Annotated in this window: 46 protein-coding genes; 21 read left to right on the forward strand and 25 right to left on the reverse strand. The window is 69.3% G+C overall.

Annotated features, from left to right (window positions below; genetic code table 11):
* Positions 1-16: 16 nt before the first annotated feature.
* Both J7U37_RS20720 and J7U37_RS20725 read left to right on the forward strand, forming a co-directional pair.
* Positions 17-379 (forward strand): photosystem reaction center subunit H, encoded by a 363-nt coding sequence (locus J7U37_RS20720; RefSeq protein ID WP_247636964.1) that lies wholly within the window; start codon positions 17-19, stop codon positions 377-379.
* A gap of 55 nt (positions 380-434) precedes the next feature.
* Positions 435-1,508: an ROK family protein gene (locus J7U37_RS20725; RefSeq protein WP_247636937.1), complete on the forward strand. Its 1,074-nt coding sequence runs from the start codon at positions 435-437 to the stop codon at positions 1,506-1,508.
* 18 nt (positions 1,509-1,526) lie between these two features.
* Here J7U37_RS20725 and J7U37_RS20730 read toward each other — a convergent pair whose 3' ends face one another.
* From J7U37_RS20730 to J7U37_RS20795, 14 genes are all read right to left on the reverse strand, one after another.
* Entirely contained in the window at positions 1,527-2,108 is a 582-nt protein-coding gene (locus tag J7U37_RS20730; protein WP_247636938.1) for a DUF2939 domain-containing protein, read from the reverse strand.
* Positions 2,109-2,155: 47 nt separating this feature from the next.
* Positions 2,156-2,713 carry an RNA pyrophosphohydrolase gene (locus J7U37_RS20735; RefSeq protein ID WP_247636965.1) on the reverse strand — a complete coding sequence of 186 codons (558 nt, stop codon included), beginning with the start codon at positions 2,711-2,713 and terminating at the stop codon, positions 2,156-2,158.
* Between the two features lie 61 nt (positions 2,714-2,774).
* Entirely contained in the window at positions 2,775-3,995 is a 1,221-nt protein-coding gene (locus J7U37_RS20740; RefSeq protein WP_247636966.1) for a divergent polysaccharide deacetylase family protein, read from the reverse strand.
* Between the two features lie 134 nt (positions 3,996-4,129).
* The gene (locus J7U37_RS20745; protein WP_247636939.1) at positions 4,130-5,452 is read right to left on the reverse strand and encodes a S41 family peptidase; all 1,323 of its coding nucleotides are present in this window, start codon (positions 5,450-5,452) and stop codon (positions 4,130-4,132) included.
* Complete coding sequence (locus J7U37_RS20750) at positions 5,452-6,744, reverse strand: peptidoglycan DD-metalloendopeptidase family protein (RefSeq protein WP_247636940.1); 1,293 nt, start codon at positions 6,742-6,744, stop codon at positions 5,452-5,454. The genes J7U37_RS20745 and J7U37_RS20750 overlap by 1 nt, the downstream gene beginning before the upstream one ends.
* Before the next feature lie 44 nt (positions 6,745-6,788).
* Positions 6,789-7,292, reverse strand: coding sequence for a 23S rRNA (pseudouridine(1915)-N(3))-methyltransferase RlmH (gene rlmH, locus J7U37_RS20755; RefSeq protein WP_247636941.1), 504 nt, complete (start codon positions 7,290-7,292; stop codon positions 6,789-6,791).
* 13 nt (positions 7,293-7,305) lie between these two features.
* Positions 7,306-7,647, reverse strand: a complete 342-nt coding sequence (gene rsfS, locus J7U37_RS20760) for a ribosome silencing factor (RefSeq protein ID WP_338011489.1) — start codon at positions 7,645-7,647, stop codon at positions 7,306-7,308.
* A 172-nt stretch (positions 7,648-7,819) separates the two neighbouring features.
* Positions 7,820-8,443 (reverse strand): nicotinate-nucleotide adenylyltransferase, encoded by a 624-nt coding sequence (locus J7U37_RS20765; RefSeq protein WP_247636942.1) that lies wholly within the window; start codon positions 8,441-8,443, stop codon positions 7,820-7,822.
* Between the two features lie 30 nt (positions 8,444-8,473).
* Positions 8,474-9,772 carry a glutamate-5-semialdehyde dehydrogenase gene (locus tag J7U37_RS20770; protein ID WP_247636943.1) on the reverse strand — a complete coding sequence of 433 codons (1,299 nt, stop codon included), beginning with the start codon at positions 9,770-9,772 and terminating at the stop codon, positions 8,474-8,476.
* Positions 9,773-9,878: 106 nt separating this feature from the next.
* Positions 9,879-11,015, reverse strand: a complete 1,137-nt coding sequence (proB, locus tag J7U37_RS20775; RefSeq protein ID WP_247636944.1) for a glutamate 5-kinase — start codon at positions 11,013-11,015, stop codon at positions 9,879-9,881.
* 76 nt (positions 11,016-11,091) lie between these two features.
* A complete protein-coding gene (gene obgE, locus J7U37_RS20780; RefSeq protein ID WP_247636945.1) occupies positions 11,092-12,126 on the reverse strand; it encodes a GTPase ObgE in 1,035 nt (344 codons plus the stop codon).
* 159 nt (positions 12,127-12,285) lie between these two features.
* Positions 12,286-12,552, reverse strand: a complete 267-nt coding sequence (gene rpmA, locus J7U37_RS20785) for a 50S ribosomal protein L27 (RefSeq protein WP_056179428.1) — start codon at positions 12,550-12,552, stop codon at positions 12,286-12,288.
* 39 nt (positions 12,553-12,591) lie between these two features.
* Positions 12,592-12,906: a 50S ribosomal protein L21 gene (rplU, locus tag J7U37_RS20790; protein WP_055947814.1), complete on the reverse strand. Its 315-nt coding sequence runs from the start codon at positions 12,904-12,906 to the stop codon at positions 12,592-12,594.
* 210 nt (positions 12,907-13,116) lie between these two features.
* Positions 13,117-14,649, reverse strand: coding sequence for a helicase HerA-like domain-containing protein (locus J7U37_RS20795; RefSeq protein WP_247636946.1), 1,533 nt, complete (start codon positions 14,647-14,649; stop codon positions 13,117-13,119).
* Between the two features lie 175 nt (positions 14,650-14,824).
* Here J7U37_RS20795 and J7U37_RS20800 point away from each other — a divergent pair, with 175 nt between their 5' ends.
* Together J7U37_RS20800 and J7U37_RS20805 are read left to right on the forward strand one after the other, a co-directional pair.
* Entirely contained in the window at positions 14,825-15,211 is a 387-nt protein-coding gene (locus J7U37_RS20800; RefSeq protein ID WP_247636947.1) for a DUF2267 domain-containing protein, read from the forward strand.
* Positions 15,212-15,411: 200 nt separating this feature from the next.
* The gene (locus tag J7U37_RS20805) at positions 15,412-16,434 is read left to right on the forward strand and encodes a GNAT family N-acyltransferase (protein ID WP_056179419.1); all 1,023 of its coding nucleotides are present in this window, start codon (positions 15,412-15,414) and stop codon (positions 16,432-16,434) included.
* 7 nt (positions 16,435-16,441) lie between these two features.
* Here J7U37_RS20805 and J7U37_RS20810 read toward each other — a convergent pair whose 3' ends face one another.
* From J7U37_RS20810 to J7U37_RS20820, 3 genes are all read right to left on the reverse strand, one after another.
* Complete coding sequence (locus J7U37_RS20810) at positions 16,442-17,302, reverse strand: SDR family oxidoreductase (RefSeq protein WP_247636948.1); 861 nt, start codon at positions 17,300-17,302, stop codon at positions 16,442-16,444.
* Entirely contained in the window at positions 17,299-18,444 is a 1,146-nt protein-coding gene (queG, locus tag J7U37_RS20815; RefSeq protein ID WP_282104059.1) for a tRNA epoxyqueuosine(34) reductase QueG, read from the reverse strand. The genes J7U37_RS20810 and queG overlap by 4 nt, the downstream gene beginning before the upstream one ends.
* Positions 18,445-18,560: 116 nt before the next feature.
* Positions 18,561-19,253, reverse strand: a complete 693-nt coding sequence (locus J7U37_RS20820) for a glutathione S-transferase family protein (protein WP_056179414.1) — start codon at positions 19,251-19,253, stop codon at positions 18,561-18,563.
* 311 nt (positions 19,254-19,564) lie between these two features.
* On the opposite strand from J7U37_RS20820, the gene J7U37_RS20825 reads away from it, so the two are divergent.
* From J7U37_RS20825 to J7U37_RS20850, 6 genes are all read left to right on the forward strand, one after another.
* Complete coding sequence (locus J7U37_RS20825) at positions 19,565-20,368, forward strand: undecaprenyl-diphosphate phosphatase (protein ID WP_056179411.1); 804 nt, start codon at positions 19,565-19,567, stop codon at positions 20,366-20,368.
* A 287-nt stretch (positions 20,369-20,655) separates the two neighbouring features.
* Positions 20,656-22,515 carry a methylmalonyl-CoA mutase subunit beta gene (locus J7U37_RS20830; protein ID WP_247636949.1) on the forward strand — a complete coding sequence of 620 codons (1,860 nt, stop codon included), beginning with the start codon at positions 20,656-20,658 and terminating at the stop codon, positions 22,513-22,515.
* A 101-nt stretch (positions 22,516-22,616) separates the two neighbouring features.
* The gene (locus tag J7U37_RS20835) at positions 22,617-22,997 is read left to right on the forward strand and encodes a hypothetical protein (protein WP_156633774.1); all 381 of its coding nucleotides are present in this window, start codon (positions 22,617-22,619) and stop codon (positions 22,995-22,997) included.
* 191 nt (positions 22,998-23,188) lie between these two features.
* Positions 23,189-23,623: a hypothetical protein gene (locus J7U37_RS20840; protein ID WP_247636950.1), complete on the forward strand. Its 435-nt coding sequence runs from the start codon at positions 23,189-23,191 to the stop codon at positions 23,621-23,623.
* 160 nt (positions 23,624-23,783) lie between these two features.
* A complete protein-coding gene (locus J7U37_RS20845; protein ID WP_247636951.1) occupies positions 23,784-24,857 on the forward strand; it encodes a GGDEF domain-containing protein in 1,074 nt (357 codons plus the stop codon).
* A 155-nt stretch (positions 24,858-25,012) separates the two neighbouring features.
* Positions 25,013-26,443, forward strand: coding sequence for a methyl-accepting chemotaxis protein (locus J7U37_RS20850; RefSeq protein WP_348773011.1), 1,431 nt, complete (start codon positions 25,013-25,015; stop codon positions 26,441-26,443).
* 26 nt (positions 26,444-26,469) lie between these two features.
* On the opposite strand, the gene J7U37_RS20855 is transcribed toward J7U37_RS20850, so the two are convergent.
* Together J7U37_RS20855 and lepA are read right to left on the reverse strand one after the other, a co-directional pair.
* Positions 26,470-27,333, reverse strand: a complete 864-nt coding sequence (locus J7U37_RS20855) for a glycosyltransferase family 2 protein (RefSeq protein ID WP_082503933.1) — start codon at positions 27,331-27,333, stop codon at positions 26,470-26,472.
* Positions 27,330-29,135 carry a translation elongation factor 4 gene (lepA, locus tag J7U37_RS20860; RefSeq protein WP_056180052.1) on the reverse strand — a complete coding sequence of 602 codons (1,806 nt, stop codon included), beginning with the start codon at positions 29,133-29,135 and terminating at the stop codon, positions 27,330-27,332. The genes J7U37_RS20855 and lepA overlap by 4 nt, the downstream gene beginning before the upstream one ends.
* A 372-nt stretch (positions 29,136-29,507) precedes the next feature.
* Between lepA and J7U37_RS20865 the strand changes: the two genes are divergently transcribed.
* The 3 genes from J7U37_RS20865 (at position 29,508) to J7U37_RS20875 (ending at position 31,989) form a co-directional block, all read left to right on the forward strand.
* A complete protein-coding gene (locus tag J7U37_RS20865; RefSeq protein WP_247636952.1) occupies positions 29,508-30,251 on the forward strand; it encodes a response regulator transcription factor in 744 nt (247 codons plus the stop codon).
* A complete protein-coding gene (locus tag J7U37_RS20870) occupies positions 30,248-31,585 on the forward strand; it encodes an ATP-binding protein (RefSeq protein ID WP_247636953.1) in 1,338 nt (445 codons plus the stop codon). Before J7U37_RS20865 ends, J7U37_RS20870 begins: the two co-directional genes overlap by 4 nt.
* Before the next feature lie 137 nt (positions 31,586-31,722).
* Positions 31,723-31,989: a hypothetical protein gene (locus J7U37_RS20875; RefSeq protein WP_247636954.1), complete on the forward strand. Its 267-nt coding sequence runs from the start codon at positions 31,723-31,725 to the stop codon at positions 31,987-31,989.
* A gap of 85 nt (positions 31,990-32,074) precedes the next feature.
* Here J7U37_RS20875 and J7U37_RS20880 read toward each other — a convergent pair whose 3' ends face one another.
* Positions 32,075-32,869, reverse strand: a complete 795-nt coding sequence (locus J7U37_RS20880; protein WP_247636955.1) for a DUF2470 domain-containing protein — start codon at positions 32,867-32,869, stop codon at positions 32,075-32,077.
* A 342-nt stretch (positions 32,870-33,211) separates the two neighbouring features.
* Here J7U37_RS20880 and J7U37_RS20885 point away from each other — a divergent pair, with 342 nt between their 5' ends.
* The 5 genes from J7U37_RS20885 to J7U37_RS20905 all read left to right on the forward strand — a co-directional run bounded on the left by J7U37_RS20885 (position 33,212) and on the right by J7U37_RS20905 (position 37,259).
* Positions 33,212-33,922 (forward strand): response regulator transcription factor, encoded by a 711-nt coding sequence (locus J7U37_RS20885; RefSeq protein ID WP_056179384.1) that lies wholly within the window; start codon positions 33,212-33,214, stop codon positions 33,920-33,922.
* A gap of 68 nt (positions 33,923-33,990) precedes the next feature.
* Positions 33,991-35,751, forward strand: coding sequence for a sensor histidine kinase (locus J7U37_RS20890; RefSeq protein ID WP_247636956.1), 1,761 nt, complete (start codon positions 33,991-33,993; stop codon positions 35,749-35,751).
* A 20-nt stretch (positions 35,752-35,771) separates the two neighbouring features.
* Positions 35,772-36,293, forward strand: coding sequence for a hypothetical protein (locus tag J7U37_RS20895; RefSeq protein WP_247636957.1), 522 nt, complete (start codon positions 35,772-35,774; stop codon positions 36,291-36,293).
* Positions 36,294-36,418: 125 nt separating this feature from the next.
* On the forward strand, positions 36,419-36,820 hold the full coding sequence (locus J7U37_RS20900) for a PTS sugar transporter subunit IIA (protein WP_056179374.1): 402 nt from the start codon (positions 36,419-36,421) through the stop codon (positions 36,818-36,820).
* Positions 36,821-36,935: 115 nt separating this feature from the next.
* Positions 36,936-37,259 (forward strand): HPr family phosphocarrier protein, encoded by a 324-nt coding sequence (locus tag J7U37_RS20905; protein WP_247636958.1) that lies wholly within the window; start codon positions 36,936-36,938, stop codon positions 37,257-37,259.
* Between the two features lie 16 nt (positions 37,260-37,275).
* On the opposite strand, the gene J7U37_RS20910 is transcribed toward J7U37_RS20905, so the two are convergent.
* The 3 genes from J7U37_RS20910 to J7U37_RS20920 all read right to left on the reverse strand — a co-directional run bounded on the left by J7U37_RS20910 (position 37,276) and on the right by J7U37_RS20920 (position 41,477).
* Entirely contained in the window at positions 37,276-38,175 is a 900-nt protein-coding gene (locus J7U37_RS20910; protein WP_247636959.1) for a hypothetical protein, read from the reverse strand.
* A 139-nt stretch (positions 38,176-38,314) separates the two neighbouring features.
* Entirely contained in the window at positions 38,315-39,436 is a 1,122-nt protein-coding gene (locus tag J7U37_RS20915) for a GTP-binding protein (RefSeq protein ID WP_247636960.1), read from the reverse strand.
* A 472-nt stretch (positions 39,437-39,908) separates the two neighbouring features.
* A complete protein-coding gene (locus tag J7U37_RS20920; protein WP_247636961.1) occupies positions 39,909-41,477 on the reverse strand; it encodes a D-alanyl-D-alanine carboxypeptidase family protein in 1,569 nt (522 codons plus the stop codon).
* A 406-nt stretch (positions 41,478-41,883) separates the two neighbouring features.
* On the opposite strand from J7U37_RS20920, the gene queE reads away from it, so the two are divergent.
* From queE to queC, 3 genes are read left to right on the forward strand one after another with little or no spacing between them, the layout of a single operon-like run.
* On the forward strand, positions 41,884-42,516 hold the full coding sequence (gene queE, locus J7U37_RS20925) for a 7-carboxy-7-deazaguanine synthase (protein ID WP_056484046.1): 633 nt from the start codon (positions 41,884-41,886) through the stop codon (positions 42,514-42,516).
* Positions 42,517-42,561: 45 nt separating this feature from the next.
* Positions 42,562-42,927: a 6-carboxytetrahydropterin synthase QueD gene (gene queD / locus J7U37_RS20930; protein ID WP_056484043.1), complete on the forward strand. Its 366-nt coding sequence runs from the start codon at positions 42,562-42,564 to the stop codon at positions 42,925-42,927.
* Positions 42,924-43,643 carry a 7-cyano-7-deazaguanine synthase QueC gene (gene queC / locus J7U37_RS20935; protein WP_056179357.1) on the forward strand — a complete coding sequence of 240 codons (720 nt, stop codon included), beginning with the start codon at positions 42,924-42,926 and terminating at the stop codon, positions 43,641-43,643. Before queD ends, queC begins: the two co-directional genes overlap by 4 nt.
* Here queC and J7U37_RS20940 read toward each other — a convergent pair.
* Both J7U37_RS20940 and J7U37_RS20945 read right to left on the reverse strand, forming a co-directional pair.
* Complete coding sequence (locus tag J7U37_RS20940) at positions 43,609-44,607, reverse strand: Brp/Blh family beta-carotene 15,15'-dioxygenase (protein ID WP_247636962.1); 999 nt, start codon at positions 44,605-44,607, stop codon at positions 43,609-43,611. The genes queC and J7U37_RS20940 overlap by 35 nt on opposite strands.
* A gap of 4 nt (positions 44,608-44,611) precedes the next feature.
* The gene (locus tag J7U37_RS20945; protein WP_247636963.1) at positions 44,612-45,364 is read right to left on the reverse strand and encodes a bacteriorhodopsin; all 753 of its coding nucleotides are present in this window, start codon (positions 45,362-45,364) and stop codon (positions 44,612-44,614) included.
* Positions 45,365-45,611 lie beyond the last annotated feature (247 nt).

A 45,611-nucleotide genomic window follows, 5' to 3' on the forward strand; every position in this document is an offset into this window, starting at 1 on the left:
CCCCTGGAGCCCCACGATGCGCACCCCCCTCGCCACCGCCCTCGTTCTTCTCGCCAGCGCTGCCGCGGCACAGGCCGCCTGCGATGTGAAGGGCGCGAAGCTCGAAGAGGCGATCGCGGCGAAGAGCGAGCTGCGTGAAACCGCCAACAAGCAGACGGTGCGCGACCTGCGCACCCTTCGCGATGCCGCCATCGTGCTCGAAACCTACAAGTACGCCACCGAGTGCGAGCGCCTCGTGGAGATCGTGCGCGCACTGGCGGCCAATCCCGAGAAAACGATCGAGCGCGGAGGCGATACGGACGAGGACAAAGCCGAGGATCTGATGGAAGCCCGCGAGCCGAAGGCTCCGACCGCCGGAGAAACCCTGAAGCCCAAATAAACTGCTTGGGCGTTGAGGTGCGCATGACAGTGAGGCGAGGGGCAGACGAATCGGCATGGTCAAGGACATTCAGATCCGCGAGGCGGGTCTCGCGCACGCGGCCCAGACGCTGCCCTCCGTCGTAGTCGACGACTACAACATCGAGGTGAAGGACGGTGACGGCTTCATCGGCGATCGGGTTTCCAAATCAGCCTTTCGCGAGATGCTGGAAGCGTGCCGCGACAGCCTACGCGCGCTCGGTCCCGATCCTCTCGGCGACAAGAAGAGCTGCGATTTCTCGAAGCGGCGCCTCGACCAGATTCTGGTCGCCGACGACCCGCTCGCCTCGGGCGTCGTGTTCAGCGCTATCGAGGGCTTCGCACAAGAACTCGCGCGAGTGGTCAAGATCTTCCTGAACCAGGACGGGTGGGCCGGAACGCAGGCGATCGTGGTCGGCGGCGGATTCAGCGACAGCCAGGTCGGCTGCCTCGCCATCGGTCGAGCGGGTGTGCTCCTGCGCGCAGGGGGCATTGATGTGACCCTCGAGCCCATCCGGCACCATCCCGACGAGGGCGGCCTGATCGGTGCGGTGCATCTGGCGCCCGCTTGGATGTTCGCGGGATATGACAGTCTGCTCGCCGTTGACATCGGCGGCAGCAACATCCGTGCCGGCGTGGTGACGACGAACCTGAAGAAAGCGCCGGACCTCTCTCGCAGCGAAGTGTGGCGCTCGGAGATCTGGCGACATCGCGACGAAGATCCGATGCCGAGTCGGGACGAGGCCGTGGACCGGCTGATCGGTATGCTGTCGGATCTCATTCGCCGAGCGGACCGGGCCAGCTTCAGCTTGGCTCCCTTCATCGGCATCGGCTGCCCGGGCATGATCGAGGCCGATGGTACGATCAAGCGTGGTGGACAGAACCTGCCCGGACACTGGGAAGGCGACGACTTCAACCTTGTGGAGCGGATCGCGGCAGCGATCCCCAGGATCGGGGATCACGCCACCATGGTGGTGATGCACAACGATGCCGTGGTCCAGGGACTGAGCGAGGTCCCGAATCGCCAGGATGTTACCCGCTGGGGGGTGCTCACCATCGGCACCGGGCTCGGCAATGCCCGATTCACGAACCGGGGTGCGGACGAACCCTGATCCGCCGCACCTGAGCTGTCAGCGCGTCTTCGCGCTGGTGCGTACGAAGGACTGGGCGATGCGCTCGCGCAGCTCTTCGTTCAGTTCGATATCGACGAGGCGCCAGGACCAGCCGCGGAGGCGCAGGCGGATTCGCAATCGCCGATCCCTCCCCGCCTCGGGTGGTATGCCGATCACGACGGTGCGGAACCCGCGCATTTCGGAGGCGAGATAGAACGGGATCAACCGCCGGACGCTTTCGATGTGCAGGCCACCTGCGGGCTTGGTCTTCGGCCCGTCGCGTCCGAGCTCGACGGATTGCGGCCAGCCGTCGTCCAGAAGGTCGACCACCGTGGCAGGTGTCACCAGAGCCTCGGCGATTGGGATCGCCAGGGCGGCGGCGGCCTCGGCGATGCGCTGCCGATCCCGGGGCTCGACATCGGGTGCCGCCGGATCGCGCGCCTGGGCGGCCGCGACCGCCTGTCGGATGACCGACAATCGGAGAGTCCGGAAATTGACGTGCCGGGCGATGTAGTCCGTGTCGTGGGCCTGAACGGCGCGGGCCAGATCGTATAGGGCCCAGAGCGGGGTCAGCGTGAACGCGAACCAACCGATGACCAACAGAATCGGAATCGACCACCAGCGCATCGTGACCCGGCCTCAGGCGATCACGTGGCGGCGTTCCATGTGGTGAGCCCCGCGAAGGCATCCACCACACCCTCGTAGACCGGACGCTTGAACGGAACGATCAGGTCCGGCAGGCCGGACATCGGCTCCCACCGCCACGCATCGAACTCCGACGGGAAAGCCCCCTCGCCCGGATTCGCAACGTCGATCTCGTCGTCGGAGCCAACGAAGCCGAACGCGAACCACTTCTGGGTTTGGCCCCGGTATCGCCCCTTCCAGGCCTGCTTCAGCACGGCCGGCGGTAGATCGTAGGACAGCCATTCCGGCGCCTCGCCGAGGCGGACGACCGACGCCGAGGAAACATTGGTCTCCTCGTAGAGCTCGCGCAGCGCCGCGGCTTCGGGGTCCTCGCCGACGTCGATCCCGCCTTGAGGCATCTGCCAGGCACGACCATCAGCAACGTGCTCCGGACCTGCACCTGCCCGGCGCCGTCCAATGAAGACGAGCCCAGCGCGCGAGATCAGAGTGATACCGACGCAGGAACGATACGGAAGATCGGCGCCGTCGGCGGTCGGAGATGCGGTCATGGCGGGGACCATAGGCAGGCCGGTGAGGTGTCGCAACGCACGAAACGGCGTCGCCACGCAATTCAGAGTGGGGTCATGGCCGGTTGCTGGTCAGACGGGTGCCTGCACCGCTGCCGCCCAGGGTCACGCTGACGGGGACAAGCCTGATCCCCCGCATCTCCGCTTCGGCGGCCCAGCGGGCGATTCGGTCAATGCTCATCGGGAGCGCGCTGGCAGATGCGAAAGCGAACCCCTTCTGCCGCGCCTGAGCTTCGAGGCGAGCCAGCTCCCGATCAATGGCGTCGGGACGCGGAAGAGCGTCGAGGACGATCTCGGCGCGGGCGACAGGCACTTTCGCTTTGGTAGCCAAAGACGCTGCCAGTGAGCGCGGCGAGGTGCCGTCATCGACGAAGCCGAGGCCACGGGCACCGATCTCGCGCAGGATTGGCTCCAAAGCGGCCGGGTCGCTCGTGAGTTTGGCACCCATGTAGTTCACGATACCGACGAACCCGGAGAACCGGCTCATCACCCAGCTCAAGCGATCGAGATTCTCGGGCGGACGCGAGCTGGTCAGCAAGGTCTGTGGACCAGGGTCGCTGTCGGGATAGTCGAAGGGCTCCATCGGGGCCTGAAGCAGGGCTTCGTGCCCAGCTTCGCGGGCTCGCGCGACGGTTCGCTCAAGATCGCTGCCATAGGGCGCGAAGGCGAGGCTGACCGCCGATGGAAGCCGGGTGATGGCGCTGGCCGTGGCCGCTTGGCTAATTCCGAGACCCGAGACCAGGATGGCAACCCGAGGGCCGGCTCCGCCAGTATCGGGCCGCGCATAGACGTCGAGCGCACGCAATCGGCCTTCGCCGAGACGCGGTATGTTGCCGTGGCGGCCGCGCTCGACGAGGCGCGGATCGGGAGCGGCGCTCAGGCGGATTGGTGCCGCGGAAGGGACCTGGATCACGACCGCGTCGGTTGGCGCCGCCGTTCCAGTCGGGCGCACCACCGTCACACCGGAGGCGTTCTCGACATCGCTGGCACTGCTGGAACCTGATTTCGGACGTTCGACCTTGGCTTGCACCTGGGCCGAAGCTTCGGGAGCAGCCTCCGACTGGCGCAGCGCGATGATCGCGGTAGCGCTCGGCTCGCCCCCCCCGGGATCGCCCACGACCATGAGAATGCTGGTACCCAGAACGAGGCCCGCCACGAGGCCGCCCAGCACCATCGGGGCGGTGACGCGCGCCTGCCGCAGCGACCGCAGCCGGGAACCAGCCTTGGGCTTGCCGCCGAGCGGTCGGGTCAGGATTTCGTCGGTGGCCACGCGCAGCCGCTTCCCCAGGCTCCCGGTCCGAAGTTTGTGGCGGTTCCGCCCGAAACGGCGACGGCCCCCAACATCGGTCCTGAACCGACATTGGGGGCCGCGGTGGTTAAGGCTTCGCTAAGGCGCGCCAGGCATCCGCCTCAGTTCGGCACAACTGCCTTCGGCGTGTTGGCCGCGCCCTTCTGGATTCCACGCAGGAAATCGAAGGCTGCCGTGAGTTGCTTGTCCTTGGCCGGGTCCGGCGGAACGTAAGCGGACGACCCACCGCGCTCCTCGACGTCCTTCTGCTTCAGGTGCCCCTTCAGGCCGGCCTCGCCCTTGGTCTCGTCCTTGCCCTTCAGTTCGTCCGGCACTTCCTGCAGGATCTCCTGATCCGGCTCGATCCCCTTGGCCTGGATCGAACGGCCCGACGGCGTGTAGTAGCGCGCGGTGGTCAGGCGGAGTGCACCGCTTCCGCCGAGCGGGATGATCGACTGCACGGAGCCCTTGCCGAACGACCGGGTGCCCAGCACCGTGGCACGCTTATGATCCTGCAACGCACCGGCAACGATCTCGGAGGCCGAGGCGGAACCGCCATTGACCAGGACAACAATGGGCTTGCCCTTGGTCAGGTCGCCGGCCTTGGCTGAGAACCGCTGAGTCTCGTCCGGATTGCGGCCGCGGGTCGAAACGATCTCTCCGCGATCGAGGAAGGCATCGGAGACCATCACGGCCTGGTCGAGAAGGCCGCCGGGATTGTTGCGCAGATCCAGCACATAGCCCTTGAGCTTGTCGGCGCCGATGTCGGTATTGAGCTTATCGATCGCGGCACGCAGGCCATCGAAGGTTTGCTCGTTGAACTGGGTCAGGCGGATGTAGCCGATGTCGCCGCCCTCTGCGCGCGAGCGCACCGGCTTGATCTTGATCACGTCGCGGTTCAGCGTGACCTCAATGGGGTCCTTAGACTCCTTCCGGCTGATCTTCAGCTTCACGGGCGAGTTCACAGGACCACGCATCTTGTCGACGGCCTGGTTCAGGGTGAGGCCCTGAACCTGATCCTCGTCGATCTGAGTGATGATGTCGTTAGTGAGGATACCGGCCTTCGACGCGGGGGTGTCGTCGATTGGCGTGACGACCTTGATCAGGCCATCCTCCATCGTGACCTCGATACCCAGGCCGCCGAACTCGCCGCGCGTCTGCACCTGCATGTCGCGGAAGCTCTTGGAATCCATGTAGCTCGAATGCGGATCGAGCGAGGTGAGCATGCCGTTGACGGCCGCCTCGATCAGCTTCGCCTCGTCGGGCTTCTCCACATAGTCCGTGCGGATTTTCTCGAACACGTCACCGAACAGGCTGAGTTGACGGTAGGTCTCGGCGGAGGCCGCAACCGCGCTCGTCCCCGAGAGAAGGCGGGTCTGGGTCGCGACCATGGAAGACCCGACGCCGAGGAACGCGCCGACTAGAACGAGGGAAACCTTGCGCATTATCCGCGAACCTTCTCGCTGGGGCTTTTCGCCCACCAAGGCTCCGGGTCGATGGAGCCGCCGTCTTTTCTGAACTCAACGTATAAGACCGGATCGCTGCGATCACCGCCCGCCGCTTCGGGACTGGTGCCGCCCTCCCCCATCGCCGCCACCGGCTCGCCCGCGAGCACGAACTGGCCGACCTCGACGTTCATCTGGTCCATCCCCGCCAACAAGAGATAGTAGCCATCGCCGGCGTTGATGATCAAGAGTCGCCCGTACGACCGGAACTGGCCGGCAAAGGACACCCAGCCATCGGCCGGTGAGGAAACCACCGCTTTCGGCCGGGTCGAGAGCGATATGCCGCGGGTGCTTCCCCCATTACCATCGGGCTGGTTGAAGCTGCGCAGGAGGGCGCCGCTGACCGGGCGCGGCAGGTCCCCCCGCGTGTCGACGAAACGGACCTTCGGCGCCAAGCGAGCCGGGTCACGCGCCGCGGCGACCGCGAAGCGTTCCTGGGTGGCGCGGACCTCGCGAGACTCGGCGGCCCGGGCCTCCTCCGCGGCCCGCCGTGCCGACGCGACCTCCCCCTCCATCCGGTCGAGCAATTCCTTCAAGCTGCGAGCCTGAACCGAGAGTTCGGCAGTGCGGGTCCGCTCGGCGGCCAGCCCGCTCTCGACCTCGGCCTGTCGTGTCCGGCGCGCCGCGATGAGAGCATTCAGGCGCTGCTGTTCCCGTGCCCAGCCCGCCAGATCGTTGGTCAATCCTTCGCGATCGGCAGCGATGAGACCCTTCAGGCGGACGAGTTCGGTCAGGTCGCCGGCCAGGGTCTCCGCTTCCCCGCGCAACTCGGGCACGACTGCGCCAAGCAGCATCGACGTGCGGATGACCGCGAGCACATCTTCGGGGCGGACCAGGACCGCCGGCGGCGGCCGGCGACCCATGCGCTGGAGCGCGGCAAGGATCTCCGCGATAACGCCCCGCCGGGATTCGAGCGAGCGCCGAAGTGCCGTCTCACTGGTTCCGAGGGTCTTCAGGCGGTCCTCGAGTCGGCTCATACGGACTTCGGTGGCCTGGGCCTGACGCGCGGCATCGACGAGGGCGGTGTTCAGCTTGGCCCGGTCGCCGCCGATGGCGGTAATCTCGGCCTCGAATTTGGCCCTGGCTCCCGTACTGGCCGCAAGCGCGTCTTCGATGCGCTTCAGGTTGTCGGCGCGGCGGGTCTTCTCGTCGAGCGCGTTCTGGACAGCCTCCGGCGTCGAGGGCTCCTCGGCGCGGGGTACGCACGTGAGAGCGAAGAACGCGGCCATCATCAGGCCGCTCCTCACCCCAGTACGTCTACGTCGGGTGCCCGATGTCATCGGTCGTCGAGGTTTCCGCGGTGATACGGGTGGCCGGCAAGGATCGTCAGCGTGCGGTACACCTGCTCCAGGGCGAGGACGCGCACAAGCCCATGCGGCAAGGTGGCGGCTCCGAACGACAGGGCCAGTTCGGCACGCGACCGGACGGACGGGTCCAGACCATCAGCGCCCCCAATCGCGAGGATAAGGGCTGAGCGTCCTGCATCACGCCAGCTCCCGACACGCTCCGCGATGAGCTCGCTGGTCAGATCGGAGCGTCCGCGCTCGTCGTAGACAGCCAGCACGGCACCGGTTGCGGAAGCGTGCCCAAGGATGGCCGCCCCCTCCTCGGACGCACGGTCCTGTGCGCGCCGTGCGCGGCTCTCGGGAATTTCGGCGATGTCGCAGGCTGCGAACCCGAGTCCCCGCCCGACTTGAACGGCTCGCTCACGATATCGCGCGGCAAGATCTCGTTCGGGACCGGGCTTCAGACGGCCAACTGCCGCGACCAGCAAGCGCACGATGCGCTGGACTTCATTCGGCCAGGGCAGCGGCGGGACGGTCTGCCCCCCACATCTTTTCCAGATTGTAGAAGCCGCGCACTTCCGGTCTGAAGATGTGCACGATGATGTCGCCGGCATCGATCAACACCCAATCGCAAGCCGGAAGTCCCTCGACCCGAGCCGTACCAAGCCCTTTGGACTTGATCTCCTGGAGGACGCGATCCGCGATCGCGCCGACATGGCGCTGAGAGCGGCCTGACGTGATAATCATCGTATCGGCCAGGGAGGTTCGGCCCATGAGATCGATTTCAATCGTCTCCTCGGCCTTCATGTCCTCGAGACATTCGAGGGCGAGACTCCGGAGATCGTCGATCTTCCGGTTGGTGGATTCCTCGGAGCCCGGGGCTCCGGTGTGGACCGCGTCGTTCAGCGTCTGGGTTCCTGCAATCGCCATCGTCATCCCACCATCGTACTCCGAATAGGGATAAAGTGGAACGTGGCTCTTGCCTTTTCCATCGAAGGCGCCCGCCGTCCCGTACAGACGCCTACGCGAACACGTCTGGTGCGGCTCGCAGAGCCGTGGACGAGAGGGTCGAACGCGGCCCGTGGAGAAAAACCCAAGCTGGCGCTGCGCGATCAGGCAAGCTTGCCGCCTCCGACTCCGCGATGCGCCAGCGCGCAAGGACGCGGGCGGCGCGAGCGGCCGGTGCGGTCAGGGTGAAGCCCGGACGATCGACGATGGCGAGCGGCATCAGGGCGGCAATCTCCGAATATCCCTGCCAGCGGTGAAATGTCGCGAGGCTGTCGGCTCCCATGATCCAGACGAACCGCACAGCGGGATTTCTCTGTGTGAGGAACCGCAAGGACTGGCGGGTGTATCGGGCGCCGATCTGCCACTCGAAATCCGTAACCCGGATTCGGGGATGGTCGGCGACGCGCTGCGCCCGTTCGACCCGGCGGTTGATGGCAGCGAGGTCGCCCCGATCCTTCAACGGGTTACCTGGCGTCACCATCCACCAGATCGCATCGAGCCGCAGCCGCTTCAGGGCGACGAGGCTGACATGCCGATGGCCGAGATGCGCCGGATTGAACGAACCCCCGTAAAGACCGATGCGCAGGCCCGGCGAAACGGGTGGCAGATGCGCCGGGCCCGACGCCTCAAGGCGCATCGCGCCTCGATCGGATCGCGGGAGTTGGCGTCAAGGGCGCGTCTGCCCGTTGCCGTGAACCCGGTACTTGAAGGTGGTCAGTTGCTCGACCCCCACCGGCCCACGTGCGTGCATGCGTCCGGTGGCGATGCCGATCTCGGCACCAAAGCCGAACTCCCCGCCGTCGGCGAACTGGGTCGAGGCGTTGTGTGTGACAATGGCCGAATCGACTTCCGCCAGGAAGCGTGAGGCTTCCGTCAGGTCATCGGTGATGATCGCGTCGGTGTGATGCGATCCGTTGGTCTCGATATGTTCGATGGCAGCATCGAGACCGTCGACGACCCGAACCGAAATGATGGCGTCGAGATATTCGGTGCGCCAATCGACCGGCGTGGCGGCGCTGACGCGGGCATCGATCGCCTGAGTGGCCGAATCGCCGCGCACGGCGCATCCGGACTCGAGAAGCGCAATGACGAGCGGCGCCAAATGCGTGTCGGCGCAGGCGCGGTCGACAAGCAGGGTTTCGGCGGCCCCGCAGATGCCGGTGCGCCGCATCTTGCTGTTCAGCACGATGGTGCGGGCCATCTCGAGGTCCGCGCCCGCCGCGACGTAGACATGGCAGATACCGTCGAGATGGGCGAAAACGGGGACGCGAGCTTCCGCCTGCACCCGCTCGACCAGACCGCGCCCGCCGCGCGGCACGATGACGTCAATACCACCGTCGAGGCCGGACAGCATGGCGCCGACCGCCGCGCGATCCCGGGTCGGCACGATCTGGATGGCGTCGGCCGGAAGACCCGCCGCCTCCAGCCCTGCCCGCATGGCACGCGCAATGGCCATGGCAGAGCGGTGGCTGTCGGACCCGGCGCGCAAGATCGCCGCATTGCCCGCTTTGAGACAGAGCGCGCCCGCATCGGCCGTGACGTTGGGCCGACTCTCGAAGATGACGCCGATGACGCCGAGAGGCACGGCAATGCGTTCGATCAACAAGCCGTTGGGCCGCTCGAAGGCAGCGATCTGCCGCCCCACCGGATCAGGGAGCGCTCCAATTTTGGCCACCGCGTCGGCAATCGCCCCCAGACGCCCTTCGTCGAGGGTCAGGCGGTCGAGGAGCGCCTGGGTCTGGCCCGCGGCGCGGGCCGCCTCGACGTCGCGAGCGTTTTCCGCCAGAATCGTATCCCGCTCCGCCCGGAGGCGTTCGGAGATGAGGCGAAGCGCAGTGTCCTTGATCTGAGCTGGGGCGAGAGCGATCTTGCGGGCCGCAGCACGGGCACGCTGGCCCAGGGCGTTCATCTCCGTGGAGAGATTGGCGGGGGGCGTAAACTCGGATCGCAGGTTCAGAACGGGCACGGCCTTCATCCTCGCGACCGTCGCGATGGCACGCGGCCGCCTTGTGTTCCGATCCGTCATGCCACGCCGGAGGCCATTAGAACAAGCATACGGGCTGACGGATCAGCTATTCCCCCACCATCGCGAGGTCATCGCGGTGTACCATTTCCGCGCGTCCCGGATGGGTCAGAAGATCGGCGATCTCCCGGCTCGGCCGGCCGATGATGCGCAGGGCCTGGTCGCTGTCATAGGCCACGAGTCCGCGTCCAAGGGTCCGTCCAGCTTCATCCCGGATCACCACGGCATCGCCGCGTCCGAACCCGCCCTGGACGCGGGTCACGCCCACAGGCAGCAGGCTGGCGCCACCCTGGAGAGCACGCGCGGCGCCAGCATCAACGGTGAGGATACCACGTGGCTCCAGGGAGCCGGCGATCCAGCTCTTGCGCGCCGTCACCGGGTTCGAGCCTGATAGGAACCAGCTGCAGCGCCCGCCCTTTAGGATGGTACTGAGCGGATTCTTCTCGCGCCCATCGGCAATGACCATGTGGGTGCCGCCGCTCGCAGCGATCTTGGCTGCTTCGACTTTGGTGCGCATACCGCCGCGCGAGAGTTCGGAAGCCGGACCACCAGCCATCGCTTCGATCTCCGGCGTGATCCGCTCGACGATCGGAAGGTGCTGCGCATTCGGATCGGTATGCGGCGGGGCCGTATAGAGGCCGTCGATGTCGGAGAACAGCACCAGGACGTCGGCTCCGATCATCGTAGCGACGCGGGCGGCCAGACGATCGTTGTCGCCGTAGCGGATCTCGCTGGTGGCGACCGTGTCGTTCTCGTTGACGACCGGGACGGCGCGCACTTCGAGGAGCTTGAGCACCGTGGCGCGGGCATTGAGGTAACGCCGGCGTTCCTCGGTGTCCTGCGGCGTCACCAGGATTTGCCCGGCGGCGATGCCGTGATGCCCAAGGGCCTCGGACCAATGGCGCGCCAGGGCGATCTGCCCCACGGCCGCTGCGGCTTGGCTCTCCTCCAGGCGTAGGGTGCCGGGCGGATAGCCGAGCACCGTCCGGCCGAGCGCGATGGCACCCGATGAGACGACCAGCACATCCGTCCCGCTGGCGTGAAGATCGGCGATGTCCTCTGCCAAAGCGCTCAGCCAGGCATGCCGCAGACGACTGCGCACACGGTCAACGAGCAGAGCCGAGCCCACCTTGATGACGATACGGCGGAAGTCTTGGAGATTGGGGATCTGGACGTCGGTGGTCATCGGCAGTGTCGGCGGGAGGACGGTGAAGCGTTTGTGACGAGCGCGTGTCGCCGGCACAAGGGCCGTGCGCTCCCGTTCAGGGCTGCCACGCCTCGGCCGGCTGCGCCTCGGCCTCTGCCAGCTTCGCCGCATCCATCTCGCGAGCAAGCGCCCGCAGGGCATCCTGCACACCGAGGCCCGTGGCTGAGGAAAGCACCAGCGGCTTCTTCTTCGAGGCACGCTTCAGACGGGCAACCTGCTCCTTCAACACATCCGGGTCGACGACGTCGGCCTTCGAGAGCGCGACGATTTCGGGCTTTTCGTCGAGGCCGTTGCCGTAGGCTTCCAGTTCGCGCCGGACGAGCTTGTAGGTCTGGCCGGCATGCTCGTTCGTCGCCTCCACCAAGTGGAGCAGCACCCGGCAGCGCTCCACGTGGGCCAGGAACTTGTCGCCCAAGCCGACGCCGTCATGAGCGCCCTCGATCAATCCCGGAATGTCGGCGAGCACGAATTCCCGCTCATCGGACCGCACGACGCCGAGTCCCGGATGCAGGGTGGTGAAGGGATAATCGGCGATCTTGGGCTTGGCCGCCGTCACGGTGGCGAGGAAGGTCGACTTGCCCGCATTGGGAAGCCCGACCAGTCCCGCATCGGCGATCAGCTTCAGGCGCAGCCACACCCACTGCTCATGGCCTTCCAAGCCCGGATTGGCGTGCTTCGGTGCCCGATTGGTCGACGTGGTGAAGTATGCATTGCCGAAACCGCCGTTGCCGCCCTTGGCGAGACGCACACGCTGGCCGACATGAGTCATGTCGGCGATCAGGGTCTCGCCGTCCTCGGCCAGGATCTCGGTTCCGGCAGGAACCTTCAGCACCACATCGGCGCCGTTGGCACCGTGGCGGTTGGAGCCCATGCCGTGCTCGCCTTTCTTGGCCTTGAAGTGCTGCTGGTAGCGGTAGTCGATCAGGGTGTTGAGGCCGTCGACGCACTCGACCCAGACATCGCCGCCGCGCCCGCCGTCGCCACCGTTCGGGCCGCCGAACTCGATGAACTTTTCACGGCGGAAGGCCACGCATCCGGCGCCACCGTCGCCGGAGCGGACATAGACCTTGGCTTCGTCGAGGAATTTCACGGGCGGGCTCGGATCAGTTCGGATGTCGGGATGTCGTGTGTCGCCGGAACGACAAAGCATGAAACGACAACGGGGAAGATGGTTTCCCATCTTCCCCGGGATCATGTGGTGGCTAGGCCCTCTCCCGGGAAGATCCCGTGAGAGCCTCGGGGAAGCGCCTTACTCGGCGGCTTCCTGCATCGGGACAACGGTGACGAAGGCGCGACCGCGCTTCGTCTCAAACAGCACGCGGCCGGCCGCCTTGGCGAACAGGGTGTGGTCCGTGCCGATGCCGACATTGGTGCCGGGATGCCACTTGGTGCCGCGCTGGCGCACGATGATGTTGCCCGGAATGACGGCTTCCGAACCGAACTTCTTCACGCCGAGGCGCTGACCAGCCGAGTCGCGGCCGTTGCGGGACGAGCCGCCTGCTTTTTTATGAGCCATGGGAAATTACTCCGAAGTCTTGGATCTCAGGTCGGATCGTCAGGCGCTGATGCCGGTGATGCGGACCACCGTGTGATGCTGGCGGTGGCCCCGCTTGCGGCGGGAGTTCTGACGGCGGCGCTTCTTGAAGGCGATGACCTTCGCGTCGCGGCCGTGGCTGACGATCTCGCCGGTGACGCTGATGCCCGAGAGCAGCGGCGCGCCGACCTGAGTGGCGCCTTCGCCGTTCGTGAACAAGAGCACGTCACCGAAGGTGACGGCCGAACCGGCTTCGCCTTCGAGCGTGGCGATCGTGATGGTGTCGTTGGCGGCAACGCGATACTGCTTGCCGCCCGTCTTGATGACTGCGAACATCGTTCTCTCTTCGTGTTCTCTGCCGGCCTCCGGCGCGCCTCGCGGCGAATCCTGGACCGTCTTCTTGTTCAGGTCATCCGCACCATCGGATCGAGCCGGGGGCGAACGCGAAACGCGCGGACTTCGTCGAGGAAGCCGCGCGAGAGGGGGTGGATAGGCGGGGATGGGGTGATTTGTCAATGACGGCGGGTGGCACCGAGGTGACCGGGCCTACCGCTTCGTCAATCCGCCGAGCACGTTGCGAAGGATCGCATTGCCCACCTCGGTCCCGACTTTCCGTGCCATCGAGCGCGCGGCGTTGCCGAGGACCTGTTCGGCAAGGCTCGGGGGCGGGCGGCGCCCCTTCCCCACCGGCTTGGTGCCGAGAACGCCGCCGAGCCAGCTCCCGAGCATCCCGCCCAAACCGCCCTCCGTCACCTCCGGGCCGTCGGTTCCGCTGCCGTCGAGCCCCTTGCGGGCGGCCAGCATCTCGTAGGCACTCTCGTTGTCGACGGACTGGTCGTACTTTCCGCGCACGGGACTTTTTGCGATCAGATCGGCCCGCTCGGCCGGTGTGATCGGACCGACTCGGCCCTGCGGGGGTGCGATCAGGGCGCGCTCGACCACGGACGGCGTGCCCTTGGCTTCCAGGAACGAGACGAGCGCCTCACCAACGCCGAGTTCGGTGATCGCCTTGGCGACGTCAAAGCCAGGATTCTGGCGGAATGTCTCGGCGGCGGCCTTCACGGCGCGCTGATCGCGGGGCGTGAAGGCGCGCAAGGCATGCTGCACCCGGTTTCCGAGCTGGCCGAGGACCGATTCCGGTACGTCGAGAGGATTCTGCGTCACGAAGTAGACGCCGACGCCCTTCGAGCGGATCAGGCGTACCACCTGCTCCACCGCATCCAGAAGGGCCTTCGGGGCGTCGTCGAACAGGAGGTGCGCCTCGTCGAAGAAGAAGACGAGCTTCGGCTTGTCGAGGTCGCCGACCTCCGGCAGCTGCTCGAACAGCTCCGAGAGCATCCAGAGCAGGAACGAAGCGTAGAGCCGGGGCCGCTGCATCAGCTTGTCGGCAGCCAGGATGTTGACGATGCCCCGGCCCTCGCGGTCCACCCGCATGAAGTCGTTGAGGTCGAGGGCCGGCTCGCCGAAGAACCGGTCGGCGCCCTGGTTCTCCAGCATCAGGAGTTGTCGCTGAATGGCGCCGACGGAGGCCGCCGAGACGTTGCCATACTGGCCCGAGACCGCCTTCAGGTTCTCGGTGAGGTGGAGCAGCAGGGCACGGAGGTCCTTGAGATCGAGGACCGGCCATTTGTTGTCGTCCGCGACCCGGAAAGCGATGTTGAGCATGCCCTCCTGGGTGTCGTTGAGTTCCAGCAGGCGCGCCAGCAGCAACGGTCCCATCTCGATGACGGTGCAGCGGATCGGATGGCCCTGGTCCCCGAACAGATCCCAGAACACGGTCGGAAAGCGGTCGGGCTCGTAGGGAATGCCGAGCTCGTCGGCGCGCTTGACGAAGACCGGCTTCGACTCGCCGGCAACGGCCAGCCCCGAGAGATCGCCCTTGATATCGGCGGCGAAGACCGGGACGCCGGCATTGGAGAATCCCTCCGCCATCACCTGCAGGGTCACGGTCTTGCCGGTGCCCGTCGCTCCGGCCACGAGGCCGTGGCGATTGGCGAGCCGAAGCGTCAGGCCCTCGGGTTTCAGACTTCCATCCTCGAGGGGCGCCTTGCCGACCAGGATCGTACCGTCGTCCTGCATGATCGTCCGCTCCTCGTGCCCGTCGCAGCGCCGAAGCGTCGACCCTGAGCCTTATGGCGCCCGGGCGCGGCATTTTCCAGCGGTTCGCCGAGCGCTCTTGATTTCGCGTCGGCGAGGCCGGATGGACAAGATCCCGACCGTGCAGAGATGCCGACCGTGCAGGAGTCCGTTTAAGATGGAAGAGTTGATCGCCCGCGTAACGACCCGGACCGGCCTCGATGCCGCAACGGCGCAGACCGCCATCGGCCACATCCTGGCCTTCCTGCAGAAGGAGGGGCCGGCCACGGAGGTGAGCCAGTTGCTCAGCGCTCTGCCGGGATCCGAGGCCGCGATCGCCGAAACCAATGCCGGCGAAGCCGGCGGCGGCCTGATGGGCATGCTCGGCGGCATGATGGGTGGTGGCGTCATGGCGCTCGGGCAGAAGCTGATGGCTGCCGGCGTGCCGATGGGCCAGATGCAGCCGCTCGGCCAGGAACTGTTCGCCTATGGCCGTGAGAAGGCCGGCGAGGACGTGATGGGCCCGATCGTCGGCTCCGTCCCGGGCCTGAACCAGTTCGTCTGAGACCAGCGTCGGATCCTTCGGCGACTACCCATCGAGGCGTCGTCGGAGGGTGGACCTTCTCCTCCGGCAAGCCTCTCTGGAAAAACAGCAATCCTTGTCATAAAAGCGTGTGCGCTTCGTGGTGATGTGACCTCCCGAAGGCACGAGGCCAAGGGCTCCAGCGGAGCACGCCTCGCGGTCCCGACAGGGCGGATTGGACGATGGTCCCGAACTTCGCGCGCGATGCCTCCACGGCGTGGCTTAATGGCTGGGAGGCGCACGTTCATGCGCCCTTTGCCCGGCTGAAGCAGCGCACCGCCGAAGCGGGGCGCAGTGGGCTTCTGCTCCCTGCGGGCGGGGCGCCGATCCGGTTCAAGCCCCGCCTCAGAACGCCCCTCGCCGCCCCGGGGCTCGCGCCGACCCTCGGCCGTATCGGCTCCCTCGAGGTGCGGCTGGCCACCTCCGCTTCGGAGATCCGGCGGGCGCAGCGCCTGCGCTACCGGGTGTTCTTCGAGGAAATGTCGGCAGTTCCGAGCGGTCTCGCAATGCTGTCGCGCCGCGACGTCGACGAGTACGATGCGGTCTGCGACCACCTCCTGGTGATCGATCACGCCGCCACGGACACGCCGAACTTCGCCGCCAAGCCGTTCCGGCGCACCCAACCCAAGGTTGTCGGGACCTACCGGCTGCTGCGGCAGGATGCGGCCGACCGCAATTTCGGGTTCTACACGGCCGGCGAATACGACATCGCCCCTCTGATGGCGGCCAATCCGGGGGCGCGGTTCCTCGAACTCGGACGCTCCTGCGTGCTGAAGCCCTACCGGACCAAGCGGACGGTGGAACTGCTCTGGGCCGGAATTTGGGCCTATGTCCAACACCATAGCATCGATGCCATGCTGGGCTGCGCCAGCCTGGAGGGGACGGACCCGGATCGGCTCGCCCTGCCCTTGAGCTTCCTGCACCACCATGCCCGGGCCTCGGAGGGCTGGTGCGCCCGCGCCCTACCGGAGCGCTACGTGGCGATGAACCGGGTGGCTCGCGAGGCCGTGGACCCGAAGGCCGCGCTCCAGGCGCTGCCGCCGCTGATCAAGGGCTACCTGCGGATCGGCGCGACCTTCGGCGACGGGGCCGTCGTGGACCATCAGTTCGGCACCACCGACGTCTTCGTGGTGCTGCCCGTCTCGGCCATCGCGGCACGCTACCGGGAGCATTTCGCGCCGGCGGCGAACCGCCAGGCGGCGTAAGGCAACCTCAGGTTCGTGCATCCGCCGCGAGGGCGGCCAAGCCTTCGCGGTAGGTCGGATAGGCGAGCGTCACGCCAAGCTCTTCTTGGATAAGGCGATTTCGCACCCGCTTGTTCTCGCCGTAGAAGCTGCGGGCCATCGGGCTCAGGTCGGCGGTCTCGAAATCCACCTCCGGCGGCAGCGGTAGGCCGGCGAGCTTGGCGGCATATTCGGTCACGACCTGCGGCGGGGTCGGCTCGTCGTCAGTGACGTTGTAGGTGGCACCGGCGCGGGGATGGGCGATCGAGGCCAGCAGCGTGGTCGCGATATCGTCGACGTGGATCCGGTTAAACACTTGTCCCGGCTTGATGATTCGCTGCGATTTACCCTCCCGCAGCTTCACGATCGGGTTGCGGCCCGGGCCGTAGATGCCGGAGAGACGAAAGACCTGGACGGCCTTGCCGGTCTCGGCGCCGAGGGCGTGCCACTGATTTTCGACGGCGAGGCGCCCACGGGAACGGCCGCTCACCGGGCGGGGCGGCGTCGACTCGTCGATCCAGGCGCCCTCGTGGTCGCCGTAGACACCGATGGTCGACAGATAGCCGATCCAGCCGATGCGACTGGCCGCGATGGCCTCGCGGTATACCGCGAGGGTCGTGTCGAGGTCGCGGGCGGGCGGGGCCGAAACCAGCAGCACATCCGTATCGGCGAGGTTGGCCGCGATGCGGGGGTCATCGGAGTCCGGTCCGAAGGCCCGCATCTCGGCGAGATCGCTGGGGCCGGCCCGGGACGGATCGGTCACGGTGGCGCGGACCACGCCGAAGCGGTCGCGGGCACGCTCCACGAATCGACGGGCGGTGAAACCGAGTCCGAAGACGAAGAGGTTCATGTCGGCGTCTGTCCTGTCGTCTCGGGCGGGGTCGGGTCCAGGGCCGAGTCCCACTCGGCCCGGACCATGGCGTCGGTTTCGCCCAAACCCCGGGCGTTGAAAAGCGCGCGCAGCGGCGCGGGCGCCAGCAGGCGCCCGAGCGCCCACACCGCCATGCCGCGCACCAGGGGCGCGGGATCGTCCAGGCAGCGCTCGGCCTCGGCGGCGAGGCCGAGATCGCCGGAGTTGCCGATGGCGATGAGGACATTGCGCAGGAATCGATCCCGCCCGGTGCGCTTGACCGGCGTGCCGGCGAAGCGGGCGCGGAAGGCCGCGTCGTCGAGGCGGGCGAGGTCGGCGAGCGGCGGGGCGGCGAGATCGCTCCGGGCGGCCATCCGCCCCTCCGCGGCCGTCGCCGCGAACTTGTTCCAGGGGCAGACGGCGAGGCAATCGTCGCAGCCGAAGACGCGGTTGCCGATGGCCGACCGGAACTCCGTCGGAATCGGCCCGGCATGCTCGATGGTCAGGTAGGCGATGCAGCGGCGCGCATCGAGGCGGTAGGGCGCCGGAAAGGCACCGGTCGGGCAGATGTCGAGACAGCGCCGGCACGAGCCGCAATGGTCGGCCTCCGGCGCGTCGGGGGTCAGGTCGGCGGAGGTGTAGATGGCGCCGAGCAGGAGCCAGTTGCCGAGGGTGCGGGACACCAGCACCGTGTGCTTGCCCTGCCAGCCGAGGCCGGCGGCGGCCGCCAGCGGCTTCTCCATCACGGGAGCGGTGTCGACGAACACCTTCACGCGGACGTCGCCCTTGGCCGAGAGGTAGCCGCCCAGTTCCTTCAGCTTGCCCTTGACCACCTCGTGGTAGTCGCGGCGCTGGGCATAGGCCGCGATGGCGCCCCGGTCGCGCCGGGCCAGGAGGTCCAGGGGATCGGCCTCGGGGCCGTAATTCATGCCCAGCATGACGATGCTGCGCACGCCCGGCCACAGGGTGGCGGGGTCGGCGCGCTGGTCGGCCCGCTCGACCATCCAGTCCATGGTGCCGTGATGGCCCTCGCCGAGCCAGGCGGGGAGCCGGTCCTGCAGTTCGGGCACGGCGTCGGGCCGGGTGATGCGGATCGATTCGAAGCCGAGCAGCCGCGCCCGCGCCTCGACGGCCCGGCGCAGCTCCGCCCCGGCCAGGATCGGCCGTGCGGGTTTCGACGCAGGGCGGCCCGGCGACGCGGCGCGGGCCGCCGGCAGGTCCGGTGCGTCGTATGCTTGCGGTGCGTCGTGCGCTGCGTTCAAAAATCCAGGTTCGCGTAATGGTCCGCCGGGGCCATGCCGGGCACCCGGTCCGCCAGCAGCGTGCGGAACGACGGACGCGACTTCACCCGCGCGTACCAGTCCCTCGCCGTCTCGTCCTCGTCCCATGGCACGTCGCCGAGATAATCCACGCAGGAGAGGTGGGCCGCCGCCGCGAGATCCGCATAGGTCAGATGGTCGCCCGCCAGCCATTTCCGGCGGGACATCAGGTAGCCGATATACTTCATGTGGTAGCGCACGTTGGTGCGCGCGGCGCGAATGGCGTTCATGTCCGGCGGGCCGCCGCCATTGGCGCTGTTCATGAAGCGCTTCGAGATCTTCTCGGTGACCAGGTACTCGGTCACCTCGGCGTCGAACTTGACCAGGAACCAGTCGAGCAGGCGCCGGACCTCGACCCGCGCCGCCGTGGTCTCCGGCAGCAGGCGCCGGCCGCTGAGGCCGAGGCCCCGGGTCTCGTCGAGATACTCGGCGATGATGCCCGCCCCCGGGATCGCGAGCCCGGTCTGCTCCACCAGGACCGGCGTGGTCCCGGCCGGATTGATCAGCAGGAAGGCCTCGCGCCGGTCCCACGATCGCTCCTCCATCAGCGTCGGCTCCATGCCCATCTCGGACAGGACCAGGCGGATGAAGCGCGAATGCGGGCAGAAGGAGGAATGGTAAAGCGTCGCCATCGAGGCCGTTTCGAACGGGGGAGGTGTGCCGGGAGACGGAGCGCGTCGAGGCCCTGCGGGATGAGCGGCAAAGAAAGACTTATTGCCCGATCGTTGCCGCCTCATTAACACGCATGTCGCGAACGCGATAACCGTCCGTCAACCTTGATGGATCAGGCAACCTGGATGGATCAGGCAACCTGGATGGATCAAGGTCGAACCCGCAGGACGATTCGCGCGCGTCGAGCGGTCCTGGCCGCCACCGCAGACCGGCCGGGGCTTTCGAACTCAAGTCCGACCGACACATCCCCAACCCGCGAGGCGAACAGATGATGGATGCGATGGGCATCGCGAAAGCGGTCGTGCTCGGCGTGGTCGAGGGGGCGACGGAGTTCATCCCGGTCTCGTCCACCGGGCACCAGCTCCTGGTCGGCCACTTCATCGGCTTCGAATCGCCGAACAACACCTTCGAGGTGCTGATCCAGCTCGGCGCGATCCTGGCCATCCTGGCGGTCTATTTCCGCCGGCTCCTCGGCATCACCCTGGCGCTGCCGAACGACCCGAAGGCGCGCCGCTTCGTCCTCGGCATCCTGCTGGCGTTCCTGCCGGCGGCGATCATCGGCGGCCTGTTCTCGAAATACATCAAGTACTACCTCTTCAATCCCTGGATCGTGTGCGCGACCCTGGTCGCCGGCGGCATCGTGCTCCTCGTCCTCGACGACACCGACCTCGACGTGAAGAAGCGGGACGTCTTCGACTTCACCCTGCCGATGGATTTCAAGATCGGCCTGTTCCAGTGCATCGCGATGATTCCCGGCGTGTCGCGCTCGGGCGCCACCATCGTGGGCGCGATGCTGATGGGCGCCGACAAGCGCTCGGCCACCGAGTTCTCGTTCTACCTCGCGATTCCCACCATGGCGGGGGCCTTCGCCAAGGACCTGCTCGACAATTACAAGAACCTGTCGCGGGACGACACCGGCCTGATCGTCATCGGCTTCATCGTGGCCTTCATCTCGGCCTTCATCGTGGTGCGGACGGTGCTCGACTACGTCTCCTCCCACGGCTTCCGGCTGTTCGCCTGGTGGCGCATCATCGTCGGCTCGCTCGGTTTCGCCGGCCTGATCATTTTCGGATAGGCGATCCGGCGGATCGGCTTCGGATCAGCGATTCCGGGCCCGACGTCAGTCGATCGTCCGGCGGCGAAGGTTTTCGGACGGTCCTCCGAGACCGAACAGGCTGGAACGAGGACGACAAAGCCCGCGTCGAGCGTATTCGGCGCTGGGATATAAAATACAAGACGAGGGGGCGATTGCGTCCGTGCGCGACGCCGTGCAAGGGCTGTCCGGAACCAAGGTCCGGTCGTTCCTGGCCGGCGACCGGTCAGCATCGACCGGCGTAAAAGCACACGCGGAGGCCAGCCCCGATGGAAGACCGTCCCCTCGCCGACCTGTTCCCGCCCGCGACCCGCGAGCGTTGGCTCGGCCTCGTCGACGGGGTCCTGAAGGGCGGCGACTTCGAGAAGCGCCTGGTCTCCAAGACGGCGGACGGCATCCGCATCGAACCGCTCTACGATCCGGCCTCGCCGGTGGCGCAGCCCGCCCGGGCTCCGGGGCCGTGGCGCGTCTCGCAGCGGGTCGACCATCCGGACGGCGCCACCGCCAGCGCCCTCGCGCTCGCCGACCTCGAAGGCGGGTCCGATGCCCTGACCCTGGTCTTTGCCGGCGCACCGGCGGCCCGCGGCTACGGCCTCACCGCCACGACGGCCACCGACCTCGACGCCGCCCTCGGCAACGTGATGCTGCCGCTGATCGCCACCCGCCTCGATGCGGGCGCGCGCGGCCTGGAGGCCGCCCACCTGATCCGCGCTGTCGTGGCGGCGCGCGGCGAGACCCTGAAGGGCCTCGACCTCGACCTCGGCCTCGATCCCATCGGCGTCCTCGCCTCGGGCGGGACCCTGGCGGAAGATTTCGGCACCGGGATCGCCGGCGCGCTCGCGACCTTCGACGCCGAGGGCTTCAGCGGCCGGGCCTGCCTCGCCGATGGCCGGCCCTACCACGAGGCCGGCGCCAGCGAGGCGACGGAACTCGCCGCCGCCATGGCCACGGCGGTCGCCTACCTGCGCGCCCTGGAGGCCAATGGGCATGCGCTCGAACGCGCCCGCGACGCCGTCGCGGTGCTGCTCACGGCGGATGCCGACGAATTCCTGACCATCGCCAAGTTCCGCGCCATGCGCCGGCTCTGGGCCCGGGTGGAAGCGGCCTGCGGCCTCGCGCCGAAGCCCCTGCGCCTGCATGCCGAGACCGCCTGGCGGATGATGAGCCGGCGCGACCCCTTCGTGAACATCCTGCGCACCTCCATGGCCGCCTGCTCGGCCGGCCTCGGCGGTGCCGACGCGATCACCGCCCTGCCCTACACGGCGGCGCTCGGACTCAGCGACGCCTTCGCCCGCCGGGTGGTGCGCAACAGCCAGATCGTGCTGATCGAGGAATCCAACCTCGCCCGCGTCGCCGATCCGGCCGCCGGCGCCGGCAGCTTCGAGACCCTCACGGAGAAGCTGGCCGAGGCGGCCTGGACCGCTTTCCAGGCGATCGAGCGCGAAGGCGGCATCGTGGCGAGCCTCCGGGCCGGCGCGATCCAGGAGAGGATCGCCGCCACCCGGGCCACCCGGGCCAAGAACGTCGCCACCCGCCGCGAAGCGCTGACCGGCGCCAGCGAGTTCCCCTACCTGGCGGAGAAGCCCGTGACGGTGCTGGAGGTCGCCCCCGTGACGGCGCCGCCGGCCGGCGGCTTCGGCACCGGCCCGGCCGTGACCTGCGCCCCCCTGCCCTCCGGGCGCCTCGCCGAGCCCTACGAGGCCCTGCGCGACGCCTCCGACGTGGCCCTCGCGGCGACTGGCCGGCGGCCCTCGGTGTTCCTCGCCAATCTGGGTCCGGTCGCGGTGTTCAACGCGCGCTCGACCTTCGCCGCCAATGCCTTCGCGGCCGGCGGCATCGAGGCGGTGAACCAGGAGGGCTTCACCGATCCGGCGGCCCTGGCCGACGCGTTCCGCGCCTCCGGCGCCCGCATCGCCTGCCTGTGCTCGTCCGACGCGCTCTACGCCACCCATGCGGCGGATGCCGCCCGGGCGCTCAAGGCGGCGGGCGCCGTCACGCTGTACCTCGCCGGCAAGCCGGGCGACCTCGCCGAAGCCCTGACCGCGGCGGGCGTCGACGGATACCTCCAGGCCGGGGGTGACGTCCTGGCCCTGCTGACGGGAGCGCTGGCGCACGCGACGCAGGCCTGATTGCGCAACCGCGACCGCTCTTCGATGGTTTGTGGCCCGTCGAGTCGAACCCAGAACGGAAAGCCATGCGACGCCCAGCCCTTGCCGTCACCCCCCGGTCGATGACCGCTTTGGCGGCGACCTCCCTCGTGCTCCTGAGCGTCTCCGTCGGCAGCGCCGGTGCCGCCACCAAGAAGGTGCAGGTGCCCAACCGCTACGACGGGACCTGGAGCATCGAGGTGGTCACCCTCGACGGCCCCTGCGACCGCGCCTATCGCTACGGCGTGCAGATCCGGCGCGGGGAAGCCAGCTATGCCGGCGGCGAGTTCAACATCCGCGGGCGGGTGGCGCAGAACGGCGCCGTGCGGGCCGTGATCTCCCGCGGCGACGATCACGCCGACGTGATCGGCCGTCTCGGCCGCCAGGGCATGGGCAACGGCACCTGGACCACCACCGGCGTGATCGGCTGCAGCGGCCGCTGGAACGCCGAGCGCCGGGGCTGAGGCGCCTCCGGCCGGCACGCCGGTCCGGGAATCTCTCTGCATCCCCCGGCCGAGCCCCTGTGATGGGCGTGCCACATCGGCACGCCGATCGCGGCCCCGAACGTCGACGGCCCGGTTCTGCCCTTCTCCCGACGAAATCCGTGAGGAATACTCAGTCCCGATCGAGAACGATTTGGCACGGGGCTTCCCTGATGAGAGCTTTGCTGTTCGGCGCGGTGGTGATGACCTTGGGCTGGGGCGCTGCGGCCGAGGCTGCGGGCCGCAATCCGGCCCACCCGCACCGGGTGATGTCGCCCCTTGAGATTGCGGCGACGGACTGCTTCGCCGAGACCGTGCTGGCCAATCCCGCCGCCCTGCGGCATGCCCGGGCCGGACGCTGGTACGAGGCCGCCGGGATCACCGGCTTCCTGTGTCGGCCCGAGGTCGACGCGATGATTCAGGCCCATGACCGCCTGTACGGGCGCGGCACCGGCGCCCGCTACTTCCAGACCGCCTATACCCGCCATCTCGGCCAGCAGCTCGCCGATCGCCTTCAGCCGGTGCTGGAGCGCAAGGCGATGGCCAGCGCCGAGCCGCCCGCCGACAAGGCCGAGGTGGTCGAGGTCGTAGACAAGGCGGCCGAGTAGACCCCGAAGTCGATCTCCACGCAGATCGCGCCGCACGGCAGATCCCGAGGGCGAACCTTAACTTTGCGTCCGGTACGGTTTTTTGCCGAAACATCCCGGGTCGCGAAGGCGCTCCGGGACCTTGCGCTCGCTCCAAGACCGCACGCAGGAACCACCCGCCTTGGCTCCCACCGGGTACGACCTTCTCAGTACCCCGGCGGCCACCGCTCCGTCCGAGCGCCCGCCGGGTGTCGATCTGGCCTCGGCGGCCCTGCGGCTCGCCGGCAAGGTCGCGGATGCGGCGGCCGCGCAGCAGGCGCGCGATGCCGCGATGATCGCCGAACTCCGGCGCGACCTCGCGGCGCAGACCGCCCTGGTGCGGCAACAGGCCGAAACCCTCGCCGACCAGGAGCACGTGTTCGAGCGCGCCTCGGCGGCGGCCGGGATCGGCCTGTGGCAATGCCGCCTGCCCTGCGAGACCCTGCGCTGGAGCGCGGGCGTCTACGACCTGTTCGAGATGCCGCACGGATCGGCGGTGAGCCGGCAGGCGACCCTGGCCTGCTACACCGAGGAGGCGCGCCGGACCCTGGTGGCGATGCGCGCGGAGGCCATCGCCCGGCGCACGTCCTTCACCCTCGAATCCGAGATCGTCACCCTCCGGGGCAGCCGCCGGGCGATCCGGATCTCCGCCAGCGTGGAGGTCCGGGCGGGCCAGCCGGTCCGGCTCTTCGGGTTCAAGCAGGACATCACGGACGCCAAGCGGCACGCCGACCGGATGCGCTACCAGGCCGAGTTCGACCGGATGACCGGGCTGTCCAACCGCAGCGTGTTCGACGCCCGGCTGGCGGAGATGCCGGAGACCGGCGCCCTGCTGCTGATCGACCTCGACGGCTTCAAGGCGATCAACGACGCCCACGGGCACGCGGTCGGGGATGCCTGCCTGGCCGAAGCGGCGCGGCGCCTGCGCGACGCCTGCCGGCCGATCGACCTGGTGGCGCGCATCGGCGGCGACGAGTTCGCCGTCCTGATCGGCCACGATGCCGACGGGGCCGTCGGCGAGGCCATCGGTCAGCGCATCGTGCGGGCCATGCGGGTGCCGTTCGTCCATGGCAGCGTGAGTCTGCACTTCGGCGCCTCCGTGGGGGTCGCGCGCGCCGCGCAGGCGAACCCGGTGGACCTGTTCACCCGGGCGGACGCCGCCCTCTACGCCGCCAAGGCGGCCGGACGCGGCACCGTGCGGATGGCGCCTCCGTAATCAGCGCCACCCGGGATGGTGAAAATTCACTCGCGGTCTGGCGTCACTTTGCGCTGCGCAACCCCCGGCCGGACAGGGTCCCTCAAGCCCGGCCTCCCTATCCTGGCGCGACGGGCGCCGCGCGTCCGCCCTGCCCTCCTTCGCCGAGGCCCCGCGTGCGCCGGACGACCTTGAAGACCCTGACGTCCTGGTTCACCCCCTCCCGGCGCGAGCCCGTGCCCAGATCCGCGCCGCACGATCTCGCCGCGATTCTCGCCTTCCTCGACGCCGTGGCGCGGGCCTGCAGCACGGCGCCGACCCCCGAGGCCGCCACCCGCGACTGCCTCGGGATCGTGGCCGACTTCACCGGCTGGCCGATCGGGCACGCCTATCGCCGCCGCGACCCGGACGGGGCGATGCTGTCGATGCGGACCTGGTCCTTCGCGGCGGGCGACGGCGGGACGGACGCGGCGGACTTCGTGGCGATCTCCGAGCGGGCGGTGTTCGCCCCCGGCCAGGGCCTCGTCGGCCGGGTGGCGGCCGGCGGCGCGCCGGTCTCCTGCGCCGACGTGACGGCTCTGGCGGGCTTCGTCCGGGCCGGGACCGCCCGCCGGAACGGGGTGCGGGGCTGCTTCATGTTCCCGGTCCGCGTCGAGGAGCGGGTCGAGATCGTGCTGGAATTCTTTTCGCGCGAGGCCGCCGAACTGAACGACGACCTTCTGGCGCTGATGGCCTATGTGGGCGACCGCCTCGCGCTGGCGCTGACCGAGCACGCCCGGCGCGACCGGGCGCACGCCCTGACGGTGACCCTCGACGGCATCGCCCGCCAGCTCGCCGAGACCACGGTGGCGGTGGAGGACGGAGCCCGGACGGTGCTGGGCGTCGCCGGCCACGTGGACGAGCGGCGCCTGGAGGTCGACCGCACCTCGGCGGAGGCCTCGCGGGAGATCGAGGCCGTGACCCGGGCGGCGCAGGACCTCGTCGCGCTCTCGCGCGAGGCCTCGGCCCACGCGGCGCAGGTGGGGACGGTGGCGGGCGGATCGGCCCAGGCCCTGGAGGCGGCGGTGGCGGTGTTCACCGACCTGCAGCACCGGATCGCCGGCGTCGGCCAGATCAGCGCGCTGATCTCCGCCATCGCGGGCCAGACCAACCTGCTGGCGCTCAACGCCACCATCGAGGCGGCCCGCGCCGGCGAGGCCGGACGGGGCTTCGCCGTGGTGGCGACGGAGGTGAAGGCGCTTTCGAGCCGCGTCGCCGAGGCCACCGCCGAGATCGGCGCCCAGGTCGACCAGCTCCGGCAGGTCGCCGCCCGGTCGACCGCCTCGCTGTCGCAGGTCCAGTCAGAGATCGAGACCGTCCAGCGCAAGGCCAGCGACATCGGCACCGTCAGCGCCGCGCATCAGGTCGCCGCCGGCGCGATCGCGGACGGGATCGGCCGCGCCCGTGCCACCATCGGGCAGACGACCGACCATCTCGACGCCCTGAGGGCGACCACCGCCGATGCGCTCTCGTCCTCGCGGGCGCTGGAGGCCACCTCGGTGCGCCTGCGTGACCAGGGCCGGGACCTCGGCCAGGCGACGCGTCACTTGACGGGCCAGGGGGCCTGAGGCCTGCGACGCCGATCCGCCGGGCCTCAGCCCGGATCGGCCTGGGTGTCCGACGCAGCGCGCTTGGCGCGGCGCAGGAAGGGGAGCCCGGTGGAGGGCCGGCCGCGGGTAGCCTCGTGCATCTTGGCGATCCGGATGAAGCGGCCATAGGCCAGCACGCTCGCCATCACAAAACCGTCGAGGCCGGCGAGGAAGAACCGGCGCAGGATATAGAATTTCAGGAAGTTGAGGGGGTATTCGAACACCAGGCGCAGGCCGGTCTCGAAGCGCGATCCGATCGGCTGGGTGTCGGCGGCGAGCTGCCCGACATAGTTCGACTTGGCGATGGCGTGATTCCAATCGCGGAAGGTGTGGTGCCAGACCACGGACCGGATCGTCACCGGCTTCTCGGCCGTGGTGATCGCGAGCTTGTCCCAGTTCGGGTTGTCGGTGGTGCGGGCCACGCGCCGGTCGTAGAGATAGATGTTCTCGGTGCAGAACGCCCAGGGCGACGGCCGCGCGTGATGCGGCAGCACCATCGCCTTGCGGACGATCATCAGGGACGGGATCTGGGGAGCCGCAAAGATCCCCCGGATCTCCCGGACGATCTCCGGGGTCAGGATCTCGTCGGCGTCGACGCTGAAGACGTGGTCGTGGCGGCAGAGGTCCTCGCCGAAGCGCCGCTGCGGCCCGAATCCCGGCCAGGGATTGACCACCACCCGGGCGCCGAGGGACTCGGCGATCGCCACCGTGGCATCGGTCGAGCCGGCGTCGATCACCAGGATCTCGGCTCCCAGGGGCAGGACCGAGCGGAGGCAGGCCGCGATGCGGTCAGCCTCGTTCAGCGTCCGGATCAGGACGGTGAGCGGGATGGGGGCGGCGTTCGGCTCCACCTCCGGGGCCCGGCTCAATCGTCCATCTTCAGGGCGGCGATGAACGCCTCCTGCGGGATTTCGACCTTGCCGAACTGGCGCATCTTCTTCTTGCCCTCCTTCTGCTTGTCGAGGAGCTTGCGCTTGCGCGAGATGTCGCCGCCGTAGCACTTGGCGGTCACGTCCTTGGACAGGGCCTTGATGGTCTCGCGGGCGATGATCTTGCCGCCGAGCGCCGCCTGGACCGGGATCTGGAACAGGTGGCGCGGGATCAGGTCCTTCAGCTTCTCGCACATGGCCCGGCCGCGATGCTCGGCGCGGGTGCGGTGGACCAGCATCGACAGGGCGTCGACCGGCTCGGCATTGACCAGGATCGACATCTTCACGAGGTCGCCCTCGCGATAATCCGAGATGTGGTAGTCGAACGAGGCATAGCCCTTGGAGATCGACTTCAAGCGATCGTAGAAATCGAACACCACCTCGTTGAGCGGCAGGTCGTAGACGACCATGGCACGCTTGCCGACGTAGTTGAGGTCGACCTGTGTCCCGCGCCGGTCCTGGCACAGCTTGAGCACGCCGCCGAGATACTCGTCGGGAGTGAGGATGGTGGCGCGGATCCACGGCTCCTCGATGGCGGTGATCTTCATCACGTCCGGCATGTCGGCCGGGTTGTGCAGCTCCTTGATGGTGCCGTCCGTCATCTGCAGGCGGTAGACCACGGAGGGTGCCGTGGAGATCAGGTCGAGGTTGAACTCGCGCTCCAGGCGTTCCTGGATGATCTCGAGGTGAAGCAGCCCGAGGAAGCCGCAGCGGAAGCCGAAGCCGAGGGCCGCCGAGGTTTCCATTTCATACGAGAACGACGCGTCGTTGAGCCGGAGCTTGCTCATGGCGCTACGCAGGGTCTCGAACTCGGCGGCATCGACGGGGAAGAGCCCGCAGAACACCACCGACTGCACGTCCTTGAAGCCTGCCAGCATCTCCTTGCAGGGGCGCTTGTCCTCGGTGAGCGTATCGCCCACGCGGGTGTCGGCCACCTCCTTGATCGAGCCGGTGAAGAAGCCGACCTCGCCCGGGCCAAGCTCGGCGATATCGGCCATCTTCGGGCGGAACACGCCGATCTTGTCGACGCCGTGGACCGCGTCGGCCCGCATCATGCGGATGTTCATGCCCTTCTTGAGCACGCCGTCGACGATGCGCACCAGCACGACGACGCCGAGATAGACGTCGTACCAGGAATCGACCAGCAGGGCCTTGAGGGGTGCGTCGCGGTCGCCCTTGGGCGGCGGCAGGCGGGTGACGATGGCCTCCAGCACCGCCTCGATGTTGAGGCCACTCTTCGCCGAGATCGCCACGGCCTCGGAGGCGTCGATGCCGATCACCTCCTCGATCTGGGCGCGGATGCGCTCCGGCTCGGCCGCCGGCAGGTCGATCTTGTTGAGGACGGGCACGATCTCGTGGTTGGCGTCGAGCGCCTGGTAGACGTTGGCCAGCGTCTGCGCCTCGACGCCCTGCGAGGCATCGACCACCAGGAGCGAACCTTCGCAGGCGGCGAGACTCCGCGAGACTTCGTAGGCGAAGTCGACGTGGCCGGGGGTGTCCATCAGGTTGAGGATGTAGTCCTTGCCGTCCTCGGCCTTGTATTCGAGCCGCACCGTCTGGGCCTTGATGGTGATGCCGCGCTCCTTCTCGATATCCATCGAGTCGAGCATCTGCTCGCTCATGTCGCGCAGCGCCACGGTGCCGGTGGTCTGGATCAGCCGGTCGGCCAGCGTCGACTTGCCGTGATCGATATGCGCGACGATCGAGAAATTGCGGATGTTGTCGATGGGCGTCGTTGTCATCGAGGATGCGATCTCCGGCGCGCGCGGCCCGCCGTCCAAGGGACGGACCCGGCGCACGGTTTCTTGGAATGGGAAACAGGTCGCCCGCAGATAGCAGCGCCCGCCCCGTGCGCCAAGCGCAGGACCCCACGCGCAGGACCCCACGCGCAGGCCCCCGAGCGCAGGACCCCGAGCGCAGGACCCCGAGCCCATGGTCCAGGCGTATCGCCCAAACCCTACGGTCCCACCCCTGCGGCGAGTGCGCCGCCTGCGCCGGACCCGGCCGGGGAGCCGGGTCAGCGGCGGGCTTGCGGCGGCCTGCGATTTCCGGCTGATTCCCACCGCCCGCCGATTCGCCGCAGCGGCCGCATCCCCGGAGCCGAGACGTCAGCCATGAACCCCCTGGAGGAATCCGGTCCGATGCCGGACCTGGGCCACGTCCTCCTGGTGGAAGACGATGACGGCCTGCGCATCCTGGTGACCCGGGCGCTGCGGGACAGCGGCTACCGTGTCACGGGATGCCGCAGCGGCGCCGAGATGTGGCGGCTCCTGCCCCAGGGCGGGGTCGACCTGATCCTCCTCGACGTCATGCTGCCCGGTGCGTCGGGCATCGACCTGCTGCGCGCGCTGCGCGTCCGCTCCACGGTGCCGGTCATCATGGTCAGCGCGCGCGGCGAGGAGGCGGACCGGGTGCTGGGCCTGGAACTCGGGGCCGACGATTACATCGCCAAGCCGTTCGGGCGCCCGGAGCTGCTAGCCCGCGTCCGGGCGGTGCTGCGTCGCTCCGTCCTGGCGCCGGCGACCTCCCCGGGCAGCGGCGAGGCCCTGGCCTTCGCGGGCTGGCGCCTCGACCTGCGCAGCCGGGCGCTGGTCGACCCGGGCGGCGCCGGCGTCGACCTGTCCGGCGCGGAATACGACCTCCTCCTGGTGTTCCTCGACCATCCCGGGCGGGTGCTCGGCCGCGAGCAGATCCTCGAACTGTCGCGCGCGCGCCTGGGATCGCCGTCCGACCGCAGCGTCGACACCCTCGTCAGCCGCCTGCGGCGCAAGCTCGACCCGCCCGAGGGCGAGCCGCCGGTGATCAAGACGGTGCGCGGGTCGGGCTACATGCTGGCCGCGAAGGTCGAGCGCCGGTGAGACGAGTCTTCGCCCTGGCGCGCAGCCTCGAGGCCCGGACACTCGTCGTCCTGCTGGCCGCCATCCTGGCCGTCCATGGCGGAGCCCTGCTGCTCTATCGCCAATCGGCGGCCGCGGCCGCCGACGAGGCCTTCGCGGCCCAGGTCGCGACACAGCTCGCCCTGGCCCGCGACGCGGTGATGCGGCGCCCGCCGGCGGAGCGGAACGCCGAGGCCAAGGCGCTGTCCAATCCGCATTTCGAGGTCGCCTGGACGGAGACCCCCGCTCCGGCCCGGCCCCGCAGCGACCCGGCCCTGGCCCCCCTGCACCGGCGCCTGACCGCCCTCGATTCCAGCCTCGGCACCGGCCTCTCCCTGGCGATGGAGGGCGACACGGACCCACTCCACCGGCTCGATCTCGGCGGGACGCTGGCGCTCGCGGACGGCAGCCAGCTCGCCTTCCACTCGGCCCACGCCTCGGGCATGGCCCTGCGCAATCCCTGGGCCATGCTGGCGACCGCGATGGCGATCCTGGTCGGCCTCGCCGCCGTGTTCCTGACCAGCCGGATCGCCCGGCCGCTGCGCGCGCTCGGCCACATCACCGGGCTGATCGGCCATGCCGTCGGCCAGGGCCGGATGGTGCCGGTGCCCGAGGTCGGCCCCGACGAGACCCGCGCGATCGCCCGCGCCCTCAACGGCATGCAGGTGCGGATCCGGGACCTCGTCACCGAGCGGACCCAGGCGCTCGCCGCCGTGTCCCACGATCTGCGGACGCCGATCGCGCGCCTGCGCCTGCGCCTGGACGGCGTCACCGACGCGGCGCAGCGCCACGCGATGGCATCCGACCTCGACGACATGCAGGCCATGATCGACTCGACGCTGGCCTACCTGCGCGGCGATGCCGATCCGGAGGTCCGGCGGGTCACCAACGTCGCCAGCCTGCTGATGAGCATCGCCGATGCCGGGCAGGATGCCGGACATGCGGTCGTCTACGACGGACCCGGCCGGGCGCTCGCCGCCATCCGGCCGGTGGCGCTCCGGCGCGCCCTCGACAACGTGGTCGACAACGCCGTCCGGTACGGGGAACGGGCCCGGATCGGCCTGACCATCGCGGACGCGACCCTGGAGCTGCAGGTCGACGACGACGGCCCCGGCCTTCCCGCCGACGCGGTCGAGCGGGCCTTCGCACCGTTCACCCGCCTGGAAACCTCGCGCAACCGCAACACCGGGGGGACCGGCCTCGGCCTGACCATCGCGCGCCGGGTGATCGAGGCGGAGGGCGGCCGCATCGGCCTGGAGACCCGGCCCGGCGGCGGCCTGCGGGTACGGATCACCCTGCCGCGCCCGACCGGCTGAGGCGGCCGCGACCCGCGACGAGGGGTCCGGCGCCCTGCGCCACACTTCGTCACTGACCCGGCATCGGGGAGCCAAACGCCTCGGCTAAATCAGATCTCGACGCAGCCGACGGGGCTGCGAGACTTGAGGACGAGACCATGTCGCGCATCACCATCACGCTTCTGTCCCTGGCCCTGATGACCGCCCTGTCGGGACAGGCCTCCGCCACGGAGGGCAGCGGAAACTCCGACAACCCGTCGCAAGCCGTCCCGAACACCGGCGGCGTCTCGGGCGGCCCGAACCACCACACCAACCGCGGCATGCCCGAGCGCGTCGAAAAGACCGAGAGCACCAAGCCGGTGCACGCGGCCAAGGACGGCCACACGCACGACCACAGCAAGACGCATCCGCACGACAAGAAGTAAGGGCGCGACGGAGCGGCCGGGGCGAACGTCGATCCGGACGTTCGCCCCGGCGCGTTCGTGTCGGCGAATCGATCCGCGCCCGGGCCTAATCGGTCGGGGCGGCTTCCCCGGCCCGTGCCCGGGCCGCCATCGCCACCAGGGCCTTGCGCAGGGCGCCCATCTCGCGGACCGGCTCGGGGTAGAGCACCCGCGCGGTCCGGTCGCCGGTGAGGAGATCCAGGCCCTCCGGGTCGAGGCCGGTGAGCCGCCACGGCCCAGGTTCGGCGCCGGCTCCCTGGGCGTAGAGCGCGAGGGCGTCGGCGTGGTCGGCGTTCATGTGCTCGACGGCGCCGGCCTCGCCCGCCACCAGCCCCTCCGCGCCGGTGAGATCCAGGCGCAATTCCGCAGGCGTCAGCACGGCGGCCTTGGCGAAACCGCCGTTGAGATGCCCGGCCGTGGGCTCCAGGGCGAAGAACCCGAAATCCGGGAAATCGGCATAGAGCTTGGATTTCGGATGCCGGGCCACGAATCGGGCGCGGGCGCGCGGCTCGGCCGTCTGCGTCACGCGCCCGGTCACGGTCAGGCGCGGATGGGCCAGCGGGTCGCCCTTGCCGCCGGCGCTGAACAGCAGCGAGGCGCGGGAATCCGCCAGCAGGTTGCGGGTGTGGGCCGAGAGCCGCGACAGCAGCATCAGGGGCGTGCCGTCGACGTCGGTGGCGAGGGTCACCAGCGAGACGAAGGGCGTGCCGTCCTCCGGGTCGAGGGTGGCGAGCGCGCCGGAGCGGATGCTGCGCAGGAGGTGCCGCGCCAGTCCGATCGCGTCGAACGGGGCCTCGGCCGCCGGAAGCGGAGCCGCCTGCCGGCGCGGCGCGGACCCGGCGTTGTTGTCAGCCTCGGCCATCGATGATCCCCCGAATTCGTGATCGCGCCGCGGCGCTCAGGCCGCGTTCAGCCGGCGGATCATAGCGGTTGCAATCCGCTCCGCACGAGAGCGCAGACATGCGGCCCAATGGCCTCAGTCAAGCACCAAACGGACAAACAACCGAGATCGCTCGCTTTTATCGCCCGTTGCCATTACACAGCCTGACTCTCCGCGCGAACGCGGCCCGCCTCCCCGGCACGGTCGCCACCGCGTTTTTGCCGATCCTTGCCCGCCGTCCACGACGGCGAATCAGGGTGGGATGCGGAGGGGCGGGCGCCGTCAGACGTCCGCCAAGCCGCATCCGAGCAACAGGACACGCGCATGCCGACCATCGCCCTCGTGGACGACGACCGAAACATCCTCACCTCCGTCTCGATCGCGCTCGAGACCGAGGGGTACCGCATCCAGACCTATACCGACGGCGCCTCGGCGCTCGACGGGCTGAAGCATTCCCCGCCCGATCTCGCGATCTTCGACATCAAGATGCCGCGCATGGACGGAATGGAACTTCTCAGGCGTCTGCGGCAGAAATCCGACCTTCCGGTGATCTTTCTGACCTCGAAGGACGAGGAGATCGACGAATTGTTCGGCCTCAAGATGGGCGCCGACGACTTCATCCATAAGCCGTTCTCGCAGCGGCTCCTGGTCGAGCGCGTGAAGGCGGTGCTGCGCCGCTTCGCCCCGAAGGACGGCCCGGGCGCCGCCGCCCGCGAGGCCGATGCCGCCGCCCGCTCCCTGGAGCGCGGCCTGCTGATGATGGATCCCGAGCGCCACACCTGCACCTGGAAGGGCGAGCCCGTGACCCTGACGGTGACGGAATTCCTGATCCTTCAGGCGCTGGCCCACCGCCCCGGCGTCGTGAAGAGCCGCAACGCCCTGATGGACGCCGCCTACGACGACCAGGTCTACGTCGACGACCGCACCATCGACAGCCACATCAAGCGCCTGCGCAAGAAGTTCAAGGTGACCGACACCAACTTCGACATGATCGAGACGCTCTACGGCGTCGGCTACCGCTTCAAGGAAAGCTGAGGTCCGGCCCCGGCCGGCCCCCTCCCGGTTTCCCGCATAGCCCGCCCCTTCCCTGACAACGGACGATCGTGCCCTCCACAGACCAAGCCGAAATTCCGTCGCGCGGCGTGCTGGGCTGGCCGCGCCAGATCTGGAACGGGATCGGCCAACGCGCTTCGTCGAGCCTGACGCGGCGCATCGTCGTGCTCAACCTGGTCGGGCTGATCGCGCTGCTGTTCGGCTTCCTCTACCTGAACCAGTTCCGCCAGGGGCTGATCCAGGCGCGGGTGCAGAGCCTGCTGATCCAGGGCGAGATCATCGCCGGCGCCATCGCGTCCTCGGCCTCGGTCGAGACCGACGCGATCCGGATCGATCCCGACAAGCTGCTCCAGCTCCAGGCCGGCGAGGCCGAGGAACTGTCCTCCCCCCTCACCTTCTCGCTGAATCCCGAGCGGGTGGCCCCGCTGCTGCGCCGGCTGATCACCCCCACGGGCAACCGCGCTCGGGTCTACGACCAGGAGGGCGGCCTTCTGTTCGACACCCGCACCCTCTCGGCCCGGGGCGAGATGGGCCGGAGCGACCCGGACGTGCGCCCGCGCAAGCGCACCTGGCTGGAGGCGACCTGGGAGTCCCTGCAGGCACGGTTCGGGGCGCGCTTCGGCGGCGACGCCCAGCCCGGCGTCAGCGAGGATGTCGGCCCGGCCAGCGGGCACAGCCTGAAGGAGGTGCAGGTGGCGCTCTCGGGCGCGCGCGGCACCATCGTGCGCCGCAACCCGGCGGGCGAGACCATCGTGTCGGTGGCGGTGCCGATCCAGCGCGCGAATTCCGTGCGCGGCGCCCTGATGCTGTCGACGCAAGGGGGCGACATCGACCGGGTCATCGCCTCGGAGCGATTCGGCCTGCTGCAGGTCTTCCTCATCGCGGCGGCCGTGATGTTGGTGCTGTCGATCCTGCTCGCCGGTGCCATCGCGGGGCCGGTGCGGCGCCTCGCCGATGCGGCCGAGAAGGTCCGCCTCGGCATCAAGTCGCGCGAGGAGATCCCGGATTTCACCGGGCGCACCGACGAGATCGGCCACCTGTCGGGGGCGCTGCGCGACATGACCCAGGCGCTCTATCGCCGGATCGACGCCATCGAGAGCTTCGCGGCCGATGTCAGCCACGAACTGAAGAATCCGCTGACCTCCCTGCGCAGCGCCGTCGAGACGCTGCCGCTGGCCAAATCCGACGATTCGCGCAGCCGCCTGCTGGCGATCATCCAGCACGACGTGAAGCGCCTCGACCGGCTGATCTCGGACATCTCCGACGCCTCGCGCCTCGACGCGGAACTGGCCCGCGCGGAGGCGCGCCGGGTCGACATGCGCAAGCTGATGTCCACCGTGGTCTCGGTGGCCAACGAGCGCCGTCGCGCGAAGGACGCGCCGATCCAGTTCGACTGCGACGCGCCGGCCGGGGAGACCGATTCGCCCTTCACCATCTTCGGCCATGACAGCCGGCTCGGGCAGGTGGTCAACAACCTCCTGGACAATGCCCGCTCGTTCTCGCCCCCCGACGCCAAGGTGCGGGTGGCCCTGCGCCGGGTGCGCAACGACGTGGAGCTGATCGTCGAGGACGAGGGGCCGGGCATCCCCGAACATGCCCTGGAGCGGATCTTCGAGCGCTTCTATACCGACCGTCCCGAGCAGGGGTTCGGTCAGAATTCCGGCCTCGGCCTCTCGATCTCGCGCCAGATCGTCCAGGCCCATCGGGGCACGATCCGGGCCGAAAACCGCCCGGGTCCGGCCGACGAGGACGGCGAGCCGACGGTGCGCGGCGCCCGCTTCATCGTGCGCCTGCCGGCGGCGGCCCGCTGAGCCCGGAGGCCGGCGCGGCGATGCCCGACCCGTCGCACCGGAGCGAAGCGGTGCATGCCAGCTGCATCGCCCTCGGCCGGGCCGGCCTGCTGATCCGCGGTCCCTCGGGGTCGGGCAAGTCGACCCTGGCGCTCCTGCTTCTCGACAGGGCTGCCCTGGTGGGTACGCCGGCCGCCCTCGTGGCCGACGACCGCGTCCGGCTCACCTGCGACGGCACAGCGGTGATCGCGCATGCCGATCCGGTGCTCGCCGACCGCATCGAGGTGCGGGGCCTCGGGCTCCTGCGCGCCAACGACACCCTGTCGTCGGTGCCGGTCCGCCTCGTCGTCGATCTCGTGGCGGAACTCCCCCGCCTGCCGGAGCGCCCCCTGGCGTCCGTCGTGCTGCTCGATCGCGCCCTGCCGGCCCTGCGCCTCGATACGGGCCTGCTGCGGTCCGGGCTCGGGCCGCGCCTCGTCCTCGACGCCCTCGCGGGCTGCGGCGGCGTGGCGCTTGGGACGCACCGGCCGATCCTGACGCTGCCGCCGGACCCGGGACCGTAGCGCCGGAGCCACCACCGTGGCATGATGATGACGGCCGAGCATACAAAACGCCGCAATCACCTTGCGCTCGACCGTGCGCTGCACAAAATGGCGGCTCCGCTCACAAGGCGTTGGAACCCGCGTCGATGATTGGAATGGTGCTCGTCACCCACGGCCTGCTGGCGACCGAGTTCAAGGCTGCCCTTGAACACGTCGTCGGGCCGCAGAAGCAGATCGAGACCATCACCATCGGTCCCGAGGACGATATGGAGCTGCGCCGGCTCGACATCATGACGGCCGTCGGCCGCGTGAATACGGGCAAGGGCGTCGTCGTGCTCACCGACATGTTCGGCGGCACGCCCTCGAACCTTGCCCTCTCGTGCATGAACGGCGGACAGGTCGAGGTCGTGGCCGGCATCAACCTCCCGATGCTGATCAAGCTCGCCAGCGTGCGCGATGCCGAGCCCCTCGGCGATGCCGTCCTGCACGCCCAGGAGGCGGGCCGGAAATACATCAACGTCGCCTCGCGCGTGCTCGCCGGCAAATAGCCTTTCTTACGCCCCCACCACAGCTTACAGGCATTTCAGGGACCCGCGCGATGCGGGGACCCGCCGAGGCCGTGCGACGCGGCGCGGTTCGCCAGCGAGGGAACGGCCAACGCCCATGAGTCACGACGAAGACGACGCCGAGGACACCCTTCCGCCGGTGCCCGAGGGCGGCCTGATCCAGGTGCTGCCGATCATCAACCGGCGCGGCCTGCACGCCCGGGCCTCGGCGAAGTTCGTCCAGACGGTGGAGCGATTCGACGCCGCCGTCACCGTCACCCGCTCGGGCGAGACGGTGGGGGGGCGCTCGATCATGGGCCTGCTGACCCTCGGGGCGGCGCAGGGCACCTCGATCGCGGTGGTGACCGCGGGCAGCGACGCCGAGAGCTGCATGAGCGCCATCGCCGATCTGCTCGCCAACAAATTCGGCGAGGACGAGTAGAGGACGGCGGCGCGGCTCAGGCCGAGCGGTCGGCGCGCTGCGGGGCGACCCCGGTGGAGGCATCCTCGGACACGCGGCGCCAGACCACCGCCTCGGCGCCGTGCCCCAGGGTGATGCTGGCGGCGACGACCGCGTCGCCCCGCCGCGTCAGCGCGACGGTGACCTGTCGGCGCTGCGCGAACAGGCGCGTCACCACCCGGACCAGGGCGGCCTCGGACGGATCGCCGATGATCGGCGCGGCCGAGACTTGGGCGTCGAGAAGCAGGAATTCCTCCACCGCATCGCGAACCCGATAGGGATCGCTGATCCGCTCCACCCGGGACGCGGCCGGAACGGTGCGTACCCCGATCAGGCTGTGGGTCGGGATGCTGGCGCGCCGGATCACCGCGCGCAGGAGCCTCGGCCCCTCGGGCGCCTTCGGGGAGTCCACGGCCGATTCGAGCACCAGCACGGCCCTCGGACGCAACGCCCGCAGGTGATCGGCCAGGGCCTCCCGGACCTCGCCGACGCTGTCGGGCGCGATGGTCGGCGTGACGGTGGTCCCGTGCGGCTGCCACGGCGCGATCCGGGCCTGACCCCAGAGCGTGTGCGGCATGGCCAGGGGCACGATCGCGGCAAGCTGGTCGGGGCCGTTGCCGGTGCGCCATGCGAGGGCGAAGACGAGATCGCGCCCGCCGGCCTGATGCTGGGCCGCCGACAGCAGGTAATCTGGATCGGCATGGACCGGGTCGGCCACCCGCACCCGCACCAGGAGGGCGCGCCAGGCCGCGATCTCGCCGTCGCTGAAGGCCGCCGCCCGCCGGAGGTCGATGCGCCAGGCGCTGGCGGCCGGGGCCGGAGACACTGGGCTCGCGCCACTCGCCGGGGCTGCCATCCGCCCCGCGCCGCCTTCGATGACCGTGAAAAGCTGTCTCATCGTCTCGATCCGATCCCGCCGATGTTCCATTCTGGAACAATGGAGCGCCCGGAGGCGCTGGTTGGGGGAGAGGTCTCAAGAACGATGCCGCCCGATTCCGGACGAACGGGCCTCGACGGCGGACGAAACCGGAGCCGGCTCAGCCGCCCGGGATGGCGAGCGGATTGTTGGTCAGGGCCTCGGCATCCGGGCCATCGACGCGCGGCCGGCCGAGGAAGGCGTCCCACAGCCGTGTGACGAAGGCCGGGTCGAGATCGCGCACGATCAGCACGAGGCGCGAGCGGTGGTCGGCATCCGGCCAGGCGTCGAGATGCACCGGCGCGTGGATGATGTGCTGGACTCCGTGCACCACCAGCGGCCGCTCGGGCGCGTCGGCCAGGGCGACGAGCCCCTTCAGGCGCAGCAGGTTCGGCCCGTGGGCCGAGCGCAGGAGATCGAGGAACATCTCGAAGGCGGCCCGGGGCACGGGCGCGTCGCTGGCGAGGCTGAAGGCCCGGATCGACGCATCGTGGCGGTTCACATCGTGATGATGATGGCCATGGTGGTGGCCGTGATCGTGATGCTGGTGCGCTTCCCGCTCGACCTCGGCTCCGAGCCAGGCGCGCACATCGGCGCTCTTGCCGTCGAGGCCGAACAGGCCGCCGAGGAGATCGCCCGGGGCGACCGCGGCGTCCCGGAACGGGGCGGTCGGGTTCAGGGCGCGCAGCCGGGTCTCCAGGGCGCGGCCGTCATCGGCGGCGAGATCGCGCTTCGTCACCACGATCTGGTCGGCCACCGCCACCTGCCGCACCGCCTCCACATGGGCATCGAGGGTCGAGGCACCGTTGACGGCATCGACCACCGTGACGACGCCCTGCAGGCGATACCGGATCACGACGTAAGGGTGGTAGATCAGGGCGTGCAGGATCGGGGCGGGATCGGCGAGGCCGGTCGTCTCGATCACCAGCCGGCGGAACGGCTGGATACGGCCGTTGTCGCGCTTGCGCAGCAGGTCTTCCAGGGTGGCGATCAGGTCGCCGCGCACGGTGCAGCACAGGCAGCCGGCGCCCAGCAGGACCATGTCCTCGTCGATCCGCTCGATCAGCAGATGGTCGAGGCCGATCTCGCCGAACTCGTTGACGATGACCACGGTGTCGGCCAGGGCCGGATCGCGCAGCATCCGGTTGAGCAGCGTCGTCTTGCCGGCGCCGAGGAATCCGGTGAGGACCGTGAGCGGGATCGGCTCGGGGGCGCGGGGATCGGGCTGGGACAGGTCGGTCATAACCCTGACCTAGCCCTCTCGGCCGCCCCGCTCAATCCTCGCGAGTGTTATAATGTTACAGAACGCACCCGGTGCGGTGGCGTATCGGTGGAGCTTTGCACCGGCCGGCGGGGTTGCTCTGTCGAATCGCTCGTGAAGCCCGCCTGTCGCGGCCGCGAGAGTCCTTCCTGATGGAAGGCCGCGTATGAAGCACATCGTCATTCCGGGGCGCCGCAGGCGAGCCCGGAATCCAGATCCGCCGACGGTGGAAAGTTCTGCACCCCCTGCGTGTCTGGATTCCGGGCTCCGCTCCGCGGCCCCGGAATGACGCGGTGTTGCATCGGGCCTGTGGGCGAGCACGTCAGCAATGCGCTCTGCCCTCGTCGCGCGCTGACCGAAGGTGGACGGCTCGGGGGCCGAGCGTGGGCGTGCGATAGCCCGCCCGGCCATCAACCCGCCCGCGCGACGCGAACGCGAATGCCGGGAGGCCGTCCTACTCGTCGGCCTGGGCCTTGCCGGCCGACTTGGTGGCCTTCGCCTTCGCGGCGGCACCGGCCGGCTTGCGCTCGGCCTTCGCATCGGTCTTGCCCCCAGCCTTGGGGGCCACCTTCGCCGCCGGCTTCTTGACGGTGCCGACCTTCAGCTTCGGGGCGCCCTCCAGCACGGGCGTCGAGTCGGCGGGAGCGTAGGCGCTGGCCGTGGCCGGAACGCCGGCCTTGCCGCGGGCGAGCGCCTTCTTCGGCTCGGGCTTGGTGGCGGGATTGGTGGCGGGATTGGCAGCCGTCTTCGCCGATCCGGCTGCGGCGCCCTTCGCCTGTCGGGCAGCCTGGGCCGCCTCGCGCTTGGCCGCGACCGCGTCGAGCTTGGCCTTGCGGGCCTCGGCGACCTTGGCCGCCTTCTCGGCCTTCTCGGCCTCTTCCTGCTCGTTGAGCGCGATGGCGCCTTCGGCCGGATCGCGCCCGATCCAGACCAGGATCGGCTGCAGCGGCGCGCGCGGCGGCAGGGCGCGGTTGCGCAGGGCCGCGCTGTTCATGGTGGCGAAGGCCAGCGCCGCGGAGGGCGGCGCGGCGGCGGCCATCAGCTGCGCGTTGGCGTTGTCGGCGCTGGCTCCGGCGGCGCCCGCGCTCGCCGTGATGGCGCCCTGGCCCTCGTCCACCGGCATCGGCTTCTTGCGGTCGCAGATATAGGGCCGCAGGTCCGGAGGCTCGGAGACGCCCGAGGTCGGCAGGGCGTCGAGGGTCTGGGCACCCCAACCCGGGGACTGGCCGAAGCCGTAATCGAACAGATCGGCGGCCTTCAGGTCGCGCTCGCGGGCGCTGGGCTGGCCCATCACCACCGTGAGGATGCGGCGGCCGTTGCGAGTCGCGGTGGCCACCACGTTGAAGCCGCCCGAGCAGATGAACCCGGTCTTCATGCCGTCGGCGCCGGCATAGCGCCCGAGCAGGCCGTTGTGATTGGCCATGACCGAGCGGCCGAACTGGATGGCGCTGATCGAGAACAAAGCCCGGCTCTCGGGGAAATCGCGGATGAGGGCGCGGCCGAGAACGGCCATGTCGCGGGCCGAGGTCCATTGCCGGGCATCCGGCAGGCCGTTCGGATTGGTCCAGCGGCTTTCCCGCATGCCGATGCGCTGGGCGGTCTCGTTCATCATCTGGGCGAAGCCCTCGACCGAGCCGCCGAGATTCTCGCCGATCGCCCAGGCCACGTCGTTGGCCGACTTGACCATGATGATCTTCAGGGCGTTGTCGAGGGTGAGCTTGGTGCCCGGCCGGAAGCCCATCTTCGAGGGCGGCTCGGCGGCGGCCGCCGGCGAGATCGTCAGGAGCGTGTCGAGGGAGAGCTTGCCCTGCCGCACCAGGTCGAGGGCGACGTAGGCGGTCATCAGCTTGGTGATGGAGGCGGGAAACCACGGGTCGGTGGCCGCCTGGCCGTAGATCACCTTGCCGGAATCGACGTCGACCACCAGGATCGGGGCCGTCACGGCGCTCGCGGGTCCGGCGCCGAGCAATCCCGCCGCCACCGCGAGACCAACGACGAGCCGCCTCAACAATCCGTTCGACATCAGGCCTGTCTCAGAAAGGAACGCAACGGCGCGATCGAGGATCGGCCCGGGAGGACGGCCGGTCAACGGCCAAGCTTGCATGCCATCGACCTGGGGCGGCATCAAGCGCCGATGCGCAGGTCGCCGGAGGGTGGCACGACCCCCATCAAGACGGGTTCCGTGGCAACAGCATGGCGGACCGTCTCGCAGATGCGAGGAGTCGGCAATTACATGGTATAGGCCGGTCCAGCGCATGGGTGGGTGCCGCCTCGGCGCTGTGGTGCCGACGCCGCACGGCCCTTATGTGCGCGGGAGCCATCTTTGGCAGGCGCCGGGGTTCTGCCGGGCGCCGGCCGATGGCACGAGAGTCTTGCAAGGCTTAAGGAGCGCCGGCCGGGTCGATGCGGGGTCGGGCGCCGAGGACGTGATGGGTTACGCGGTCAAGGAACTGTTCCACACTCTCCAGGGCGAGGGCGCGCAGGCGGGCCGCGCCGCGGTGTTCTGCCGCTTTGCCGGCTGCAATCTCTGGTCCGGCCGCGAGGAGGACCGCGCCACCGCCGCCTGCCGGTTCTGCGACACCGACTTCATCGGGATGGATGGCGAGGGCGGCGGGCGGTTCTCCACCGCGCCGGATCTGGCCGACGCCATCGCGAAAACCTGGGCGGGCGGGCCGCGCCACCGCTACGTCGTCTTCACCGGCGGCGAGCCCCTGCTCCAGCTCGACGAGGCCCTGATCGCCGCCGTCCACGCGCAGGGCTTCGAGATCGCGGTCGAGACCAACGGCACCCTGGCGGCCCCGCCGGGCATCGACTGGATCTGCGTCAGCCCGAAGGCGGGCAACCCCATCGTCCAGCGCAGCGGCCACGAGCTGAAGCTGGTCTTCCCGCAGGCCGAGGCCACCCCGGACGCCTTCGCGGATCTCGATTTCCGCCACCACTGGCTCCAGCCGATGGACGGGCCGGACCGGCTCGCCAACACCGCCGAGGCCGTGGCCTATTGCCGGCGCGACGCGCGCTGGCGCCTGTCGCTCCAGACCCACAAGATCATCGGGATTCCGTGAGGAACCCCGCAGGATCCCGTCCGCTCGCACGATGAAGATCACCCGATGAAAATCACCCAAGCCTTCACCTTCGAGGCGGCCCACCGCCTGCCGAACGTGCCCGAGACCCATCGCTGCCACCGCATGCACGGGCATTCCTACCGGGTCGAACTCACCCTCTCGGGCGCCGTCGACCCGGCCACCGGCTGGGTGGTGGATTTCTTCGACGTGGAGCACGCCTTCGCGCCGGTCCTGGCCCGCCTCGACCATTATTGCCTCAACGAGATCGAGGGGCTGGAGAATCCCACCGCCGAGCACATCGCGGCCTGGATCTGGGAGCGCACTAAGGCGGCGCTGCCGGCCCTCTCCTCCGTGAAGGTCTACGAGACGCCGATGTCCTGGGCCGAGTACGAGGGCGAGAGCCACCGATGAGCGCGGGCAGCGCCCTGGTCCTGTTCTCCGGGGGACAGGATTCGACGACCTGCCTTGCCTGGGCCCTGGAGCGCTTCGAGCGCGTGGAGACGCTGGGCTTCGATTACGGCCAGCGCCACCGCATCGAACTCGACTGCCGGGACACCCTGCGGCGGGGCATCGCCGCCCTGAAACCCGAATGGGCGGCGCGCCTCGGGGAGGATCACACCCTGGCGCTGGACGCCCTCGGGCAGGTCTCCGAGACCGCGCTGACCCGCGATACCGCCATCGCGTTCGAGGCGGGCGGTCTGCCCAACACCTTCGTGCCGGGCCGCAACCTGCTGTTCCTCACCTTCGCGGCGGCGCTCGCCTACCGTCGGTCGCTGACGCATCTCGTCGGCGGCATGTGCGAGACCGATTATTCCGGCTACCCGGATTGCCGGGACGACACCATCAAGGCGCTGCAGGTGGCGCTCAACCTCGGCATGGATCGCCGCTTCGTGCTGCACACGCCGCTGATGTGGATCGACAAGGCCGAGACCTGGCGGCTGGCCGAAGACCTCGGCGGCCGGGCGCTCGTCGACCTCATCGTCGAGGACAGCCACACCTGCTATCTCGGCACCCGCGGCGACCGCCATCCCTGGGGCCACGGCTGCGGCCAGTGCCCGGCCTGCGACCTGCGCGCCAAGGGGTTCGCCAGATTCACCGCCGAGACGGTGCCGGCTGCGGGCGCCTGATCGGGGCGCAAGCCGGGACCTCCAGCGACGAGGCTCCGAGCCGGCCCGCCAGCCGGTCGAGCAGGACATGCGGCACGGTCAGGGCGGAGAGCATCTGCAGCGTCAGGGCCAGCAGGGCGGCGGCGGCATCCGGGGACCCGGCGGCGTAGAGCGGCCACAGCCCGGCGCCGATCAGGAGCGTCAGGCCGAACACCGGCAGCGACGCGCGCACCGCCCGCGGCATCGTGTCGATGCCGGGCGCCCGGTGCGGGTCGCGCACCAGGGCGCGCATGTGACGGGGTCCGTGCAGACCGACGAAGTACAGGGTGAAGGCGGCAAGCGGCGGCAGCAGCCAGAAGGCGCAGGCGAGCGCGGCCATCTCGGCCAGCATTGTCGGACGACGGCGCTGGCCGACGATCCAGCAGGCCGCCAGACCCAGCCAGAGCCACGACGCGGCGCTCCACCAGACCGGGAGTTGCGGGAGGGCGACCCGCGTGACGGCAGCGAAAAGGCCGGCCGTCTCGTCGGGGCGCAGCAGAGCCGGCAGCGCGATCGGCAGAGCCCCGCGCACCAGGGCCTCGAACGGCCGCCCCGGGCCGGCATCCTCCTCCCCGAAATGCATCACCGAGAGGGCGAGGAAGCCCGCCAGGGTGACGCGGGGCGCGATCTGCCAGGCGACGAGAACCAGCGCCGCGAGGCCGAGATACGGGACCGCGAAGATCCCGAACCAGGCCCGGCCATAGCGTGGGCGCAGCAGGGGCGCCGCCACCGCGCCGTCGAGGGCGCCGTGCGGGACACCGAGGACGATGACGACCGTGAGGGCGACGAGCCAGGAGGCCTCGCGCGGCAGGAGGGTAGAGGCGACCAGCACGAGCGCGACGAGCGCACCCGCTGCCGGCAGCAGCCACGCCTCCGACCCCGCCCAGATCCGGCGGCGCGTTCGAACCGGTATCCCGCGGAACGGGATGGACGCGCGCGCCGCCATTCCGTCAGGCCGCCCGGCGCAGGGGCGTCGCCGTGGCACGGCCCTCGGCGAGGTCGCGGTCGACGGCGCGGGTGGTCTCCCGGGTGGCCATGATGCCGTAGACGACCTTGGCGGTGAGATCGAGGATCGCCACGACGGCCAGGGCCACGGCCGGCGACAGGATGCCGAGACCGTCCTGTCCGACGAGGAGCACCACCGGATAGGCGCACCACACCGCGGTCAGGAACACGGCGTTGCGCCGGAAATCGGATTGCACGTCGGCCCGCTCAGCCGCGTTCTCCTCGCGCAGCTGGACGAAGATCCCGTAGAACACCGCCGCGAACGCGCCGCACGAGATGGCGAACCAGGTCCACTTGATCCAGGCGACCGTGGACAGGCCGAAGGCCAGGGCCGTGACGATCATGATCAGATCGGAGCCGATCAGACCCCAGACGACGGCCGGGCGGCGCATGCCCGAATGCATCGCGGTGCGCGCGAGGCCGAGGAGCAGCAGGGGCGTGGTGAAGGTCCAGTCGATGTAGCGCGCGAAATAGAACTGGCGCGCGGTGTCGGCCGCCTCGGGACCGGCCGGGAGAAGGATGTTGCCCTGCCCGGTCGCCATCGCGAAATAGGAACAGGCGGCGATGATCGGCACGATCCCGTGGATGATCGTATCCGCCTCCTCGGCCTCGGTGCGGCGCTTGCCCAGGAACAGGATCGCGGCGGCCCCCGCCGCCATGCCGGCAAAGCCGAGCCAAAGCCAAAATTGAGGCGTCATCAAACACTCGTGAGTCAGGGATGAAAAGCGCGCCCCGAACGTGGCGTCACCCCTGCCCAAGTTGTCTCAGCCCGGATCGTTGCCCGCCGCGCGGTCACAGTCGGGTGAGACCGACGCGTCTAGAGCGTTTTCCACGATCCCTGAGTCGTTGCGGCGAGGTGAGCGTTGATCCCTGAAGGTTCGTCAGGGAGATCGCCATGGCCCGTGCCTACAGTCACGATCTGCGCATTCGCGTCCTGGACGCAGT

Origin of the sequence: Methylobacterium sp. 37f, assembly GCF_023093475.1 — a bacterium.
In the GTDB taxonomy this organism is placed as follows: Bacteria; Pseudomonadota; Alphaproteobacteria; order Rhizobiales; family Beijerinckiaceae; genus Methylobacterium.

What these genes read in the sequence shown, in the direction of transcription:
- J7U37_RS20915 (WP_247636960.1), bottom strand. Translation starts at nt 39,436, where the DNA reads ATGACCGACCTGTCCCAGCCCGATCCCCGCGCCCCCGAGCCGATCCCG.
- J7U37_RS20910 (WP_247636959.1), bottom strand. Translation starts at nt 38,175, where the DNA reads ATGAGACAGCTTTTCACGGTCATCGAAGGCGGCGCGGGGCGGATGGCA.
- J7U37_RS20900 (WP_056179374.1), top strand. Translation starts at nt 36,419, where the DNA reads ATGATTGGAATGGTGCTCGTCACCCACGGCCTGCTGGCGACCGAGTTC.
- queD (WP_056484043.1), top strand. Translation starts at nt 42,562, where the DNA reads ATGAAAATCACCCAAGCCTTCACCTTCGAGGCGGCCCACCGCCTGCCG.
- J7U37_RS20805 (WP_056179419.1), top strand. Translation starts at nt 15,412, where the DNA reads ATGGTCCCGAACTTCGCGCGCGATGCCTCCACGGCGTGGCTTAATGGC.
- J7U37_RS20725 (WP_247636937.1), top strand. Translation starts at nt 435, where the DNA reads ATGGTCAAGGACATTCAGATCCGCGAGGCGGGTCTCGCGCACGCGGCC.
- J7U37_RS20810 (WP_247636948.1), bottom strand. Translation starts at nt 17,302, where the DNA reads ATGAACCTCTTCGTCTTCGGACTCGGTTTCACCGCCCGTCGATTCGTG.
- J7U37_RS20880 (WP_247636955.1), bottom strand. Translation starts at nt 32,869, where the DNA reads ATGGCCGAGGCTGACAACAACGCCGGGTCCGCGCCGCGCCGGCAGGCG.
- rpmA (WP_056179428.1), bottom strand. Translation starts at nt 12,552, where the DNA reads ATGGCTCATAAAAAAGCAGGCGGCTCGTCCCGCAACGGCCGCGACTCG.
- J7U37_RS20820 (WP_056179414.1), bottom strand. Translation starts at nt 19,253, where the DNA reads ATGGCGACGCTTTACCATTCCTCCTTCTGCCCGCATTCGCGCTTCATC.
- J7U37_RS20735 (WP_247636965.1), bottom strand. Translation starts at nt 2,713, where the DNA reads ATGGTCCCCGCCATGACCGCATCTCCGACCGCCGACGGCGCCGATCTT.
- rplU (WP_055947814.1), bottom strand. Translation starts at nt 12,906, where the DNA reads ATGTTCGCAGTCATCAAGACGGGCGGCAAGCAGTATCGCGTTGCCGCC.
- J7U37_RS20920 (WP_247636961.1), bottom strand. Translation starts at nt 41,477, where the DNA reads ATGTCGAACGGATTGTTGAGGCGGCTCGTCGTTGGTCTCGCGGTGGCG.
- queE (WP_056484046.1), top strand. Translation starts at nt 41,884, where the DNA reads ATGGGTTACGCGGTCAAGGAACTGTTCCACACTCTCCAGGGCGAGGGC.
- J7U37_RS20825 (WP_056179411.1), top strand. Translation starts at nt 19,565, where the DNA reads ATGGATGCGATGGGCATCGCGAAAGCGGTCGTGCTCGGCGTGGTCGAG.
- J7U37_RS20945 (WP_247636963.1), bottom strand. Translation starts at nt 45,364, where the DNA reads ATGACGCCTCAATTTTGGCTTTGGCTCGGCTTTGCCGGCATGGCGGCG.
- J7U37_RS20940 (WP_247636962.1), bottom strand. Translation starts at nt 44,607, where the DNA reads ATGGCGGCGCGCGCGTCCATCCCGTTCCGCGGGATACCGGTTCGAACG.
- J7U37_RS20750 (WP_247636940.1), bottom strand. Translation starts at nt 6,744, where the DNA reads ATGATGGCCGCGTTCTTCGCTCTCACGTGCGTACCCCGCGCCGAGGAG.
- J7U37_RS20865 (WP_247636952.1), top strand. Translation starts at nt 29,508, where the DNA reads ATGAACCCCCTGGAGGAATCCGGTCCGATGCCGGACCTGGGCCACGTC.
- J7U37_RS20830 (WP_247636949.1), top strand. Translation starts at nt 20,656, where the DNA reads ATGGAAGACCGTCCCCTCGCCGACCTGTTCCCGCCCGCGACCCGCGAG.
- J7U37_RS20835 (WP_156633774.1), top strand. Translation starts at nt 22,617, where the DNA reads ATGACCGCTTTGGCGGCGACCTCCCTCGTGCTCCTGAGCGTCTCCGTC.
- J7U37_RS20800 (WP_247636947.1), top strand. Translation starts at nt 14,825, where the DNA reads ATGGAAGAGTTGATCGCCCGCGTAACGACCCGGACCGGCCTCGATGCC.
- J7U37_RS20840 (WP_247636950.1), top strand. Translation starts at nt 23,189, where the DNA reads ATGAGAGCTTTGCTGTTCGGCGCGGTGGTGATGACCTTGGGCTGGGGC.
- proB (WP_247636944.1), bottom strand. Translation starts at nt 11,015, where the DNA reads ATGACCACCGACGTCCAGATCCCCAATCTCCAAGACTTCCGCCGTATC.
- J7U37_RS20905 (WP_247636958.1), top strand. Translation starts at nt 36,936, where the DNA reads ATGAGTCACGACGAAGACGACGCCGAGGACACCCTTCCGCCGGTGCCC.
- J7U37_RS20745 (WP_247636939.1), bottom strand. Translation starts at nt 5,452, where the DNA reads ATGCGCAAGGTTTCCCTCGTTCTAGTCGGCGCGTTCCTCGGCGTCGGG.
- queC (WP_056179357.1), top strand. Translation starts at nt 42,924, where the DNA reads ATGAGCGCGGGCAGCGCCCTGGTCCTGTTCTCCGGGGGACAGGATTCG.
- J7U37_RS20875 (WP_247636954.1), top strand. Translation starts at nt 31,723, where the DNA reads ATGTCGCGCATCACCATCACGCTTCTGTCCCTGGCCCTGATGACCGCC.
- J7U37_RS20765 (WP_247636942.1), bottom strand. Translation starts at nt 8,443, where the DNA reads ATGCGCCTTGAGGCGTCGGGCCCGGCGCATCTGCCACCCGTTTCGCCG.
- J7U37_RS20895 (WP_247636957.1), top strand. Translation starts at nt 35,772, where the DNA reads ATGCCCGACCCGTCGCACCGGAGCGAAGCGGTGCATGCCAGCTGCATC.
- J7U37_RS20795 (WP_247636946.1), bottom strand. Translation starts at nt 14,649, where the DNA reads ATGCAGGACGACGGTACGATCCTGGTCGGCAAGGCGCCCCTCGAGGAT.
- lepA (WP_056180052.1), bottom strand. Translation starts at nt 29,135, where the DNA reads ATGACAACGACGCCCATCGACAACATCCGCAATTTCTCGATCGTCGCG.
- J7U37_RS20720 (WP_247636964.1), top strand. Translation starts at nt 17, where the DNA reads ATGCGCACCCCCCTCGCCACCGCCCTCGTTCTTCTCGCCAGCGCTGCC.
- J7U37_RS20885 (WP_056179384.1), top strand. Translation starts at nt 33,212, where the DNA reads ATGCCGACCATCGCCCTCGTGGACGACGACCGAAACATCCTCACCTCC.